The sequence below is a fragment of the Thomasclavelia cocleata genome, assembly GCF_900102365.1.
GTDB lineage: Bacteria > Bacillota_I > Bacilli_A > Erysipelotrichales > Coprobacillaceae > Thomasclavelia > Thomasclavelia cocleata.
This window is the reverse complement of the sequence record NZ_FOIN01000020.1, coordinates 1-46790: the sequence shown is the minus strand read 5'-3', so window position 1 is coordinate 46790 and position 46790 is coordinate 1. Positions and strand designations below refer to the sequence as shown.

General features: G+C 27.8%; 49 protein-coding genes, 1 riboswitch and 1 other annotated feature. Of the genes, 14 read left to right on the top strand and 35 right to left on the bottom strand.

Translation table 11 applies throughout. From position 1 onward, the window contains the following. The first annotated feature begins 710 nt into the window (after positions 1–710). The 5 genes from BMW96_RS08415 (at position 711) to BMW96_RS08395 (ending at position 3887) form a co-directional block, all read left to right on the top strand. Positions 711–1268: a hypothetical protein gene (locus BMW96_RS08415; RefSeq protein WP_092354417.1), complete on the top strand. Its 558-nt coding sequence runs from the start codon at positions 711–713 to the stop codon at positions 1266–1268. A 10-nt stretch (positions 1269–1278) separates the two neighbouring features. Continuing rightward, positions 1279–1773, top strand: a complete 495-nt coding sequence (locus BMW96_RS08410) for a hypothetical protein (RefSeq protein ID WP_092354415.1) — start codon at positions 1279–1281, stop codon at positions 1771–1773. A 1068-nt stretch (positions 1774–2841) separates the two neighbouring features. After that, complete coding sequence (locus BMW96_RS08405; RefSeq protein ID WP_092354413.1) at positions 2842–3078, top strand: hypothetical protein; 237 nt, start codon at positions 2842–2844, stop codon at positions 3076–3078. A 111-nt stretch (positions 3079–3189) separates the two neighbouring features. Further along, positions 3190–3387, top strand: coding sequence for a hypothetical protein (locus BMW96_RS08400; RefSeq protein WP_092354411.1), 198 nt, complete (start codon positions 3190–3192; stop codon positions 3385–3387). Between the two features lie 26 nt (positions 3388–3413). After that, the gene (locus BMW96_RS08395; RefSeq protein WP_092354409.1) at positions 3414–3887 is read left to right on the top strand and encodes a hypothetical protein; all 474 of its coding nucleotides are present in this window, start codon (positions 3414–3416) and stop codon (positions 3885–3887) included. 101 nt (positions 3888–3988) lie between these two features. Here BMW96_RS08395 and BMW96_RS14145 read toward each other — a convergent pair whose 3' ends face one another. The 11 genes from BMW96_RS14145 to BMW96_RS08345 form a co-directional block, all read right to left on the bottom strand. After that, positions 3989–4162: a hypothetical protein gene (locus BMW96_RS14145; protein WP_169924256.1), complete on the bottom strand. Its 174-nt coding sequence runs from the start codon at positions 4160–4162 to the stop codon at positions 3989–3991. Between the two features lie 111 nt (positions 4163–4273). Beyond that, a complete protein-coding gene (locus BMW96_RS08390) occupies positions 4274–5047 on the bottom strand; it encodes a ZIP family metal transporter (protein WP_092354407.1) in 774 nt (257 codons plus the stop codon). Between the two features lie 246 nt (positions 5048–5293). Further along, positions 5294–5683 (bottom strand): large conductance mechanosensitive channel protein MscL, encoded by a 390-nt coding sequence (gene mscL / locus BMW96_RS08385; protein WP_244881292.1) that lies wholly within the window; start codon positions 5681–5683, stop codon positions 5294–5296. Between the two features lie 146 nt (positions 5684–5829). Continuing rightward, positions 5830–7728 carry an FtsX-like permease family protein gene (locus BMW96_RS08380; protein WP_092354405.1) on the bottom strand — a complete coding sequence of 633 codons (1899 nt, stop codon included), beginning with the start codon at positions 7726–7728 and terminating at the stop codon, positions 5830–5832. Continuing rightward, the gene (locus tag BMW96_RS08375; RefSeq protein ID WP_092354403.1) at positions 7725–8480 is read right to left on the bottom strand and encodes an ABC transporter ATP-binding protein; all 756 of its coding nucleotides are present in this window, start codon (positions 8478–8480) and stop codon (positions 7725–7727) included. Before BMW96_RS08375 ends, BMW96_RS08380 begins: the two co-directional genes overlap by 4 nt. Before the next feature lie 92 nt (positions 8481–8572). Further along, positions 8573–9616, bottom strand: a complete 1044-nt coding sequence (locus BMW96_RS08370) for a sensor histidine kinase (protein ID WP_244881291.1) — start codon at positions 9614–9616, stop codon at positions 8573–8575. Beyond that, the gene (locus BMW96_RS08365; protein WP_092354401.1) at positions 9564–10235 is read right to left on the bottom strand and encodes a response regulator transcription factor; all 672 of its coding nucleotides are present in this window, start codon (positions 10233–10235) and stop codon (positions 9564–9566) included. The genes BMW96_RS08370 and BMW96_RS08365 overlap by 53 nt, the downstream gene beginning before the upstream one ends. Before the next feature lie 116 nt (positions 10236–10351). After that, positions 10352–12088, bottom strand: coding sequence for a DUF2207 family protein (locus tag BMW96_RS08360; protein WP_092354399.1), 1737 nt, complete (start codon positions 12086–12088; stop codon positions 10352–10354). A gap of 1 nt (position 12089) precedes the next feature. Beyond that, positions 12090–12644, bottom strand: coding sequence for a LemA family protein (locus BMW96_RS08355; RefSeq protein ID WP_092354397.1), 555 nt, complete (start codon positions 12642–12644; stop codon positions 12090–12092). 67 nt (positions 12645–12711) lie between these two features. After that, positions 12712–13266: an RNA 2'-phosphotransferase gene (locus BMW96_RS08350; protein ID WP_092354395.1), complete on the bottom strand. Its 555-nt coding sequence runs from the start codon at positions 13264–13266 to the stop codon at positions 12712–12714. Further along, positions 13259–13750, bottom strand: coding sequence for a GNAT family N-acetyltransferase (locus BMW96_RS08345; RefSeq protein ID WP_092354393.1), 492 nt, complete (start codon positions 13748–13750; stop codon positions 13259–13261). Before BMW96_RS08345 ends, BMW96_RS08350 begins: the two co-directional genes overlap by 8 nt. 143 nt (positions 13751–13893) lie before the next feature. Between BMW96_RS08345 and uraA the strand changes: the two genes are divergently transcribed. Further along, a complete protein-coding gene (gene uraA, locus BMW96_RS08340) occupies positions 13894–15147 on the top strand; it encodes a uracil permease (RefSeq protein WP_092354391.1) in 1254 nt (417 codons plus the stop codon). A 149-nt stretch (positions 15148–15296) separates the two neighbouring features. Here uraA and BMW96_RS08335 read toward each other — a convergent pair whose 3' ends face one another. After that, positions 15297–20228, bottom strand: coding sequence for a glycoside hydrolase family 2 TIM barrel-domain containing protein (locus tag BMW96_RS08335; protein WP_092354389.1), 4932 nt, complete (start codon positions 20226–20228; stop codon positions 15297–15299). 294 nt (positions 20229–20522) lie between these two features. On the opposite strand from BMW96_RS08335, the gene BMW96_RS08330 reads away from it, so the two are divergent. From BMW96_RS08330 to BMW96_RS08320, 3 genes are all read left to right on the top strand, one after another. Continuing rightward, positions 20523–20975: a hypothetical protein gene (locus BMW96_RS08330; RefSeq protein ID WP_143050726.1), complete on the top strand. Its 453-nt coding sequence runs from the start codon at positions 20523–20525 to the stop codon at positions 20973–20975. Positions 20976–21106: 131 nt separating this feature from the next. Then, the gene (locus BMW96_RS08325; protein ID WP_157796042.1) at positions 21107–21880 is read left to right on the top strand and encodes a PH domain-containing protein; all 774 of its coding nucleotides are present in this window, start codon (positions 21107–21109) and stop codon (positions 21878–21880) included. Positions 21881–22021: 141 nt separating this feature from the next. After that, the gene (locus BMW96_RS08320; RefSeq protein ID WP_092354383.1) at positions 22022–22939 is read left to right on the top strand and encodes a hypothetical protein; all 918 of its coding nucleotides are present in this window, start codon (positions 22022–22024) and stop codon (positions 22937–22939) included. 234 nt (positions 22940–23173) lie between these two features. On the opposite strand, the gene BMW96_RS08315 is transcribed toward BMW96_RS08320, so the two are convergent. The 8 genes from BMW96_RS08315 to BMW96_RS08280 form a co-directional block, all read right to left on the bottom strand. Next, entirely contained in the window at positions 23174–23566 is a 393-nt protein-coding gene (locus BMW96_RS08315) for an arsenate reductase/protein-tyrosine-phosphatase family protein (protein ID WP_092354381.1), read from the bottom strand. 6 nt (positions 23567–23572) lie between these two features. After that, on the bottom strand, positions 23573–23890 hold the full coding sequence (locus BMW96_RS08310) for a thioredoxin family protein (RefSeq protein ID WP_092354379.1): 318 nt from the start codon (positions 23888–23890) through the stop codon (positions 23573–23575). A 13-nt stretch (positions 23891–23903) separates the two neighbouring features. Further along, entirely contained in the window at positions 23904–24164 is a 261-nt protein-coding gene (locus tag BMW96_RS08305; RefSeq protein WP_092354377.1) for an RDAC family protein, read from the bottom strand. A gap of 15 nt (positions 24165–24179) precedes the next feature. Next, positions 24180–25184 (bottom strand): permease, encoded by a 1005-nt coding sequence (locus tag BMW96_RS08300; protein WP_092354375.1) that lies wholly within the window; start codon positions 25182–25184, stop codon positions 24180–24182. A gap of 76 nt (positions 25185–25260) precedes the next feature. After that, positions 25261–25533 carry an ArsR/SmtB family transcription factor gene (locus BMW96_RS08295; RefSeq protein WP_092354373.1) on the bottom strand — a complete coding sequence of 91 codons (273 nt, stop codon included), beginning with the start codon at positions 25531–25533 and terminating at the stop codon, positions 25261–25263. Positions 25534–25787: 254 nt separating this feature from the next. Further along, a complete protein-coding gene (locus tag BMW96_RS08290) occupies positions 25788–26192 on the bottom strand; it encodes a ribbon-helix-helix domain-containing protein (protein ID WP_092354371.1) in 405 nt (134 codons plus the stop codon). Between the two features lie 596 nt (positions 26193–26788). Next, positions 26789–27064 carry a ribbon-helix-helix domain-containing protein gene (locus tag BMW96_RS08285; protein WP_092354369.1) on the bottom strand — a complete coding sequence of 92 codons (276 nt, stop codon included), beginning with the start codon at positions 27062–27064 and terminating at the stop codon, positions 26789–26791. A gap of 818 nt (positions 27065–27882) precedes the next feature. Then, entirely contained in the window at positions 27883–28113 is a 231-nt protein-coding gene (locus BMW96_RS08280) for an integrase core domain-containing protein (RefSeq protein WP_218139417.1), read from the bottom strand. Positions 28114–28329: 216 nt separating this feature from the next. Here BMW96_RS08280 and BMW96_RS08275 point away from each other — a divergent pair, with 216 nt between their 5' ends. Next, positions 28330–28563 (top strand): IS3 family transposase, encoded by a 234-nt coding sequence (locus tag BMW96_RS08275; protein ID WP_418361235.1) that lies wholly within the window; start codon positions 28330–28332, stop codon positions 28561–28563. Positions 28564–28787: 224 nt separating this feature from the next. Here BMW96_RS08275 and BMW96_RS08270 read toward each other — a convergent pair whose 3' ends face one another. From BMW96_RS08270 to BMW96_RS08255, 4 genes are all read right to left on the bottom strand, one after another. After that, entirely contained in the window at positions 28788–29198 is a 411-nt protein-coding gene (locus tag BMW96_RS08270; RefSeq protein WP_092354365.1) for a DUF3795 domain-containing protein, read from the bottom strand. Positions 29199–29613: 415 nt separating this feature from the next. Beyond that, the gene (lysS, locus tag BMW96_RS08265) at positions 29614–31104 is read right to left on the bottom strand and encodes a lysine--tRNA ligase (protein ID WP_092354363.1); all 1491 of its coding nucleotides are present in this window, start codon (positions 31102–31104) and stop codon (positions 29614–29616) included. 33 nt (positions 31105–31137) lie between these two features. Then, positions 31138–31373: a binding site (T-box leader), on the bottom strand. Positions 31374–31415: 42 nt separating this feature from the next. Then, on the bottom strand, positions 31416–31661 hold the full coding sequence (locus BMW96_RS08260) for a helix-hairpin-helix domain-containing protein (RefSeq protein ID WP_092354361.1): 246 nt from the start codon (positions 31659–31661) through the stop codon (positions 31416–31418). Between the two features lie 343 nt (positions 31662–32004). Next, positions 32005–33423 carry an NAD(P)/FAD-dependent oxidoreductase gene (locus BMW96_RS08255; RefSeq protein WP_092354359.1) on the bottom strand — a complete coding sequence of 473 codons (1419 nt, stop codon included), beginning with the start codon at positions 33421–33423 and terminating at the stop codon, positions 32005–32007. Positions 33424–33579: 156 nt separating this feature from the next. After that, positions 33580–33685: riboswitch (TPP riboswitch) on the top strand. A gap of 61 nt (positions 33686–33746) precedes the next feature. On the opposite strand from BMW96_RS08255, the gene thiM reads away from it, so the two are divergent. From thiM to thiD, 4 genes are read left to right on the top strand one after another with little or no spacing between them, the layout of a single operon-like run. Beyond that, positions 33747–34592: a hydroxyethylthiazole kinase gene (gene thiM / locus BMW96_RS08250; protein ID WP_092354357.1), complete on the top strand. Its 846-nt coding sequence runs from the start codon at positions 33747–33749 to the stop codon at positions 34590–34592. Then, positions 34582–35211, top strand: a complete 630-nt coding sequence (thiE, locus tag BMW96_RS08245; RefSeq protein WP_244881290.1) for a thiamine phosphate synthase — start codon at positions 34582–34584, stop codon at positions 35209–35211. Before thiM ends, thiE begins: the two co-directional genes overlap by 11 nt. Further along, complete coding sequence (locus BMW96_RS08240) at positions 35204–35845, top strand: HAD family hydrolase (protein WP_092354355.1); 642 nt, start codon at positions 35204–35206, stop codon at positions 35843–35845. The genes thiE and BMW96_RS08240 overlap by 8 nt, the downstream gene beginning before the upstream one ends. Beyond that, a complete protein-coding gene (gene thiD, locus BMW96_RS08235) occupies positions 35845–36648 on the top strand; it encodes a bifunctional hydroxymethylpyrimidine kinase/phosphomethylpyrimidine kinase (RefSeq protein WP_092354353.1) in 804 nt (267 codons plus the stop codon). Before BMW96_RS08240 ends, thiD begins: the two co-directional genes overlap by 1 nt. A 98-nt stretch (positions 36649–36746) precedes the next feature. Here thiD and BMW96_RS08230 read toward each other — a convergent pair whose 3' ends face one another. The 11 genes from BMW96_RS08230 to BMW96_RS08180 form a co-directional block, all read right to left on the bottom strand. Then, entirely contained in the window at positions 36747–37031 is a 285-nt protein-coding gene (locus tag BMW96_RS08230; RefSeq protein ID WP_092354351.1) for a hypothetical protein, read from the bottom strand. Positions 37032–37247: 216 nt separating this feature from the next. Beyond that, positions 37248–38894, bottom strand: coding sequence for an RNA-binding domain-containing protein (locus tag BMW96_RS08225; protein WP_211283630.1), 1647 nt, complete (start codon positions 38892–38894; stop codon positions 37248–37250). 907 nt (positions 38895–39801) lie between these two features. Then, positions 39802–39966, bottom strand: a complete 165-nt coding sequence (locus tag BMW96_RS14345; RefSeq protein WP_211283629.1) for a hypothetical protein — start codon at positions 39964–39966, stop codon at positions 39802–39804. Between the two features lie 489 nt (positions 39967–40455). Next, the gene (locus BMW96_RS08215) at positions 40456–40968 is read right to left on the bottom strand and encodes a hypothetical protein (protein ID WP_092354345.1); all 513 of its coding nucleotides are present in this window, start codon (positions 40966–40968) and stop codon (positions 40456–40458) included. After that, positions 40969–41610 (bottom strand): hypothetical protein, encoded by a 642-nt coding sequence (locus BMW96_RS08210; RefSeq protein ID WP_092354343.1) that lies wholly within the window; start codon positions 41608–41610, stop codon positions 40969–40971. 130 nt (positions 41611–41740) lie between these two features. Further along, positions 41741–42262: a YcxB family protein gene (locus BMW96_RS08205; protein WP_092354341.1), complete on the bottom strand. Its 522-nt coding sequence runs from the start codon at positions 42260–42262 to the stop codon at positions 41741–41743. A 133-nt stretch (positions 42263–42395) separates the two neighbouring features. Beyond that, on the bottom strand, positions 42396–44648 hold the full coding sequence (locus tag BMW96_RS08200) for a glycoside hydrolase domain-containing protein (RefSeq protein ID WP_092354339.1): 2253 nt from the start codon (positions 44646–44648) through the stop codon (positions 42396–42398). 92 nt (positions 44649–44740) lie between these two features. Next, complete coding sequence (locus BMW96_RS08195; protein ID WP_092354337.1) at positions 44741–45586, bottom strand: GH25 family lysozyme; 846 nt, start codon at positions 45584–45586, stop codon at positions 44741–44743. Beyond that, the gene (locus BMW96_RS08190; protein WP_092354335.1) at positions 45579–46034 is read right to left on the bottom strand and encodes a phage holin family protein; all 456 of its coding nucleotides are present in this window, start codon (positions 46032–46034) and stop codon (positions 45579–45581) included. The genes BMW96_RS08195 and BMW96_RS08190 overlap by 8 nt, the downstream gene beginning before the upstream one ends. Beyond that, positions 46027–46362, bottom strand: a complete 336-nt coding sequence (locus BMW96_RS08185) for a hypothetical protein (protein WP_092354333.1) — start codon at positions 46360–46362, stop codon at positions 46027–46029. Before BMW96_RS08185 ends, BMW96_RS08190 begins: the two co-directional genes overlap by 8 nt. Positions 46363–46611: 249 nt before the next feature. After that, positions 46612–46689 (bottom strand): TnpV protein, encoded by a 78-nt coding sequence (locus BMW96_RS08180; protein ID WP_092354419.1) that lies wholly within the window; start codon positions 46687–46689, stop codon positions 46612–46614. Positions 46690–46790: the final 101 nt, after the last annotated feature.

The following is a 46790-nucleotide window of genomic DNA, read 5'->3' as shown; positions in this document are numbered from 1 at the left end:
TGATTGATTTTTCTAAAGTATTTGCCTTTTGAATACATTCTCGAAGAACAGGCAGGGCAATATTCAGCTTTAAGAGATTTTTCCAGATGAACCTCTTTAATATTTCCATCAGTTAAAATTTTGGTAATAATTATATCTTTATCTTCAATGTTTAAAAAATTCATGATATCATTAATCATATAGTTCCTTTCATAGTATCTAGACAATATCAATGATAAAAGAACTATAAAAAGAAACAACAACTAGTTAATTCCAGCTGTTGTTTTTTTAATGTCTTTTTTGTAAGGTCATCCCCCTAAAGTTGACCCCCAAAGTTGTCCCCTAAACTTGTGCCCCCTAAATTATTTGAATAGCCCAAAAAAGGATATATAATAATGTATCCTTTTTTGTTATGTTATATTTTACTCATAGAATTACATTTATAAATATTTAGTGAAAGGAGGAAAATATAACACTTAAGTATATATAATTATTATTAAATAAACGAAAGAAAGAATATGAAAAAATTTATTTTTTATAAATAGGATAATATAGTTAGACATAAAATGTAAAATATTAGATAAAATATTGAAAAAACAAAAATAATTATTAATATTATCCAATTAGTTATATAAGTAATAGAATTATTTATAAAAAAGGAAAGGGGGATATTGGGAAAGTGATATAATTTCGTTTAAAATAATAATTATATTTTGAAGGTAGGTGGTACTATGAATAGAAGAAAGAATATATTAATTATATTTCTATTAATATTACAGGTGGTATCTGTATGCATTTTCTATAATATTGATAAAATAAAATTAATGCAGGAGGGTTTAAGATATCAATTATTTAACATGAATTATTCAATCTCATTTCAAACGATTGATAGTGATGTGAATTTTGATATTGATATCAATAAATTAGATTCAAATATTCATAAAATTATTTATGAAAATGATGGATGTACAATTATGATTGATTCAATAATAAAAGAAAATGATAAATATATCATATACTTTTCAAGTCATGGTACTTATAATCAGCAATTTGGTAAACTAATTACTGGGGTGGAACACAAAATTTTACCAAATAAAAAAATTGAAGATAAAATATACACTTCCTGCTTTATAGATGATATTGAATGTCAAAATTATTCATTTTCGGGATTGAATTTTAAAGATGGGGATGAATTTTCATTTATAATTGATGCAAAAATCTTAGAAAGTGTAAAGAAAGTAACATTAAAAAATTTATTATTGATTAAAATGAAAAAAATACAAGGTTAAGGAGAAAATGATGAAAAAAAGAATAAAATATTTTACAACTATTGTATTATGTGGTGTCTTGATGATGATTAATATAGGAATTGTTAATGCAAGTGAATTAGATAATAAAAAAATCATTGAAAAAGAAATAATTTTAAACATTGATAGTAATTCTATTGATATAACACCATTTGCATCAGTTACATATCAAAGACATAATGTGGATACATTTGTTGACACAGTTAAAGGAAAGAAACTACAAGCAAATGTCACATTAAAGGTAATAATAAGAGTAAATGAGAGTACAGGTGTAATCAGTTCATATAGTGGACCATATTTGAATTCAAATTGGATTGATGCAGGAGCCTATGAAGGTTATTTGATAGATGTTTCAACAAATGCAACTTATTCTGCATCAAGAAGAACTCTACATTGTACTGGAAAATTTAAAATATATGCTCGTACAGCAACAGGATTTGATGAACATATTAGCAAAGAATTTACAATTAATCTAGATGCTGGTTAAAAGATAATATAAAGTGCTCCCTAGTTGTTAAAACGTGGATTTAAATTCATAATTAGGATGTAAAAACAAATTATAGAATCATTTCCATAATGACAATTGGAGGTCACTATAAAAAGCATAATCTATATTAAAACGGATACCCATAAAAAAACATATACTTTATGCGCAAGTTATAGAAAAATGGTTTAATTTTAGGAGAAACTAAAATTGAACCAGATACAAAGCTTATCAAAAAATTCATCAAAAATATAAAGAAAAAATTTGAAGATGAAGAAGTAGAAATTTTAACCGACTATGAAGCTGGGTCTCTTGGATATTCACTCTATTGACAGTTAAAAGAAAAATTATATCTTAGCACCATAAACTATACAACGCTCAGTTAAAACAAGGTTGTCAAAAACTATAGAAAAATGTTCAAATGATTGTAACTATTCTTAGAAACAATTCCTATAAATCAGCCTATGTTCCTACTGATCATGACGTTCAAATCAAAGAACACATCAGAATGACAAATCATTTTAAAGAAAAAGCAATAGGAGTGTCGCTATTACTAAAATAGCAAGAGCTTGTCATGTTTTGTATGGGGAATAGAAATAAGTCATATATAAAATAAAAAAGAAAGGAGAAGTTATGAAGTAGATAAAAAAACAGGCATTACATTAACATCAAAGGCATAGATTGACCTCAAAATAAGAAAACAGATTCAACTATCAAATATATACTTCTTATGACAATGAATGTAAATATAATTAATCACAAGTTTATATATACGCAATACCATTCACACATGAAGATTATAGAGTCTGACGACGAATCATTAACCTATTGGTAATCCCCAAATAACAGAGTGGTTAACTGTCGCAAAATCTTGATTAAGGAGTCTTTGTATGCCCATGATGGCACAAATTAATAAAAAATTATGAATTGTGAATTTATGTCTTGACAAAGATTACTTCATAACCGTGATTAATTATGAAAAAAATTATAATGGTAGTCATGTTTTCATTATAATTATTAGTTAGTACAATTGGTAGTTGTTATGCGTTTAGTGAACAAGTACCAGATTTTGTGACTAAACAAATTGATTGTATCTATAGTAGTGATTTTAATTACGATATTATTAATAACAATGGTGTTAGTATTAAAGATAATTTTATAGCTGAAAATCAAGTGAATTATGAATTAGGCAATTACGAAAATATTTATAATTATATTATTGATAATGAATTAGTTTTGGTTATGTCAAAAGTGACAGCTAGCAGAAGTAGTAATACAAAGAATCTTACCAAAATATTTACCCACTAGTATCGTTTTAGTTCTGAAAAAGCAATAACGTTTGGAGTAGAATGCTATGCTGTTATTCGAGTAAATGAGAGTACTGGTGTAATAACATCATTTAGTGGTCCTAGTGTAAGCATGTATTCACCAGCAGGTGGTGGAGCAATATCAGAAAAACTATATGATATCAATACATCTTATAAGTGGGGATCTGCAGCACATCGTAGTATTGATTTTACTTATAGATATGGTTATGAAAGAGTTGAAGCTGGTAGTTATGGTATGGCTACTACTTATAGAACTCCATATTATACAAGCACAATTCATGGTGAATAAGATTTAATTTAGAGAGGGGAATAGTTATGTTGAAGTATCAAAATATATTTAATATAGTTATGAGATATATTATTTTAGGTCTTTGGTGTTTTTTTGAGTTTGTGATTACTAATAATTATTTAGTAGCAGTAGTTTATGAAGAAGTTTTTCCAAACGGCTTTAGTGAAAGTGAAAAGCTAAGTATTGACTTTATTCCTAATGTAGTTACGGCTTTATCTTCTGTAATATATTTTTTAGTTATATTATATGCTATTGTCTTAATATATATTTATATTAAGGAAAATAATGTCTGGAATTATATAAAGAATGTCTTGTTATTAACGCTTGGATTTGTCGTTATTTTTCAAGCCAGATTCATGACTGTTAATATTTACGATATAAATGATTTAGCCCATTTTAAACGATGTATGAACAGTTTGGGGCTTGGTTGTATAATTGTTTTATTAATTTATTTATATCGAAAATGGAAAAAGGATAAACTAAATCCAAATAGTAATTAAAGGTTCAAAGACTAGGTGGAAATTATTTCCACCTTTTAAGATATTAAAAAAGATAGGAATATTCCCATACAAGACTTATCCTATCTATTTTACTTAACACACTAATATGAATCTTTTATTTTAACTTTTTCTTTTACACAGATTATTCCCATCCAGATAAAACTAAATAAAATTAATCCTATTAACCAAAGCGGAATTCCCTGGATGACACAATCTCCAATTAAAACTTCTACAATTACAAATAAGCTTACCGCAACTAAAGCTAATTTGTTCATTAAAACCGCCTCCTCATTAAATATATGATTATGTATACCCTTATAATACCAATTTTATAGTTAAATAGTATCACTATTTTGTTAACAAAATGTTAAATTTTAAAACCAGAATTAACCTAAAACCACATCTAAAATCATCATTACTACAAAACCAATTGCAAAGCCAATTGTAGCAATATTACTATGATGTCCTTGTGAAGATTCAGGAATTAATTCCTCTATTACAACATAAACCATTGCTCCAGCTGCAAAGGACAAAAGATATGGTAAAATTGGTACAACAAATGAAGACATTAAAATAGTAATTGCTGCTCCAATTGGTTCTACTATACCTGATAACATACCATAAATAAATGATTTATTCTTAGATAGTCCTGAACTTTTTAATGGCATTGATATTATCGCTCCTTCAGGAAAATTTTGAATTGCAATTCCAATAGCCAACGCTAGTGCACCTGCATAAGTAATTCCCTGACTTCCTGATGCTAATCCTGCAAATATAACCCCTACTGCCATACCTTCAGGAATATTATGTAAAGTTACTGCTAATACTAACATTGTTGACTTTTTTAATTGACTCTTTGGACCTTCTTCTTCATTATCTAAATGTATATGTGGAATATTACGATCTAATAGAAGCAGGAAAGCTATTCCTAACAAAAAACCAACTGCAGCTGGAACAAAAGCTAAATCCCCCATATTTTCAGACATATTCATTGCTGGAATTAATAGTGACCAAATTGAAGCTGCAATCATTACTCCAGAAGCAAAACCTAATAATAATTTTTGTACCAACAGATTCAATTTATTTTTCATAAAATAGACACAAGCTGAACCTGCAACTGTTCCAATAAATGGAATCAAAATCCCTATTAACATTTCCATTTTTATTTTTCCTTTCTTTTAAAAATTTATTTTATCTAATTTTAATAATATTTATATAAACAACTAATAAAACATTCAATTGTACATTATAAATAATTTATAATATAGTAAAAAAACTACATTCTTTACTTCAAAAATATAACTATGTTATATTTCGTCGCTATTTTACAATATAATTTAATATTAAACAAATAATATGCAAAAAAAGAACCATCATTAAATATGGTTCTAATAAAATCCCCTATCTTAATTATTATCATCAGTTTCTTTTATAATTGATGTACAGTGAGGACATCTAGATGCCTCCTTTGCAATCTTTTCCATACAATATGGACATACTTTAGTATCATCAACTAATATTTCCTCTTCATCATCTATTTTCGCTTTAATGCCCTCATTTATTTTATTCATTATTTTAATAATCAAAAAAATAATCATGGCGATAATCAAAAAATTAATTACCGCTGTAATAAAACTCCCATATTTTAACACTGGTGCATTCTTACTTGTACCTAACGTAATCTGTAAATCTGAAAAATCAACCCCTCCAAATATTCCTAAAACTGGTGAAATAATATCTGTATTTAAAGATGTCACAACCGCAGTAAATGCACTATCAACAATTACCCCAACCACATATCCATAACATTACCATGAGTAATAAATTTTTTAAATTCTTCAATAATTCCTAGTTTCTTTTTCATATTCTATATCCTCTACCTTTTTAACAAAATTCATACTACCTGTATATAATTATATCATTATTTGAACATAAAATAAAACTAGTCTCCATTCAATACCTTTCTTTTAAACATTAAAACTGAAATTTTATAAATAATATAAAACATTACTAAAATTACAATTGTACTAACTACATTAATTATATATAACTCTGTTTTCATCACATTAGCAAGTGCATGAACTGAAAAATACGAAGATATCAACATTAAAATAAATGGACAACAATACGCAAAACGAATTTCATTTTTAATTGATTTAACCAGCGTATTATTACTAATTCCCATTTTTTTCAAAATAACATAACGTTCTTTATCCTCAAACGCTTCATTATTTAACTTCATAAAAATAATACTACCACTAGCTAAAATAAATACTAAAAATAAAAAAATACAAATAGAATACATTACCCTTACCCAAGCAATATCACCACCATTAGGATCATTTACTAAATAACTAATTGAATTCTCTTCAACCAAATTATCTAAATAACTTATTGATGCTTGATAATTATCAGGATTATTTATTTTATAATTATACATATAATACTCTTGACCAATATTTTTTAATTTTTCATAGACACTATCACTTACTATATAAGTATTAATATTTTCCTGAATTAAACCTAAATAAGATTCTGATGTTTCATCTATTATTTGATACATTTCTTTATTAATTTCTATAGTAGGATTACTTACTGGATTAGATATATCCATTAAATATAATCTAGTTAAATTAACTACTTCATTATCCTTTAATTCAGGAATATCAAAATTCATTTTAGCATCTTTAGCTGCCTTTTCTAATTGACTATATGAAATAACACCATATTGACTATAAATATACTTAGTTTTAACTATATCTTTATTTAAAATAAGATAATTAAAACTATTATGATAATCTACTGCATTAGTTTTACTAATACCATGATTTATTTCATCTTCATTTAATTGTTTAGTTGCCATAATAACATAAGAATAAGTATTTCTAAAATGAGTAATGCTATCATATCGTTGCTTCATTGCAAAAGATGTTGCCAGTACAGTTACCGAACAGATCATTAAAATTGTAACAATTGCATAAGTTCGATAATTCTTTTTTAAACGAAAAGCAAGATTGTTAATCCATAATAAACGTTCTTTTTGATAAAGATATTGTTTATTCTTTGATAACTTATTAATTACAAAAGGAATCAATCCATCATAAAGAAAATAAATTCCAGCAATCACTAAAACTACTGCATAGAAAATATAAATAAATGACGACATATCTCCAACAAGTAAAGCACAATAATATCCCCCACTTATTAATCCAATTCCAATAATTACTTTTATTAAAGTAATTATTCCCTTTTCTTCTTTTAATTCATTTTGCTTACTAGCTGATATCATCTCTAAAACACTACTTCTTAAAATACTAAGATAACCTTTAATAATCATTATAATAAAAATTCCCATAAATAAAACTATCGTTATTATTACTGGAAAAATACTAAACGAAAAAGAAACATCAACACTAATATCTGATAACTTTAATAAAATCATTGTAAATAGCTTTGAAAATATTATTCCACTACAAAGTCCAATAACTAATGATAATACTGTTATTATTCCTACTTCAATTACATACATCTTACCTATCTTGGCATTATCTAACCCCATAAAAGTAAAAATTCCAATATCTTTCTTTCGTTGTGCTAAAAAAACATTTGTTGCATACCAAATAAAGAAAAAAACAAAAATCACAAGAACAACTGAAATAACTTCAATAATGATCGTAATATAATCACTATTACGTTCTTTTAATACATCCATAGCATTAGAAAAAACAAGATTTTGAAAATTAAAAAATATAAAAATCGAAAATGACAACGAAGCAATCAATGATACATAATTTCTAACGCTCCGTTTAAAATTTGAATAAGCTAATTTTAATAAACTCATTCTTGATCACTTCCCATCGAAGATAACAAGCTTAAAATCTCATCATAAAACTTTTGACGATTACCACTATGATTTAAACGACATTTAATCTCTCCATCACTAAGCATATATACTTGTTTAGCATAACTTGCACTATAAGCATCATGAGTTACCATCAAGATTGTTGCCTTACCGTGTTCATTAGCATATTTTAATGACTCTAATAAATCTTTACTTGATTTTGAATCTAATGCTCCAGTTGGTTCATCAGCAAAAATAATTTGTGGATTTGTAATTAAGGCTCGAGCACTAGCACCACGCTGCTTTTGACCTCCTGATAACTGATAAGGATATTTATTTAAATGCTCATTTAAGCCAAACAAACTTGCTATTTGCTTAGTTCTTTCAATAATTTTACTACTTTTTTTACCATTTAAACTTAACGGCAAAGCAATATTATCTTGTAATGTCATATTGTCTAATAAGTTATAATCTTGAAAAATAAATCCTATCTTTTCTTGACGAATTTTTGATAAACGTTTGTTATTAACTTTAGTAATATCTTCACCATCAATCATAATTTGTCCATAAGTTGGTTTATCTAATGTTGATAACATATTCAATAAAGTTGACTTTCCAGCCCCTGAAGATCCCATAATTGCTATAAAATCATTTTCATAAATATCAAGATTAATATTTTTTAAAACTTTAGTTTGATAATCTTTACGTCCATAACTTTTAACAAGATTTTTAATCTCTAATACTTTTTTCATCTAAAATCCTCCTTGATTACAACTAAAGTTTAACAATTTATTCAATAAAAATCCTAACATCTAGCTAACAATTATTTTATTAATCTAACATTTTAGTAATCTAGTAAGAAATACTTTGCATTATCTACAAATTCCAAAATAAAACGACTACCTGAATTAAAATTTTCATCAATTAAAACTCTAATCTCTAATTTCTTAGCTATTTCTTTAACAAAATATAAACCCATTCCTGTAGAACGATAATCTCCATCACGAAGATTATGTCCAATAAATCCACAATCAAAAATATATGGAACATCTTCTTTAGAAATTCCAATTCCATTATCTTCAATAATTAAAGTTAATTTTTTTTCATTTTGCTTAACTACAAATGTTAACTTAGGATTGTTTGATTTATACTTTATCGAGTTCGTAATAAATTGATCTAACATATATGTTAACCAACGTCGATCACTATAAACATACTCATTTTCTACTTTTAAATTGATTGTAAAGTGATCATTAATTAAAAAATAAGAATGATGTTTTATTGCTTCTTTAATAACTTGAGATATTAATATTTTTTCAATTTTAATATCATTTTCAGGATTTCTTAACTTGCTTGATATTAACATTATATTTACTAATAGCTGAATTTGTTCTATTACTAAACGCATTTCTTTTTTTAATATTAGATCATTATTTCTTTCATTCATTAAACGTAATGAAGCTATTGGTAACTTTGTTTCATGTGACCATTTTGTAATATAATCGGATAATTCTTGTATTTGTCCTCTTAAATAATTATTTTCATTACTATAATAAAAATTATTTTTTTCAATAATTTTTATTGTTTGTTTTGGTAAATACTCTTTAAGTTTATTACTTGTTAAAAAGCTGTTTCTTTGATATATCCTTTCAACTTGTTGATACCTTAAATAACTAATCACTAATAAAACAAATCCTAAAAAAACTAAAATAATATCTAAATATAACAAATCATCCATGTATAAGTTTCTACCACATAAATAAATAAAATAAACATTTATAAATACTATTATTAGAATATAAATAATATTTTGTAACATATGCTCTTTTAAATAATTAATCAATATAATAACCAACTCCTTTTTTCGTTTTAATAATATCTTTTCCATTAGTAAAATCTTTTAACTTGTAACGTAAACGTGAAATATGTACTGATAAAGTAGCATCAGTAATAAACTCATTAGTATTCCATAATACCATCATCAATTGTTCTCTTGTAACTGGACTAGCACGATGTTGAATTAATGTTGTCATTATTTTAGCTTCTGACTTAGTTAATTCTAAAACTTGATTTTTATAAGTAAGACTACCATTAGCAATATCATAACTAATATCTTCATCAAGATATTCTTTATCTAAATGTTTATACTCATATGTTCTACGCAACATTGCTTTAATTTTCATCAATAATAGTTCTAAATCAAAGGGTTTTTCAATATAATCATCACCACCTGATGCTAAAGCCATAATTTTATCAGAATTTTGTTCACGACTAGAAATAAAAAGAATTGGTACTGTTGAATTACTACGAATCTTTTGACACCAATAAAAACCATCATAAAATGGTAAATTTATATCTAATAAAATTAAATCTGGCTGATAATCATAACATTCTTGATCAACATGTTTAAAATTCTTAATATATTTAGCTATAAAATTCCATTTATTACATAATAGCTTTAATTCACGTGCTAAAATCAAATCATCTTCAATAATCATAATTTTCATTTTTTCACCCCTTTTAATAATTATACTATTATCATTTAAAATCACATAATAATTTAAACAATCTTACAACATTGTTAGAATTAAAATAAAAGTGATAGTCTAACTATCACCTTATTCTATCGGCTGCCGCCTCCTCCTCCACCAGAGAAGCCTCCACCGCCTCCTCCAAAGGAGCTAGAACCGCCACCACCACTATATGATGAACTATGAGCTGCACTATAAGCTGCACTGGCACTTCGGATTCCACCATACATAAAAGTTCGGGTTGCATACATTGTATATGTGTAATCAATATTTGAATATTGATTAAATTCTGGACAAAGGGTTCCAATTTGTTTTTCTACTTTATCAGCAATTCCTAAAATTGAAGCAAACATTAAATATTCTTCCCACAATTTTACTTCAATTACTTCTTTTTCTTCAATACTACTAAAATCAAGTAAAAAACGTTTTAATCCCATTGTATATAAAATATCATCTCTAAACGAAGGTTCATAAACAACGTTAACTTGCTTAACATCAATTCCTAAAACCTTTTTATATGTTATTTCTTTATGTTTAATTCCTTGTTCTTGAAGTTTTTTATCAAAATATTTATTTAAATCCTTAAACCAATCTTCAATTTCCTCATAATTTTTTCGACACCAACGTTCAAATTCTTTATTTTCAAGTATTTGATTAGAACCACTAGCTTCTCTAAAATAACCTAACATTTTCTCTTCAAAAGGCATACTAGTTGGAATCTCATTACTAAAATCAATTTCATACTTATCCTTTTTAAACCATCCAGTGCCAGGTTCTCTAGAAAAATCAACATATCCATCACGAATCCACTTTAATAACATGGCACATAAAATACCTGAACGATCATCTTGTCCAATTAAACCTATTTTATTAGCAACATAATAAAAATAATAAATGTCTTTATTACAAGGAATATCTCTAAATGGATTGACTTCTTTTATTGTTGGTAATTCATCTTTACCATCACTAAAATATAATTTTTTACTTTTATTAGAATTATTAGCTACTATTACAATAACAACAACAAAAACTATCATCCCAATAACAATCATTGCAACTGCAATTATTCCTGTCATATCTTCTTCATAACTAGATTCATCACGAGCATCATCAAGTACTGCAGCAAATGATTCATCCACTGTAATTCCCTCACTATATGTTCCATCAGGTATCCTAACCAAAAGATTAACATAATCAATATCACCTAACTGATTTGTATCTAAATCACGATTAGATAAAACAATTGCACCATTATCATCAAAAACTACTCGTCCTTCATAACCAAATCCCCAAATATCACAATCTTGATCATAAAATTTATAATCTGATTCAATTGTTGCTTTAAATTCAGTTGGTTTAGGATCCATATTTTCATTAACTAAACGCCAATTAATTCCCTGAGCATCATCATATTGTGTTACATATGGCTTAATTGTATATGTCATTGTATAAGTATGTTTACCATAATCACCAATTCCATAACACAACTCATAACTTGTATCTGTTTCTACAATTCCACATTTATTCTTCTTTTCTTGACGACTAGCATCAATATCCCAATGATCAACAAAGTCATATTTAATTCCTTTTTCATCAATAACTGAAAAATCAGTAATTGTAAAACCATGAAGATTATTAAAGGCTTTATAATTCTCTGTTCCTTCAACTGTTTCCATTTGCCACGTTTCTTTTATTGTGGCAGTTCCATTTTGATTGATATATATGTGCATATCTATTACTTCTAAATCATTACTAGCAGCAAATACTGCTTGAGGAATTAAATTTATTAGACAAATAAAAGCTATTAAAATTATTTTCTTTAGTTTCATTTTAAAATTTCACCTTTGGTACTTCTTTATCAACTTCTTGAATCTCAAAATAAGCAAAAGGTTTAAATCCAAAAAGCTTTGCAATAATTACTGAAGGAAAAACTTCAGTCTTATTTATATACTTATTAACTGAATCATTATAAAACTGTCTAGCATAAGTAATCTTATCTTCTGTTACGGTTAATTCCTTTTGTAATTCAATAAAATTAACATTTGCTTTCAAATCAGGATATGCCTCACTTAACATCATTAAACGACTTAATGCTTGATTTAACTCATTAGAAGCAACTAATTGATCCTGCAATGTTCCAGCATTTACATACGTATTTCTAGCTTTAATAGCATTTTCTAACGTTTCTTTTTCATGACTTGCATACCCTTTTACTGTTTCTACTAAATTTGGTATCAAGTCGGCTCTTCTTTTTAAAACCACATCAATCTGTGCCCAATTAGTTTTAACTCTGTTTTTTAGCTTTACTAAAGTATTATAAGCCATAATACAATAAATCACGATTATTACTACTATTATAATAATAATTAAAAATTCCTTACTCATATATTTCCTCCTTTATTTAATTTATCTATATTATACTTCTTAAATCATTTAAATACTATTTTTCTATTCACTTTTTATCATCAAATATTCTTCTTACATATTTAAAATCAATATCATCACATAACCATACCCCATTATTTGAATAATAAAACTTATGACCATCATTTAACATCTTTTTAGTATCTATTTCTAATATAATTGCTTTACCATGACGCTTTCCAACATTTATAGCTGTTTCTTTATCTTTTGATAAATGAACATATAAACGATTCATTTTCTTTATTCCAAATAATTTTATTTCATCTAAATATCTTAATGCTGTACCATGATATAGAGTATTTGGAGGTACTTTTTCTTGTAAGTTAACATCCACATTAATTGAATGTCCTTGATTAGCTCTTATTTTAGTTAAATCATCATTATACTGATAACGTTTTTTATTGTTTGTTTTTACAATTTCATCAAGCAACTCACGATTAATAAACCTCCCCTGTCTATTCATCCCAACAAGCAATTCATCAATATCAGCCCATCCATGCTCATCAAGTTTTATCCCAATTACTTCAGGTTTATGTCTTAAAATAAGACTTAAATATTTACCAAGTTTAACTAAATCACTCATCTTTAAACTCCAAGATCATATCATACCAAACTGCTCCACCATGAACAGATTTTGAAATTCCCTTATTTTTATAGCCAAACTTTTCATAATAATGTACCAATTTATCCTTGCAAGTAAGTATACATCCCTTACATCCTTGTTTTTTTGTTTCTAAAATTACTGTTTCCATTAATTTACCAGCTAATCCTCTATTACGATATTCTGGTAAAGTATTTACTCCAAAAATAGCTAACCATTTACCTTTAGGATTATGAAGTTTTGCATTTGCAAACATTTCATCATCAATCGTTATTTTATCTGTTTTCATTCCATTAATAAAGGAAACTATTTCTCCATCTTCTTCTAATAACCAAAAACAATCAGAATAAACTTCTAATCTCTCCTTAAAACTTTCTTTTGAAGCAGCTTCACTTTTAGGAAAACATATTGCTTCTATCTCTGTTATTTTGTCTAAATCTTTTAATGTTGCTTTACGTATATTCATATTAATCACAGTCCTTTCAATTTAAAAAATCATTATTTTTCTAATATTTTATTTAAATCATCTACTTAAAAGTATATCATAAAAATACGCTAGACATCATATAAAAAAAATGCCATAATACATTAGGTTAGAAGGAGGAGAAAATGTCAAAAAAACATATTATTCAAGTAGAAGAAAAAGTTCCTGGAAAACTACTACTGCCTTTATCATTACAACATATGTTTGCAATGTTTGGTGCTAGTGTTTTAGTTCCATTTTTATTTGGAATAAATCCAGCTATCGTTCTTTTTATGAACGGTATAGGAACATTATTATTTATCTTAATTACTAAAGGTAAAGCACCAGCTTATCTAGGATCTAGTTTTGCTTTTATAGCACCTGCAAATATTGTAATTTCTAAATTTGGCTATCCATATGCCTTAGGAGGATTCGTTGCTGTAGGTTTTTGTGGCTGTCTATTAGCTTTTATAATTAAAAAATGTGGTACCAAATGGATTGATATAGTATTGCCACCTGCAGCTATGGGTCCTGTAGTAGCCTTAATTGGTTTAGAACTTAGTGCTACTGCTGCTAATAATGCTGGTCTATTAGGAGACAATATTCAAATATCTAATGTTTGTGTATTTTTAATCACATTAGGTGTAGCTGTTTTAGGAAATATTTGTTTTAGAAAATTTTTAAGTGTTATTCCAATTTTAATTGCTATTATTTGTGGTTATATCGCTGCAATATGTTTTGGATTAGTTGATTTTTCTGCAGTTATTGATGCTCCATTATTTGCTTTACCTAATTTTACGACACCAAAATTTGATATTAATGCAATTTTAATGATACTTCCTGTAATTTTAGTAATAACTTCAGAACATATTGGTCATCAAGTTGTAACTGGTAAAATAATTAATCGTGATTTAATTAAAGAGCCTGGTTTACATCGTTCATTATTTGGAGATAATTTTTCAACTATGATTTCAGGTTTAATTGGTTCTGTACCAACTACTACATATGGAGAAAATATTGGTGTAATGGCAATTACTGGTGTATATAGTGTTCAAGTTATAGCTGGTGCTGCTATTATTTCTATTATTTGTTCTTTTGTAGGACCATTATCTGCTTTAATTCAAACAATACCTGGACCAGTTATTGGTGGAATTAGCTTTTTACTTTATGGTATGATTGGTACTAGTGGTCTTAGAATTTTAGTTGATCAACATGTTGATTATTCTATAAATAAAAATCTTATTTTAACTTCTATAGTTTTTGTAACTGGTTTAAGCAGCATTACTTTGGACTTTGGAGGTATTCAATTAACTGGAATGGTATTAGCTTGCATTATAGCAATGATTTTATCACTACTTTTCTATACTCTAGAAAAGTTCAATTTAACAAATGATAATTAAAAAAGATAGTATTACTTTAAGATTCATACTTAATAATTAGTAAATAAAACATATAAGAGAATAAATTATTGTGAATATTTCATAATAATCTATTCTCTTTTTATTGTTTAAATATCTAATTACAAATAGCTTTCTTAAAAACTATCTTTTTAATTCTCTTTTTTTCTTAATAAACTTAATCCTGCCACACTTAATACTGATAAGCTTGCAAAGATTCCAATTAAACTATTATCCCCTGTTTTTACACCTACTGTAGTATCACCTGGTTTTATTTCAGGTACACTTGTATCTACAGGTGGATTAATTGGATTAGCTACTAATCCTTCAAGGGCTTTTGTTAAAGCATTGATTGCAGTTTCTACTTCTTCTTTTGTTGCTTCTGGATTATTTAATACCACATTTGCTTTTTCTACTTCAGCATCTACCACCTTTAATGATGCTGCTGTGTAATTAGCTCTATTTAGTCCATTTGCCTGATTGATTAAACCACTTAATAAATCTTTATTTGGTTTTAATCTTAAATTGACAAATGCTCTTACTAATTCACTATATACTTCATCTACTTCTTCCTGCATTGCATTTTCGTTACCTAATACTTCATTTGCTTTTTCTAATACTGGTAACATTGCATTCCACGACGATTCAATATATTTATCTGATTCTAATCCATTGATTTGATCTACTTGTTTTTGTAATAATTCCTTATTTCCTTTGAAGAATTCCAACATATGCATTGCATTTGCTAATCTAGTAAATGCATTATCTACTTCAGCTTGTGTAGCACTAGCATTAGCATAAACTGTTTGAGCGTTTTCTAATGCTGCATTGAATTCTTCTACTACTGCTGGTACTACATTTTCTAAGCTTGCATTTTCTGCCATTTCAATTGCGATTTGTAATGCCAACTTATTTGCTTCCTCTTCTACTGAAACAACTTTTAAATTAGTATAAGCAGTTTGTAAATCTTGATATGCACTGTCAACTTCTTCTTGGGTTGCAGTATCATTATTTAACATATTAACAGCATTATCATATGCGTTTTTGAAAGCTTGATATGAAGAAACTGTATATTTATCTTCTGAATTAATTGCAGTAGTAATTTCTTGACTAGCCACATAATTTGCTAATTCTTCTTTATCAACTACTGGTGAAGTATCCTTAATAAATTTAACTTTGTAAATTTCTGTAGTATTACCATCTTCAGATCTAACAATAATTTTAACTTCATTTTCATAAACTGGTAGAATTGTAATTGCTTCATTATTGTTAGCTAAAGCTTCAACACTTGGATAATCATTATTCCCTAAATTAACAGTATAAGTTTTTGTTTGTTCATCATATCCTTCAAAACCTTCAAACTCTTCAATTGCTGTACCATTTAATTTCAACTCATCAATGTTAGCAGTTGTATTAACTGGTGTTTTTTCTACATAATTATAAACTTCAACTTCTGTTAAACCTATACACTTACCTACTTGTGGAGCTTTCATCCAGATTCTTAATTTGCTTGTTGTAACAGGATTAATAAATCCATAAGGAGTATCCCCAGCTAAGTATGAAACTTGTGTAATATGAGAAGACTCAATTTCTATCCATTGATTAGTTGCACTATCATAATATTCAAAACGAACATTATCATCACCTGGTAAAACACTATAAGCACTATCTGTAAAATGCCATAACTTTACATTTTGCATTTTATATTCTTTTTGCCATTCTAACTGAACATATGTATCAGTAGCTGGACTTTCATTTCTAATTGCCCAATTTGTCCATCTAGCATTTGTATCATTACTATCATTAGTAATTCCATCATTTAACTTAAGCAATGAATCACTAATTGCAGATGTAGAAGGATCTGTAGGTACACCATTTTGCATTTTACCATTAGTAAATGTTGGAGCATCAGCATAATTTTTAGATGCAATATTAGTAGATTCATCAGCCCTTGGTTCTACTCGTACAGTTGCTTTTACATCCTTACTATCTTCTAAAACACTAGCTGTTCCAGTAATTGTTACAATTCCCTCATTATCAAATGCATTTTCAGGAATATCCCAAGTTACTGGGAATGCTTCACTATATTCACCATTTCCATAGATACCTCGCAATGTTTGAGGTAATTTTGGTGTTACTCCAACATTAGTTACTGTTGAATAACCTTCCATCACAACAATATCACCAATTACATGAACTGTTACAGATACAATTGCATCACTATCTTGTAATTTTCCAGTAACTGTAAATTCACCAGCTTCATTTAATAATGATTTATCATAACTATCCCACACAATTGCAAGATCTTTTGTTTCACCATTATTATAAGTTCCTTCTACTGTTTGTGGTAATTGAGGTTCTTGTCCCACTGGTACATACATATTTTTAGAAATCTTATAACTTTGTAAATAAGCTGTTCCTTCAACAGTTGCTCTTTTTGTATTTACAGTAACACTTGATGAAGTTAAACCACTAGAACTTGCTGTTAGTGTAAATGCTCCTTCATTCTTTGTAGATTGAACAATTACTAAAGCTTTTCCACTAAAAGCTTTTCTTGAACTTCCTTTATAACTATCAGTATCTGAGGCATTTCCATTATCAACTCCAACGATTTTTCCATCACCCTCAATACTAAAATCAATTCTATTATTAGCACCTGCAACAATATTACTATTTGCATCTTTTACATCTACAGTAATATAAGATAAACTACTTCCATCAGCTGCAATTTCTGTTTTATCAGCATAAGCATCTAATTTAGCAGCAGCTTCATTAGTTGATACACTATCTCTTCCTTCAGTATCACTGATTAAGTTTCCAGCTTCATCATATGCTTTTGCACTTAATGTACCAGATGCCCAACTAATATTAAAGCTTGGGTAAAATTCACCATTAGAGAAAGTTTGATATGTATACCCTAAATCTGTAGTATGTTTAGTTGCTGTATCTTCACCAACTTTTTCACCATTTAAATATAACTCTACTTTAGCAGCATTAGTGAATACATCAACTTTTACTGTACCATTATAATTTTTAACAATTTCATTATTATTCCATGTAGACATTAAATGTAATGTTGTACTGTTTTCATCCCAAAGACTCTTATACAAATAATATGTATCTTTAGGGAATCCTGCAGTATCAACAATACCAAAGAAAGATGATTTAGGTTTAGCGCCTTGACCACTTACGCTACCAGTTCCTACACCATTCCAAGGTGTTGGTTCTCCAATATAATCAAATCCTGTCCAAACAAATTCACCTGCATTAAAGTCATTTTGAATAACAAAACTCCATGCATCACTAGCTGAATGTCCCCATCCTACTTTCGCAGAATCATTATCATATTCTGACATCTGTAAAATAGAATTATCTCTTCCACTTGTACTGTATACACCTCTACTATGTACAGCACTAGCTGTTTCAGAACCATATAACGGCCAATTACCATATGTATTATGCATTGAAACTGTTTGGCTATTATTTGCGTAGTTCATTCCAACTACACCACCAGATTCATATATCTTTTGATTAATTTGACTAATCAATGCACTAGAATCAGTATTTTTACGGTTATCTCCATTAGTTATTGGGCGAGTTATATCAACTTCTTGAATCCAATCAATAATACTTTCTGCCACTTGTAAATAATGTGAAGTACTTGTTGAAACACCCTCATCAATTTCATTTCCAATTGACCACATAATTACACTAGGATCATTTTTAGCACCATCAACCATTGCTTTTACATCAAATTCTCCCCATTGCATACCTGGTTCACCATTGATAATTTGATTATCAGCAGAAATTGTTTCTTCAAAATGAGCTGTATAATCATTAATATTACCATTTTTATATTCTGTCCAACCATCAAAAGCTTCATTAATTACTAATATACCATACTCATTACAAATATCTAATAATGCTGAAGCAGCTGGATTATGAGTAACACGAATCGCATTACATCCCATCTCTTTTAAAATTTTTACTTGGCGTTCAATAGCGTCACGATTTGCAACTGCTCCTAATGCTCCTTGATCATGGTGCATACAAACACCTTTTAACTTCATGTTTTCGCCATTTAATGAAAAACCAGTATTGTTATTAAAATTATAATAACGGAATCCATAATCAGTTTCATATGTATCTAAGACTTTATTTCCTTCTACTATTTCTGTTTTCATCTTATACATATTAGCATCATCTACTGACCATAATTCTGGTGATTCAACAGACACGCTTTGTTTTACATCCTGACTTCCATCAGCAGCAATTTGAACTTCGCTAGCAGTTGTATCACTTGCCACATTACCGTTTTCATCAAGTAATGTATTCTTTACAGTTACTGTTTTATTAGTATCACTATCATTTTCAACTGTAGTTGTTACATCAACTTCAACAGTTCCATTCCTATTTGCTTCTAAATCTTTGGCAATTATTTGAGTACCGTTATATCCAACATGTACTTTATCTGTAACAGTTAATGTTACATCACGATAAATACCACTACCTGAATACCATCTACTACTTGGAATCTTATTATTAGTTTTTACAACTAAAACATTTTCAGTCTTTCCATCAAAAACTAACTCATCAGTTAGATCAAAAGCAAACGCTGTATATCCATATGGATGTTCACCTAATTTTTTACCATTAAGATATACTTCAGCATTCATATAAGCACCATCAAATTCAATCATTAATTGTTTACCTTGATATTTTTCAGGCACTACAAATGTCTTACGATACCATCCTACACCACCTGGTAAAAATCCACTTTCAGCTTCTCCACTTGTTGTAAATTCCTGATCGATACTATAATCATGTGGTAAGTTAACATTATCCCATGAATTATCATTAAAATCTACATTTTGAGCATTTTCAACATCTCCACGATGAAATTTCCAATTTTCATTAAATAATGTTGAGCGTTCACCTTCTCCAATGATATCAACATAAACATCTTCTAGATTTGACTGAGTAATTCTAGCATTTGGTTGTGCCAGAGTACTGACTGGCGCTACTGTTAAAATTAACGTAGCAGTTAATACAGCTGAAATCTTCTTATCCCAACTCTTCTTCATAATTTTCCTCCTTTTCAAAATTTCCCGTAAATAACTTTCATTATCTTACATATAAATCCTACCACGTAAGCGCTTTTTTAACAATAATTTTAGTAATTTTTTACCAAAAAAAGGATAAATTTTAGTGATAAAGAAATAGCTTTTTGTATTATTACAACTGTTTTTTAAAAATTATGTTATATAACTAAATTATTTTATAGTTAAAATACATTGATTAAGTATACCATTTATATTACAATACGTTATACAAACAGCAGAAAGGTAACTTATATGTGGTATTTAGCTTTAATACTTATGTTTATTAATATTGTATTTTACTACTCATCAAAAAGAGATTCCAAATATAAAGAGGGTAATTTATTTTTAGTAACTATCCCTGAATATACAATTGAATCGATTGATGTTCAAAAAATAATTATATCTTATAATAGACAACTAAATATATTATTAAATATCTCTTTTATTATATCTATAATCTCAATTTTATTATTTAATTTATTTTCACCATTAATAACTGTATTTATATTTTTTGTGTTAATTTTTATAAATACAGTTATCATGCAAATTCCTTTTAAAAAAGCTAGAGAAAAATTACTTAAAATTAAAAAGCAAAATAGTTGGTTAATTTTAAATGACATAAAATATAAAATTGATTTAAAAGCTTCTTCTCCTTATATAGAACAATCTACTTTTAAATTAAAGCATTTCTATTGTGTTATTATAATTGATATTTATATTTTTTTTTAATGATAAAATATAAAGCTGATGTTATAATATATCCCTTTATAATTTTACAAATGATTATATTATTAACTGGTCTAATTTTTATTAAAAAACTGAGAATTCAGACATTTTGTGAAAATAATGAAGCAAATATCATGATTAATTTAAATCGCAAACAAGTTTTCTATGACTGTCTTTTTTGTTTAACTTTAAGTGATGCTTTATTTAATTTAGTAATACAATTATATCTATTAGAAATGTTTAAGTTTATATATATAATATTTGTAACTATCTTGTCCTTTATCACTACTATTCTTATGTTATATAAAATAAAAGACTATCATAATAAAAAAACCGAACTACTTTCACACTATAATGAATGTAGCTATAGCTTATCTAGTGATGATTGTTGGAAAATCGGTTTAATGGGACCTGCTTATTACAACCCTTATGATCCTCGGACACTAGTTTCAATGCCTGGTGGTATGCAATTAACTTTTAACACTGCAAAAAAGGGTTATCGGTATTTTATTATTGGATTTATTTCTGTTATCCTTTGTTTTTTAATCTGGATATTTGGATATCCATACTATTTAGATGTAACAAATAATATAGTTGATTTGTCACTTCAAAATAATAAAATTATCGTTACTAGTGAATTTTATAACTTTGATATTGATATAGCTAAAATAGAAAGACTTGAAATTACAAATAATTTAGGTGATGGAAAACGTATAAATGGCACTGATACAGGAATTTATGCTAAAGGAGAGTATAGATTTGAAAAATATGGTGATTGTAAGGTTTATCTTGCCAGCTTACATAAATGTTATATTATCATTTACACTAAAGATGATATCTATATAATAAATGATGATGATATTGAAGATACTAAATCCTTCTATCAACAATTAAAAACGAAACAATAAGCTCATAACTTATTAGTATTTTTGTATTAATCATTAAGTAATTGTTAAAGTGATAAATAAACATACATTTTCAACTTATGATACAATAAAGACGAAATTAAATAAGTAGACATTTTCTATAAAATATATTTGGAGGCAATTATGAATAAAGAACAGATTTTAACTTTTTTAAATAATGATTTTGTAACAAATGGTGTAATATATTTTAATGACAATATCCCTAGTCAAATTGGTAATGCAATATATCTGTATGGAGATAGTGATATTTTAGAACTTGTTGCGTTTATTGATAACAGTAAAGAGTTAGACGGTAGTAAAGGAATGATTATTACTACTAATAAAGTTTACTTCCAATTTGATATTAAAGGCTGTTTTAAGTACGATAATATTACTAAATTAGAGTTAGAAAACTCTAAATCACTAGCTTATATTACCACTGATATTTGTAAATATTGTTTTGATAATTCTTTTATCAACAAAAATAAATTTATTGAACTATTAGCAGCTATAACAGATTTAGATGTCAAAATGATATTAACTAGTCATGAGAAAGTTGCTTATTATATACCAATTATTTTAGAAGATATTATAAATGATGAATATGAAGATATTATTCTTACAAACCAGGATCAGCAAAAAATTAAAGATTTTTATCATGATCTTGAATTAATAAAAAAACTTGATCCTGAAAATCAACTGTTAGAATTAGAACTTTTATGTAATCAAGCTTTAGATTTTTTTAATGCCCTTGATCTAGATAGTGAAGAAATTGATGTACTTTTAGAGCTTCAAAAGGAATTTAATGATAAAAATAAGCAAGATGAACAAATGTTTGAGGGAGCCGAAAAATATTATGATGATATGATACATAGATATCAAGAAGGTAATCCAGACACGTTAAATTTAATTAAAGGAATGATGAAAGCTTTGGGTATTAATGAAGAAGAGTTAAAAGGAAAATCACCTGCAGAATTAAATCAGTATATAGAAGATTTATGTACTAAATTTGGGGTTTCTAAATCACAAATAGAGAAACTATCTAAAAAATTTAATTTATAAAAATAAAAAGTCTAAACTATTGTGTTAATTATAGTTTAGCTTTTTATATACTAATTACATCATTTCTAGATAGGTCATTGCATAAATCTATCAATTATTTAGTTATAAAATTCTTCAAAAAATTAAGTTACTTTACAAACAGACTTTATCTATTTAATAATATTTTAGTACTAAATTACACTTTAAATTCATTTATATATTTAATTCAAAAAAATAACAGATCAAAAAGACCTATTATTTGTAATTTAAATTTATAACATGATTTTCAATTTCTTTAATTATATTTTTAAAAAATTCATCATCACGACCAGTAGGATCAGCCAAATCCCAACTTTCATCAAAATTTCTACCAATATATGGACATTTTACATCACATCCCATTGATATAGCAACATCAACTTCTGGAATATCAGTAATTAATTTACTGTATTGTGTTTTTTCCATATCGATTTGATAAAGTTCTTTCATAATTCTCACTGCATCTTGATTTATTTGATCTTTTAATACTGTACCACATGAATAAAAATCATACTTATTACTCATTAATTTTTTACCTAATGCTTCAGCAATTTGACTGCGACATGAATTATGAACACATATAAATGCAACCTTTAATTTCTTTTCCATATTCTTTTATAATTTCACTTCCAATATGTGCTTAACTTCAGCTACAGATAATACCTTACCAAAAGATACAACTTCTCCATTTAAGACCAATGCTGGTGTTGACATTATACCATAAGATGCAATTTGGGCAAAATCTGTTATATGGTCTATTGGTAATTCTATATTCATTTCTAATATAGCTTGTCTTACAGACTCCTCTAGTTTATTACATTTTGCACATTCTGATCCTAAAATCTTAATCCCTAGTTCATTTTTTATTTCTTCTGCTTGTTTTATTTCATCCACTGAACATTGACAACAACTCTTCTTTTTAAATAATTTCATAACGCTTTCTCCTTTACTTTTCAAAATCAAATTTTGATTCAACATTTAATATATATGAATCTTTTTCATCTTGTTTGACCCTCATCCATTTTTGATCAAGATAATCATTAATGATTTCAATAATTTTTTTAATTTGATACTCTTCCCCATCTCTCCTTAATCTTAAACCTGTACAAGTACATCCACCTAAAGCATGAAGTGAATATTCTATTGCCTGTTCCTTTAAAAGTTGATTTATTTCAACAACCATATTAAAGTTCACAACATTAACCATTATTTTATCTCCAATCTAAATTAATAAAAATGAAAAGATATTAAATAAATATCCAACTAAAATTATACCTACAGTACAAATTCCTATAAACAAGCCCAATAACTGTGGTTTTATTGCTTTTTTCAACATAATCATTGATGGTAAACTTAATGTTGTAACTCCCATCATAAATGATAAAACTGTTCCTAGTAAAGCTCCTTTTGCAAGTAAAGCTTCTGCAACAGGAATTGTACCAAATATATCAGCATACATTGGTATACCAACAATCGTTGCTAATATAACTCCTAATGGATTATTTCCTCCCAAAACACTCTCTATCCAAATTTCAGGTATCCAATTATGAATGACTGCACCTATACCAACACCTATTAATATATACAGAAAAACTTTTTTAAGTGTTTCAACAACCTGATCTTTTGCATAAATCATACGTTCTTTATAAGTAAGTGCAGGAGAATTTATATCTACAGCACTAGCATTCATAATAAAACTTTCTACATGTTTTTCCATATGCAATTTTTCAATAATTGTTCCTCCAACAACCGCTATCACTAAACCAATAATAACATAAGCAATAGCAACCCTAACTCCAAAAACACTCATTAATAATACAAGACTTCCTAAATCAACCATAGGTGATGAAATTAAAAATGAAAAAGTAACTCCTAATGGTAACCCTGCACTTGTAAATCCAATAAATAACGGAATTGATGAACATGAGCAAAATGGAGTAACTGTCCCCAACAAAGCCGAAACAATATTTGCAGTTATTCCATGAAATTTTCCTAATATTTTCTTGCTTCTTTCTGGTGGAAAATAACTTTGAATATATGAAATAATAAAAATTAATAAACATAATAAATAAGTTATTTTTAATACATCATAAATAAAAAACTGAATACTTCCGCCTATATGACTTGTTATATCAAATCCTAAAGACATAAGAACTGTTCCTATTAAATCATTCAGCCATTTCATTCCTAGAACTTGATTTTGAATAAATAACCATAATTGTTCCATACCGCTCTCCTTATATCGATAATTTTCGATTTATATTTTTTTATTTTAGCCACCGTTTTGGTGGCTTTCTTTCTATTTATTTCATTTGACTAAGATAATCAATAGCTATTTGGATCCCATCTTCTGACAAAGAATAGTGTGACCATTTTCCTTCTTTTCTAACATTAACAATTCCTGAGTCTGTTAATATTTTCATATGATGTGACAATGTTGATTGACTAACATCTAATATATCTAAAAGTTTACATGCACAATATTCTCCTACCTTTAATATGTCTAAAATTTTTAGTCTATTTGGATCACAAAATGCTTTAAAAATTCTAGCATCTTTCTCATAATCTTTTTCCACGAATCCACCTCACATTCATATTCTTCGATATAATCTTATCAAACATATCGATAAATGTCAATGTTTATATATTTAATATCTCATACTTTCTAACATAAAAAAACAGCTGGATATGAGTCTTCTTCTCCTATCCAACATCTAGTTATATTATAAAATAAAAAATCAAATTTATTTTATGATTCTATTTTCCAAATAAACACCACTGAACCGCTTGCACTAATATCTTCCGGTTCTATATCAATAGCTTCGTCATTCTAGCACCAACTTTTTTGGTATCTGTTAATTTCTTCAAAATCAAGTTTTCCATTTATTCCATTAATTTCTCTGATACATTTTACTCTTAATTTTTTAAGTGTATCATTATCTATATCTACTGTTGCTGATAAGACATTCATGATCATAGATAATTCAACAGTATTCTTAAATAAACGTTTTGAAATCCTATCTTCACTTACTTTAATCATTCCATTCATTGCCGATGAAATAGACAAGGGAAGATACTGTCCTTTATTCATGGAATCATTATATTCACTATAAAATTTTATTGCCTGTTCAATAAATTCACTTCTGCTTTTACAGTTTGCTTTTGATTTCATATCGTCAAGACTGTTCATAATATTTGGTGATAACCATATTGTACTTCTCTGTATCTTTTCCATAACACTCTCCATTCTTTATAAAACAAAAAACCACTTATTAAATTAAGTAGTTATTTCATCTTAATATATTTTAAATTATAAAATCAAATGTATGTTGACATAGTTTTTGACATAAACTATAATGTAATTGAAAAGGAACAACCGATAAGCGGTTATGCCTTGGGTTTTTATGAAGTAATAACTACCTCACAGTTTTCCAGGCAAGAGGTAGTTATTTTTTGTTTCCTTTTATAATTTCAAGGAGTAGTGTTACAACAATCGATATAATTATCAATACTAATGATAATATTTCAAAATCGCTCATGTGCACCACCTCCATTTAAACAAATTTCTCTTAAAGAGATATCTATATAAACAGAGTTTTCGATCTCTGGTCTATCGACCAAAGCATAACCACCTACCGTTATGGCTGTTCCGTATTTGATTATAGCATTACAGTCTACATTATTCTACATATTTTTATTCATTTTTTGAATGAGTCACATATAACAACCCTCATTAAGGCTTAAACACTCATAGTTCTAATTCTTTTGAATATTTATTTTTTCTTTCCATTATAAAAGCCTCCTGTATCAGTGTTTAATTATTTACGCTGTCTACTGGGAGGTCATCATAGATAATTCAACAGTATTCTTAAATAAACGTTTTGAAATCCTATCTTCACTTACTTTAATCATTCCATTCATTGCAGATGATATCGATAATGGAAGATACTGTTCTTTATTCATGGAATCATTATATTCACTATAAAATTTTATTGTCTGTTCAATAAATTCACTTCTGCTTTTACAGTTTGCTTTTGATTTCATATCATCAAGACTGTTCATAATATTTGGTGATAACCATATTGTAGTTCTCTGTATCTTTTCCATAACACTCTCCATTCTTTATAAAACAAAAAACTACTTATTAAATTAAGTAGTCATTTCATCTTAATATATTTTAAATTATAAAATCAAATGTATGTTGACATAGTTTTTGACATAAACTATAATATAAATGTAAAAGGAACAACCGATAAGCGGTTATGCCCTGGATTTATGAAGCAGAAATAACTACCTCACTCGTCAAAGTTAAAGGTAGTTATTTTTTGTTTCCTTTGATTATCTCAAGGAGTAGTGTTACAACAATTGATAGGATTATCAATACTAATGAAAGTATTTCAAAATCGCTCATGTACACCACCTCCGTCTAAACAAATTTCTCTTAAAGAGATATCTATATAAACAGAGTTTCCGACCTCTGGTCTATCGACCAAGGTATAACCACCTACCGTTATGGCTGTTCCGTCTTTGATTATAGCATTACAATCTACATTATTCTACATATTTTTGCTCAATTTTTTTGAATGAGTCACATATAACAACCTTTGTTAAGGCTTAAACACTCATATTTTTTAAAGTATAACGCCAGTTATAACCATCTAGGTTACAACATGACGTCTTTTTTTGTTGGAAAAAGCCTTGAAACAACGGGCATTGCCCGTTGATGTGCTGTGAAGCGACCTCGCTTCTTTAACCTGCATACGCAATTTTGTTGTTGAAACAACCTTATTCATATAACAAAATGATGTGGATATTGTTCTATTTTTCAATTTCTTTTACATTTTGCCACATGTCTTTCAAATATAAGAAAAGGTTGGTCCTATGTCAAGAATTAGGACTAACTAAATGTAAGAAATTTAGTTAGTTTACTCTAACACATATCTCATCTCATACTCATTTGGTGATAAATAATCACAATGCGAATGGATTCTTACTGTATTATAGAATCCCTCCAAATATTCAAACACCAGCTGGTATGCATGTTTATAGTTCATTATCTTAAATCTGTTTAGCCACTCTCTTTTTATTACTGCATGATATGATTCTATACATGCATTATCCCATGGATTCCCTTTTCCTGAATAGCTTCGTATCATCCCCTTTGTCAATTCTTTATATTTTTGTGATGTATAGTGTACTCCACGATCAGAATTATACTGAATTCGGTATAACAGTGATCGAGGCTATCAATACACGAGTCCTGTATTTCAGAACCAACTAAAAGAACAGGAATGATACAGTCAATGTCAAGAGTAGCATGTTGTTTGGATAATGGACCAACAGAAGGACTTTGGGGGATAATCAAGACAGAGATGTATAAGATGTATGAGATATATGACAAAGAAAGTTTAATAGAGGCAATTGGTAATTATATAAATTTTTATAATTACCAGCGTTATCAGGAACGTTATAATTCAAAAGCACCAATGGAAATAAGAATGGAAGCTATGAATACAGTAAAGCCTAAACAATATCCGATTGCATTTAATCCAAGAATAGCAAAGTATCATGAATTACTAAACAACTTAAAAACCCAATCAGAGTAATACCAATTGGGTCATCAACTTTATTTATTTTGTGTGTCCACTTGACTGGGACCAGATCACTGTAACTGTTTTTGTTTTTATATTAGTACTTTTATCCATATACTAGACTCCTTAATATTTTCAGCAACATTATCTTTTAAAAATAATAAAATATCTAGTCTTGTATAATTAATCAGTTAGAGTTAACATAGTAGTTTCTTAAATTTAGATAAACTAGAATTCTGCTATTTCATTTTTTCTTGGCACTCACTACATTCTCTATCGTGAATAGATATAATTCCACCACATTTAGAACAAGTATATTTTATTTTCTGCTGTTCCATGAAATGATCCAAATCTTGTTCTTGAATAAAATGACTATTTTCTATGAGGCTTACTTGATATCGTTTGTTATAGCTTTTTTCAAGATTTTTAATCAATTTACATGGATATTCAGTACATTCAAAACAATAGGATAATGCTTTTGCTTTGATACAGTCCTTTATTTTACATTTACGACAATGTTCAGGTTTCCCTTTGTCACTGTTTAAGCACCCAGCACAAGTTTTTTTATTGTAACAATGCTTATAACAAACCTCACAATTCATTCCACATGGAGCAAACATGCTTATATCAATTTTTTCTGGCATTTTCATGGTTGTTTACTCCTTTCAGTAAAATTCCAATTTATTAACTTCCTTCTTCTATATTACTATATCTCTAAATCTTTAACAATTAAATTCATCTTACTGACATCCATCAAAATAGAACTTTTTGCCAATTTTCAATTTATGAAATTCTTTTTTTATTATTGTAACACAGAAAATTTATACCAACAATTACATCCATTCTTCAAATTATTTTTCAAAATAAAAAGCAGATATCATCTATGAAATCTGCTTACTTTTCACGGAAAATTTACGGAAATTTATGGAAAAAATCCATTTTTACGGAAAAATCAATGATTTTTATCTACTATGTGTATGATACTTATACAATGTAAAAAGCATTGATTATATCGCATAAATTCCAATTATATATATGCTGTACAGCACTTATATAAGGATATGATTATTTATTTCTTTGTTTCATCTGAGGAAAAAGAATGACCTCTTGGATACTTTCTTGTCCAGTTAATAGCATTACTAATCTGTCAATTCCCATACCCATTCCACCTGTTGGTGGCAATCCATATTCCAATGCTTCTACATAATCTAAATCCATTTCATTGGCTTCATCATTTCCCAACTCTTTTTCTTTTAATTGATTAGCAAATCTTTCATATTGATCAATTGGATCATTTAATTCAGTAAATGCATTAGCATACTCATTACCACAAATAAATAATTCAAAACGTTGTGTAAAACGTGGATCTTCTAGATTCTTTTTAGCTAGTGGTGAAATTTCAATTGGATGCCCATATACAAATGTAGGTTCAATAATTGTTTCTTCAACATACTTTTCAAAAAATTCATTAATAATATGACCATATCCAAAATGTGGTTCTACATCAATATTATGTTCTTCAGCTAACTTTTTAGCATCCTCAAAAGATAATCGATCAGCAAAATCTATTCCTGTTTTTTCTTTGATTGCATCAGTCATAGAAATACGTTTAAAACCTGGTGCTAAAGAAATCTTATTTCCTTTATATTCAATATCATATGTTCCACACACAACATTTGCAGCATTAGAAATAATACCTTCTGTTAAATCCATCATCCCCTCAAGATCACTAAATGCCTTATATACTTCAATAGTAGTAAACTCAGGATTATGTGTACGATCCATTCCTTCATTTCTAAATAAACGTCCAATTTCATATACTGCATCCATACCACCAACAATTAACCTTTTTAATCCTAATTCAGTTGCAATACGTAAATAGAAATCCATATCTAATGTATTATGATGAGTAACAAAAGGTCTAGCACTTGCCCCACCTAAAATTGGATTTAAAACTGGTGTTTCAACCTCAACATAACCTTTATCATCTAAATAATTTTGAATTGAACGAATGATTTTTGGTCTTGCAAAAGCAATTTTACGAGCTTCCTCATTCATGATCAAATCAACATATCTCCTACGATAACGTTCTTCAACATTACTCAAACCATGATATTTTTCTGGCAATGGGCGTAATGCTTTAGTTAAGTGGGTATATTCTTCAACTTTGATTGAACATTCACCTGTATTAGTCATAAATACAGTTCCCTTAACCCCAATGATATCTCCGATATCACCTTTTTTGATTATTTCATAAACATCTTCACCAACAGCATCTTTACGTACATATAATTGGATTTGACCATCACGATCCTGGATATGCATAAAACATACTTTTCCTTTACGACGCTTTGTCATGATTCTTCCAGCCACTTTTACTTCTACTGCCATTTCTTCTAATTCTTCATGTGTTTTACTACCATAAGTTTCCTTTATTTCTTTTGAATATGCAGTAACATCAAATCTTTGACCAAAAGGATCTATCCCTTTATCAATTAATTCTTGTAATTTCTCACGACGAACTAATTCTTGTTCGCTAAACTTTCTTTCTTCCATTTTATCCTCCTAATATATAAAAAACTCTCATCCCAAAGGGACGAAAGTCATCGTGGTACCACCCTATTTCATTAATAAGTCACCTTATTAACCTCATCAACTATCAAATAATAGTTTTGCCTATAACGTGGCCTACGTTATCTAATCAATGTTAATATCCTAGATACAGCTCCTAGTCTTTTTTCATTATACCCTACATTATCTCTTTTCACCAACCGAGACTCTCTAAAATGTACTAATATAATTACTCCTCTATTCATCGCCTTTATTTATCGTTGTAATCTTAACTTATCTAGCCATTCTTGTCAATATCAATCTTTCCAATACCACCATTTTAATTTACTAGAATCAGGATTAGAGGTATTTGCATAGTAAACTATCATACGATACATATATAATTGACAACGATCAATCTTTTGTTTTCTTATTTCACATTCTTTTTCATACATCAATTCTGGATCTGCATCTTGTAATGACTCTAATGTATCATAACCAATCAACTTTAACGATGCTTCCGTTGCTTTACCAACATATGGTATTTTTAAAAGATCACTCATTATATATCACCCCACTATAGTATACTTTAGAATTGCCCTTTAAAGCTAGTTCAACCTCTTAATAATTATATAATTTATAAATATGTTCTAATTTTTCCATATCCATTACTTTTATTCTTTAATAATAAAACAATTAAAAAAAATTGATCCTTGTCTAATTAAAGAATCAATTCTTATTACAAAAACAATATAAAACATATAAATATTTAAGTTACTATTCTCTATCTCTAATAAAACCTTGAAATTAGCAAAAAAACATGAAAATGTATACTACATAAAATAAATTTCATAATATATAATATCTTTTTATCAGCAAATTAAATATAAATAGTAACATATTTAATTATTTAATGTTTTCAATTATATGACGAGCCACAATAATACCATTTGCACCTGCCTGGGCTAATCCTCTAGTTAAACCCGCACCATCACCCGCTACATATAAATCATCAATTTCACATTCAAAACCTTCTCTTACTTTAGGACGAGCTGAGTAAAATTTAGCTTCAACCCCATATAATAATGTGTGTTCATTAGCAATACCTGGAGTTACATTATCCAATGCCTCAATCATTTCAATAATTGATTTCATAGTATTATAAGGTAATACTAGCCCTAAGTCACCTGGAACTGCTTCAGGTAATGTAGGAACAGTATACCCTTCTTTTAAACGTTTATATGTAGTTCTCCGTCCCCTTTTAATATCACCATATCGCTGAACAATAACACTTCCATTAGACAATTTATTAGCTAAACGACTTACCTCATGAGCAAATTCATTAGGCTGATTAAATGGTTCACTAAAAGTATGTGATACCAGTAATGCAAAATTAGTATTTTTACTACCTAATTTTGGATCATGAAAAGCATGCCCATTTGCCAACATAGTCCCACTATGATTTTCAATAACCACATGTCCTGAGGGATTTGAACAGAATGTTCTAACTTTTGTTCCAACACTAGTATTATAAATAAACTTTCCTTCATATAAATTATTATTTATCTCTTCCATTACGATATTACTTGTTTCAACACGTACCCCAATATCAACTTGATTATTATATAATTCTAAACCATGTTGTTTCAATACCTTTGTCAACCAAGCAGAACCATCACGTCCTGGTGCTAAGACAATTTTTTTAGCATTTATAATTTTTCCATTTTCTAAAACTATTCCTGTAGCATGTCCATCTTCTACTACCACTTCTTTAACAGATGTTCTAAATGCCACATCTACATGTTGTTTTAATTCATTAGACATTTCTGTCATAATACGTAAATTTTCTTCGGTTCCTAAATGCCTTACTTTAGCTCTTAGCATTTTCAAACCAACTGCATAGCCTCTATGTTCAATATCTTTAACTTTATCTGTAGTAGGATCTGTAATATCTTTAGTTGCTCCATGTTTTAAATATAAATTATCAACATAATTAATAATATCCTCAACTTCATCATTTGATAAATAATCAGTTAGCCAACCACCAAACTCACTTGTGATATTGAATTTACCATCTGAATAAGCCCCTGCCCCACCAAATCCAGATGTAATTGAACAAGCTGGTAAACATCCTGGTTCATCATTTTTTATAATCGGACATGATTTAATTTTCTTTTCTTTAATCGGACAATGACGATTCATAACATCTTGCCCCTTATCTATAAGCAATACTTTCAATTCTGGTTGTTTTAAATACAATTCATAACATGCCATAATCCCTGCTGGACCAGCACCGACAACCACAACATCATAATTTTCTTTCATTCTATCGCTCCGTTCTGGGTTTTATCGCAAACCCTATTAATTATACTCTATAACATTTACAAATTCAATTCTTTCTATTATTATCAACAAATTTCACAAAATTATTACTTATATTACTCTAATTATTGCTCTAATGTTTTAATAATGTTATGATATAAAAGAAATCACGGGAGCTTGTAAACAGGCTGAGAGGAAGTTGTGAACTTCGACCGATTACCTGATTTGGATAATGCCAACGTAGGGAACATAGTTACTTATATAAGTATAGGGAATATGTTTTATTGGCATATTCTCTTTTTATTTAAAGGAAAGTGAGGAAGAAAATGTTTGAGAATATTTTAAATGAAATCAAGTTAAGAAATAATGAAATCAAGTTAAGAAATCCATTAGTTCATTGTATTACAAATTATGTTACTGTTAATGACTGTGCAAATGCAATTTTAGCAGTTAATGGAAGTCCTATTATGGCAGATGATATTAACGAAGTTGAAGATATTACAACAATTTGTAATTCATTGGTAATAAACATCGGTACTCTTAATGAACGTACAATTACATCAATGATAGCAGCAGGTAAAATGGCTAATAATTTAAATCACCCTATTATTTTTGATCCAGTTGGTGCTGGTGCTAGTAAATTCCGTACAGAAAGTGCTAAAAAATTATTAAAAAATATTAGTTTTAGTGTAATTAGAGGAAATATTTCTGAAATAAAAGCATTAGCCATAAATACATCTACAACCCAAGGCGTTGATGCCAGTATAAACGATATAGTTACAAAAGATAACCTTGATGAAGTAGTTAAGTTTGCAAAAAAATTTAGTCAAGAAACAAATGCTATTATTGCAATTACTGGCGCTATTGATATCATTGCATCAAAAGATAAAGCATATGCAATTTATAATGGATGTTCAACAATGTCTAAAATCACTGGAACAGGATGTATGCTTTCAGCAATTCTTGGAGCGTTTATTGCAGTTGGTCAAAGTTCATTATTGGAAACTACTGCTTATACAGTTGCATTAATGGGATATTGCGGTGAGCTTGCTAGTCAAAAAATCAGAAATCGTGATGAAGGAACTAGTAGTTTTAGAACTTATTTAATTGATGCTTTAAGCACTATTAAATATAAAGATTTAAAAGCAGGTGTTAAAATTGATGTTTTATAAAGAAATGTTGAAATTGTATCTTGTTACTGATCGTAAATGGCTTAATGGACGTAAACTTACTGATGATTTAGAAAAAGCTATTTTAGGTGGTGTAACAACAATTCAATTACGAGAGAAAAATTTAAGTAACGAAGAATTTATAAGTATTGCCAAAGATGTAAAAAAAGTTTGTCAAAAGTATCATATCCCTTTAATTATTAATGATAACCTTGAAGTTGCTTTAGCCACAAATAGTGATGGTATTCACATTGGTCAAAATGATATTCCTGCTTCAATTGTACGTAAACAAATTGGACCAGATAAAATATTAGGAGTTTCAGTTCACAACTTAAAAGAAGCATTTCAAGCTAAAATTGATGGAGCTGATTATGTAGGAGTTGGTGCTATATTTTCTACAGAAACTAAGAATGACGCTACTAATGTAACATTAGATAGTTTAAAAAAAATATGTGACAATATTGATCTTCCTGTTGTTGCAATTGGTGGAATCAACTTAGATAATATTTCTAAACTAAAAGATATTAATATTGCTGGTATAGCAGTAGTTTCTGCAATTATGAAAGCTAATGATATCACTGCTGCTAGTGGTCAATTAGTTAGGGAGTTAAATCATGATTAAAGGATATATCATTGATATGGATGGAACTCTTATTGATTCTATGAATATTTGGGAAAATGTAGCTATAACATTATTAAAGAATAGAGGTATTATTGTTAGCGATGATTTAAAAAGAATTTTAGCTCCTTTATCAATTAAAGATGCCATTAATTATCTAAAAAACAAATACTGTTTCAATGAAACTGTGTCAGAAATTCAAAAGCAGCTTTTTGATTTAATTGAGTATCAATATTTAAATGAAGTTAGTTTAAAAACAGGAGTTAGGGAATTTATTAATAAATGCACAATTTTAAACAAAAAAATGTGTTTATTAACTGCTAATAAACGTGATTTAACTATCAAAACTTTAACCAGACACAAATTAATAAGTTATTTTGATCAAATTATTACATGTGATGATACCAATCTAACAAAACAGGATAGTGATATTTACATTTACGCTATGAAAAAACTTAATTTAAATATTAATGAATGTATTGTAATTGAAGATGCTTTACATGCTATAAACACTGCAAAAAAAGCTGGATTCATTGTTTGGGGAGTTGCTGATCGTAGTAATTTAAATGATTGGATAAAAATTAAATCTATATGTGACTTAGCATTTAAAAATATGAAATTTATGGAGGTGCTATAATGAAAAAAGTATTAACAATAGCTGGAACTGATCCTACTGGTGGAGCAGGTGTACAAGCAGATTTAAAGACTATGACTGCTCATAAAGTATATGGAATGAGCATCATTACAGCTCTAGTTGCTCAAAATACAACTGGTGTACGTGATATTATGGAGGTTACACCTCAATTTTTAAATGAACAGTTTGATTGTGTTTTTGAAGATATTTATCCTGACGCTATTAAAATAGGTATGGTTTCAAGCCCTGTTTTAATTAAAACCATTGTTACTAAACTAAAACAGTATCCAGTAAAAAATATTGTTATTGATCCAGTTATGGTTTCAACTAGTGGATCACAACTCTTGGCAGATAGTGCTGTAAAGCTTTTGAAAGAATCACTTATTCCTCTTGCTAGTATTATCACGCCTAATATTCCCGAGGCTCAAGTACTAACTGATATAATAATAGATAGCAAAAATAAAATGATTAAAGCTGCCCAAAAGATAAGCACCTTTTATAATGGCTATATTTTAATAAAAGGCGGACATTTTGAAGATAGAGCAGATGACTTATTATATTACCAGGGAAATATTACCTGGTTGGAAAGTAAAAAAATTAATAATCCTAATACACATGGCACTGGTTGTACTCTTTCCTCAGCTATTGCATCAAATTTAGCAATCGGGTATCCAATGAACGAAAGTGTTGTTAGAGCCAAGAAATATATTTCCGGTGCATTAAATACAAATTTAGATTTAGGAAAAGGTAGCGGCCCACTAAATCATTGTTGGAATATGAATTTTTCAAACTCACATAAACGTTGATTTTTAACACACTTTTAATGAAGTGATTTGTCAAAATATAAAGGAATATGCAAAAAACTATACTAACAATCGACTATTAATTAGTATAGTTTTTTATATTAATCTCTTTTAACTTTTTTTAAATCATCTTCTAATTTATCTATCCTGCTTTTAATACTATCTATCTCTTGAACAATTTTTGCTGTATCTTCATCAAATACATTATCTTTGCAAATCATTTCATAATAAACTTTCCCTAATTTAATAAATTGTTCATCTAAATCTGATTGTGCACTTTTAATGCTAATCTTCAATTTAGCAGTATCTGCTAATTCAGAAGATTTTTCAATTGTTTTTTCTGTAAACTTAGCTGCTTTTTTACTTAAATCATCAAACAAAGCCATAAACATACCTCCATTTAAATACATATCACATGTTTTAATATACCTACTTATTTAACAATAATTATCATAACATTTCCTCTCCTATATATTATAAAAAAATAAAAGAATAATACTTTTAACATATAAATGATAACTTGAATCCTCTTTGCGGTCCATTTGCGGTCCATTTGCGGTCCATTTGCGGTCCATTTGCGGTCCATTATAATTCTAAAAAATTTAATCTATTTTTTTATATCTTGTAGCAGTACTTTTACCTATCATTTCAATAATTCCCTCATCTCTCATTTTTCTTGAAAAAGTTGTTGCTTGTTTTTTTGTACATCTACATAACTCTCTAATCGTTTCATTATTGATACTATCATGTGTTGATAAATAATCCAAAATGAGTGATTTTGATTTTAAATAAGTCACAGTTTTGTCTTGTGTATATTGAACATCTGATTTTACTTTATGATAAGAACTTGGTGTCATCATATATACTCGCCCAGACAATTCAATTAATCCATACTTTTCTAAACTTATAAGTGCATGTTTAACTTCATTTAATGATTGTTGAGTAAGTACTTTTGCTGTTGATAAATTAATAGTTTTATTTTCAAATAAATACCTTAATATCATCAATTCAGGTAATGAAAATGTGAACATATTCTTATCTTGTGTTTCAGTTATGAACCTTACAAATCCTTCATCTTCTAATACACTATATAAAGTTAAACGAATAGCATCATTGAAAACTGTATATTCAGGATATGGTTTTCCCATAGAAACCATCTCTCTATACATAATATCAATACCCTGTCCTGATCTTTGAACATAACGTAACCTTTGCAATGTTTCTGCAATTAATTTATTTCTAGGTAATGATGGATGAGTAATAATATTATCAGCAGTAATATCTGCCATAAAGCCACCTGGACTCTCAATTACCAATTTATCTGAATAATGCTTTACATAAATTGATCCAGGACTATCATATCGACGATGTGTATATCCATTCAACAGTGCTTCTTGAAATACTCTTTCTGAGAAATCATATATTTCTAATCTAAACAATCCTACCTGAACATTAGTCAAATGGTTATAGTCCTGAATTTTTTCAGTTAATCTATCTAAAACAGAAATAATTGGTATTTTTAAATCTAATCTATTATCGTACTCATCACGATTACTATCACTATAATGTAAATATATACATTCTGCTTGTGGCAAATATCTTTTTATAGATTCCTCTTTTCCTACAAACAGCATACCTGCAACATTTAATTTAAGTCCATCTTCAGTATCTATTAACAATGATAAGTCCTTTAAAAAAGACAAATCATCTAATTCAACTAATGTCGATTGTTTATCCCTCATTTTTAATTTTTCTTTTAACTTATAAACTTCCAACATATTAATATCATCTATAGTTGATTGACCTATGATTTGAGCTGAATAGTCTTTATCTACAATAAAATCTTCTTTAATACTAATTGGATTATAAGGTTTTGAATTTTTACCTAGTCGTTTAAAATACTCACCCGAAGTTGTACCATACAACTGATTTCCTTTTTCAACTGTAATAACAATTACATCTTTATTATCTATATTTACAACTTCAACTTTAGTAAATATATTAGGCATTGTTCTATCATAAATACTTTCTATAATATTTTGCAAATCATAACCCATACAACCAGTTATACTTTGATCATCTTCAACTCCAACTAATAAATATCCTCCACTAGAATTTGATAAAGCAACTATTTCTTTTACACATAATTTTATAAATTTCTTAAAATCTGGCGTCTTAACCCACGATTTAAATTCAGTAGTTTCAGTTTCACCCTGCTCTATTAATTCTAATAATTCACAACTATTCATTATCATCACTCCTCTAGTTCATATATTATACTATACTTAACTATGAAAATAGCAAAATTAATTAAAGAAATAAATTTAAAATCTTATTTTTCCAAAATACATTAGAACTGTATCCTCTAAGCTTAACTTTATTGATTTTAAAAAACATATGTCTTTAAATTTGGACAACCTTAAGAACTTTTTAGTACCTAAATAGTGTTACTTAGTTGATATTGAATTTAATAATTTTGTCATCAATAAACATGAATATATTTATAATGTTTATACTTCTTCTACCACATTTTATTATTCTTAATTCCTATTTAATTATATAAATGGTAATAAATATATAGGCACTATATATTTTTTCTTGCTGATAATCTTTTTGTGAAAAAACATAGCAATTATTTATATGCTTTGAATATTTTTTTACAAATTCCTGAATTGATTTATATTTTCCTAAAGCTGATGATTTGACTTTTATAGCCGAAATCTTAGTTTCTTCTGAAATTAAAAAATCCACCTCATAATAATGGGTGCTCCCCTCTTTTTCTTATGTATGATAATATAGTCCTCTATTCATTGAAACTAACAATTGTGCTATTAAATTTTCATATAAATATCCCAAATTCGCTGGCAATTTATCAGATAGCAATTTAGTTTTCTATAATAGGTCTATTTTGTTACAAATAACCATATATCAGATAAATAAAGTTTATAACTATCTAAATCTTTGGTTAATAACAAATTCACTCTAGGATCTGTAGAATTATAGCTTGGTACTACAGTTTTAGAATCACTTAAATCAAATAATAATTCTTTTCTAACTGTAACTATTTTTCCTAATGTAGATGAAATACGATATTTTTTGACCCTTAGCTAACTGTCTATGTATTGAATGATATTTTTCCAGAAGTACCTATTTTTATTAATCTTCCTCATATAGATTAATAATCTGACGTTTTATATTATCTATAGTAGAAAAATTATTTCCTTTCATATTTGCTTTAACTGCTTGTGGCATGCCTCCATCTGCTATACGTCTTGCTCCTTCTATTAATAATGCTTTTTCTCCATTACATTCATTTTCCATTCTAATAATTTTTTATAGATTTTTCTTTTAAATATCATTGTAGAATTTCTCCTTATTTATTATACGTAATTTTTATTATATTCACAATATATAAAAGTATTCATGTTTTTAAAAATTCCCATGTTTCATAAATCGTTTCATAACAAAATATACATTTATTTTATAATAGTACCAGAACCATCTACAAAAAAGAAAAACCCCTGAATTTATCAAGGGTTTTTAGTATCAATTAATCACCAACGTATGATAACCTTTATTTTATAAGTATTATTTTCGTCAATTTTTAGTCGATTTATTATACTTTTTTCGTGAATTTACAGTTATTATTTTAATTTCAAACATTTTTTGATGTCAAATTGATGTCACTAAACCTTTCCATACTCGTTTAATATACATAATCAACAATAAAACTAAATCCATCATATATTGGTACAATATTATACTTTACACTTCTAAAATACCCACTTTTAATTTTAAACTCTGATTTTATTACTTAGTAGCCACGTTATACTTAAATTCAATTTTATAATTATGATCATTATAAACATTTTCAAACCGCATAATTAAATCATCATTTCTAATCATAGATTTATCTTCTCTTATATATCCAACATTTTGCATAGCATATACAAATCCTTCATCAATACTACTTACATCTACTTTTCCTTTCACAAGTTTTTTATGCTTCTTATCAGGACGTAAAAAGAGATGTTTTGGTGTTGTGGCTATAAAAAAATAACTTGTTTTCTCTTGAAAGACGAGTATATTGTTATCATTTTTAACCACTTGATTATCAATAGAATATGTTATATTAATACAACCATCTTCAATCGCATTTTCAATTATAAATTTATATGTTTCAACATTTTTATTTTCATATAATTGATCAATTATAATTTCTGATTCAGTTTCAACGGTATAAATACTAATATTATCAGAAGTAGCAAAAATAAATGTTTGACTTATGCAAAATACCATTATAAACATCATTATCTTTTTCATCTACTGTTCCTCCAAAGTAACTGTTAATCTTATCCGCTCCTCATTATCCTCATTCCATTTTTCATCACCATGCACCATCAATAAAGTTGTATCAAAAATAGAAAGATCATTATTTAATTTTTTACTAAGTCCAGTAACAAGTGTCTTGTTATTAGTGCTTCCTTTACATACAAAATTTTCACTTTCTTGATTGTACTTACTGATATCTAATGTTTGTTTTGAAATCAATTCAGTTCCATTAAATAAAGCAACTATAAAAGTATAATTATCCATTGTAATATACAGATTAGTTATATTCAATGAAGAAGGGATATCCATTTCTAAATGTTCAACTATCTCTTGATATTTAGATTTAATTATTATTTTATATGAATTTGAATGAACTCCAATATCATATTTGCACACAAACGTAGAAGAAAATTCATTTTCTTCACTCATTAAATAAGCACTAGATATTGAAGCTTCATCATCATTAAGAGAAACAGGCAAGATATGATTATCTGCTACAGGTGTTTTTTCATTTTCTGAAGTTTCTACTGATGGAATTTCTATTGTTTTTGATTTACACCCTACAATTATCATCAATAAAGAAATAACCAATAATACTTTTTTTAAAGATAAATTATATATTTTTTTATTCATATAAGACACTTCCTTATATTTTATATATTTTTAAACAATCCTCTAGTAAACAACTTTTTTAAAATAATTCTTTTACAAATTTAATTCCTCATCTTCAAAACAACATTCCCCAATATATTGAATATAACATTTATTTTCCCTTTACCAATTTTATATTCATATGCTTTATTATTTCATATATTTTTTCTTTTTCATCGCTTTTTAAATTATCTTTTTGACAAATAATAAAAGAGTTATGTTTACTGATAAACACAAAATCTTTTGGGGTATCAATTATCTTGTTAATATCTTCATACTTTATTTGACTTTTTTTATCACTGGATAAAATTGTATTGACACTATTATTTTCAAAGATTAACGAATAAAAAAATTCTTCTTTTCCTGACACCTCAATTTGTTTAGATAAAATTAAATTGATGTTTCTTTTAGTAACGTAAATATAAACGAAGAAAAACACTACTGCAACTGTAAAAGCTGCAAATGCATATATTCTCATTTTAAAAGTTCCTTGTATTAAACAGATTATAGATAATACAAGAAAAAATGTAATAGATATTCTTGCCAAATAATTCTTCCAATTAGGTATTAAATAATTTTTATTCCTTTCAAGAACTTCTTTGTTAATTACATTATTTTTAACTTCAATCCTCATTCGATATTCCCCCTTTAATAAGAGAATATTATCATATCATCATTATCTGTCAACTATTTTTATATACTAAATTTAGGCAATATAAAAAGAATTGTATTTATCTTTTAAAGATAGATACAATTCTTAAGTAATTTTATGCAAAAACACCTAAAGCTATTAAATATTCTGGAGCTAATGATGCAGTTCCTGGATTAGATAGCAATGCTATTAATCCAATAACAGCTGCAACAGATAGTGCACTAATAGCTAGAGTTTCTAAAACCAATTCATAATCCACATCAGGTGTTGGGGTTGGAATAATTTCAAAACTTATTTCAACTGTGATTTCTTGATCTACAGAAACAGAATCTGGAAAAATATCATCTGAAGTGATAACAAATGTTAATTTTGGATAAGTTCCATTCAAATTCACTTTCACACCTATTTGTCCTGATGTCACTGATACAGCAACATCTTTTAAATCATTGATAGTAGAATTAATAATATCAATATTTTCAAAATCACCAATTTCTATACCTGCAATCATACCTTCTATTTCTGCTTCACAAGATGTCGATAATTCTCCTTCATTGTTTAAATCGATTGTAATCGGAGTACTATCAAAATCAGTAGTTAATGTATCAGATACTTCTGCTGTTATTTTAATTGTCAAACCATTTAATAAAATAGTATTCAACAAAAATTCTTCGTTATAAGTAAGACTACCATTATTAACTACATCTAAATAACCTAAAGGTTCAAATACATTATAAACATATTGATCTCTTTGAGCATCTAACATAATATTGGAATTCTTTTCTGCTAATTGATCTGGTGTTAAATATGGAACATCATCAAAAGTAGAAATACCAGTATCTCTTCCTGAGTATCCATCTTTATCTAAATCAAAAGAAGGACTAGATTGGAATTTACCACCATTATTATCATTTAATTCAAAAAACTGATCAAAAGCCCAATTTTTCGGAATAGGATAGCCTAAATTACAACTAAAACCACTAGACATATCTGCTACAAATGAATATTTTGCAAGTCCTAAATCGCTAATATACGAACACACATATCTTGGACCATAAATTCCTACTTTATATTTCTTTGAGTTTGTAGAACTATTAAATACTAAGTTCAATTTTCTAAAATAAGGTACAATAAATGACGACATTTGATAACTATAACAATCAAAATCAACCGCAAAATAAATAGTAGTTCCACTTGGGATACCAATACGCTTTGCTGATGCAATTGCAGTATGAGCATCCACTGTTCCTTGTCTTAAATCTTGAAAATACTCTAATCTGTATCCTCCATCTTGATAAATAGGGAATACTCTTAATCCTGCATTTTTAATATTTTCAATTTCTTCAAAAGTAATAAACTTTCTTGTACTTGAACCAACAGTTCCAGTTAAATATCTACCTACAACTTGATATCCTGCTGCTTTTAAGTCTAAAGCTTGCTGTTTATTTAAAACTGTTGAACAATCGCATGCTTTTGCCTTTCTGCTTGTATCACCTTTACTAGTAAGCAATGATTTCATAGTTGCACAGTTTACTTCACCTTGTGTTACAAGCCCTATTCCGGTAAGTGCATAAAACTCTTGAAATTCTGATACTCTTTCTTTAGTTGTTGAATCAAAAATCCCATCAAATCTTCTAGGATTATAACCATTTGTATATAGACCATATTGTACTAATTTGTTAAATTTTATAAAATCACCATTCTGGTTTTCTTTTAATACATCTGGAAATTTATCTGTTGTCTGATTACCAAAATTAGTCCCATCAAGGCTTCCTATAAAATCTGTGTAAATACCTTCTGCAGCTTGTAATGCTGCAATTAATGCGTAAGCAGTAAATCTTGACACAACACCATCACAAGGACCTACACCAATAATATCAGACCAGTCAGCATTTAATTGTCTTTGAATAGTCCTAATATTAGTATCTCCTCCACTAGACATAGTAAACCAGTTAAGTGAAACTAATCCCATCCATACTTTCCAATCAATAATTCCTGTTTGTTCTAGATTAGCATATGCTTGAAATTGAGTAACTGCATTAACACCTGTAGTATAATAAATTCCAGTAATACCACCTGCATTAAATCCCTTTGCAAATAATGCACATTGTAAAATACAAACATTTGCATTACTTTTATCATTAGCATTCATCTTTGAAATTTTTGGTAATGATCTCATTTTATCTAATGTAACATCACCAACATTACCTGTAACTGGTGTAACTCCATTTTCAATTTGAAACGCTCTAATAATTCCTTGACATGTACCTGTTCCTGTAATACCATCTTCTTCCAATTTTACCCATTCCGAACGATGACCATACATACTGTTTAAATATCTTTGCGCTTTTTTTACATTTTCATCTGCCATTGTATTTTCCTCCTAATTCATTTTGTAGATTAATACCGGTATTTTCTCTACATTTTTATCATATACTCTTTTTTAAGCACAATTGTGCCTTTTTATTTAAATAAATTTTTCTTTGAAATTGCTCCTGTTACTTTACCATTAATTCCTATTACTACCCTATCATCATTTATTTGAATAATTTCATATTCATTCTCATAAACGAAACTAGCTATACTTTCACCATCATACCATTTAGATCCTTTTTTTACTCTTACTATATCTCCGACTTTATACTCAACTTTATCTTCACTTTTTTTCACAAATATATCTAACACTCCATAATCCAAGCTACAGTCTAATCCACTTGAACTAATTCCTTTTATTTCTTTTAGAACACCATGTTTTGCTCTTGAAGTAAATTGATGAAGATGGACATGATTGAACGGATTATATTGCAAATTCCCATTCCAATTATCATATCCATCATTTTTTCCATAATTAGCTAACCACAGTGTCCATGCAGAAAAACCATTATGAGTTAATCTGTTTTTAAACCAATCTTGATTAGCATAAATTCCTACTGAATAACCTGCTTTTTCAATCTCATCACAAAAAGATTTGGCTATAACATAATATAATTCATTACTAAGGTCTCCTTGTGTTTTGCTATACTCCATATCATAATAAATAACTTTGACATCATAACCAGAGCACGCTTTCAATGCTAATTTTGCTTCTTGTTTAGCTTGACTTGCATTTTTTGCATAACAGAAATGATATGCAAATAACGGTATATTCAACGTGTTTGCCTGTGTTGCATTGTCATTCCATTGTTTATCTATATTACTCTTGCTCCAGCCATAAGAACATCTAGCAACAATTCCCGCTATCATATTTTTTGCTTCATTTAAATCTATTTTTCCGTTATGATATGATACATCTATAATATATTTACTCATTTTCTTTTTCCTCTATTTCTTCTAATTTTTTTGCCGTTACTTCTAATCCTTTAATAAGGAAATTAGGCACTTGACATCCAGCTTCAACTAAATTTTCTAATATACTGCGACATTCATTAATAATAAGACTAGCTACTACAAACCACCCTAGAATAATAGTTACTGAAAAATCAATGCCTATAACACTTCCAATTTCTTGGAAAATGATTGGTATAAGAAAAGCTACTAGAATTAAAACCCAATAACACATTTTCCTAATTATACCTATCATTGCAACTTTAGAGCTTTCTTTATTTAATATTCTTGCTTTTGCCCAACCTGTAAAAGTATCAATAATATTTAAAGTAAGATAGAGTATAAACAAAATCCAATGTTCCCCTAAGAAACACGATAACATCGCAATAATTAATGAATATACATATTTCAAATATTCAAATATATTATCCATCATTTCCTCCTAAATCTCTTATTTTATTAATGATTTTCTTATATTTCCTATCAACAGAACTATGATTAGCATAACCTAATTGTATAGATATATAGTCAAATGTTTGTTTTAAGAAGATACGCCTCATTATTACTTCTTTTTCATCTGGCAAAAGATTATCAATCCATAAATTAACTTTATCGACAATATAGGAATAGTAATAATAGTTCCTTGAAAAATCTGTTTGAAAATTACTTAAATTAAAACTTTGTTCTAATTCTAACAAATGATTTTTAGCAATAGGATACATTTTCAAAGTAAGTTCAATCTCATCAAATGAATAAATCATTTTCAATCACTTACCTTTCCTACACCTTGTAAAACGTTTTACAAAATTATTTTATAAAACTTTTTAAGCACGATTGTGCTTTTCTTCACAAAGTTAAAGTTATTTTAATTTTTGCATCTACTGTCATCAATTATAGAATTCCATTTTCTGTTTTTTTACATTTTTTCTCTATTAAATTCACATATTTATCCAAGCAAACTGTATATCTTATAAAAAAAGAAGATCAAGATAAACTGATCTTCTGTATTTTTATTCATAAATATATTCTTTCAAAATAACTTCCTCAACACAATTTTGAATGTTATTCATTTCTCGTACCCACTTCATTTGATCTGGTCCTATGTCAAGAATTCGGACTAACTAAATGTAAGAAATTTAGTTAGTTTACTCTAACATGTATCTCATCTCATACTCATTTGGTGATAAAT

Bases quoted from the DNA above. Each gene is read 5' to 3' on its own strand.
- BMW96_RS08415 (WP_092354417.1), top strand. From the start codon at position 711: ATGAATAGAAGAAAGAATATATTAATTATATTTCTATTAATATTACAG.
- BMW96_RS08410 (WP_092354415.1), top strand. From the start codon at position 1,279: ATGAAAAAAAGAATAAAATATTTTACAACTATTGTATTATGTGGTGTC.
- BMW96_RS08400 (WP_092354411.1), top strand. From the start codon at position 3,190: ATGTATTCACCAGCAGGTGGTGGAGCAATATCAGAAAAACTATATGAT.
- BMW96_RS08395 (WP_092354409.1), top strand. From the start codon at position 3,414: ATGTTGAAGTATCAAAATATATTTAATATAGTTATGAGATATATTATT.
- BMW96_RS14145 (WP_169924256.1), bottom strand. From the start codon at position 4,162: ATGAACAAATTAGCTTTAGTTGCGGTAAGCTTATTTGTAATTGTAGAA.
- BMW96_RS08390 (WP_092354407.1), bottom strand. From the start codon at position 5,047: ATGGAAATGTTAATAGGGATTTTGATTCCATTTATTGGAACAGTTGCA.
- BMW96_RS08380 (WP_092354405.1), bottom strand. From the start codon at position 7,728: ATGAGTTTATTAAAATTAGCTTATTCAAATTTTAAACGGAGCGTTAGA.
- BMW96_RS08375 (WP_092354403.1), bottom strand. From the start codon at position 8,480: ATGAAAAAAGTATTAGAGATTAAAAATCTTGTTAAAAGTTATGGACGT.
- BMW96_RS08370 (WP_244881291.1), bottom strand. From the start codon at position 9,616: ATGGAAAAGATATTATTAAAACGAAAAAAGGAGTTGGTTATTATATTG.
- BMW96_RS08365 (WP_092354401.1), bottom strand. From the start codon at position 10,235: ATGAAAATTATGATTATTGAAGATGATTTGATTTTAGCACGTGAATTA.
- BMW96_RS08360 (WP_092354399.1), bottom strand. From the start codon at position 12,088: ATGAAACTAAAGAAAATAATTTTAATAGCTTTTATTTGTCTAATAAAT.
- BMW96_RS08355 (WP_092354397.1), bottom strand. From the start codon at position 12,644: ATGAGTAAGGAATTTTTAATTATTATTATAATAGTAGTAATAATCGTG.
- BMW96_RS08350 (WP_092354395.1), bottom strand. From the start codon at position 13,266: ATGAGTGATTTAGTTAAACTTGGTAAATATTTAAGTCTTATTTTAAGA.
- BMW96_RS08345 (WP_092354393.1), bottom strand. From the start codon at position 13,750: ATGAATATACGTAAAGCAACATTAAAAGATTTAGACAAAATAACAGAG.
- uraA (WP_092354391.1), top strand. From the start codon at position 13,894: ATGTCAAAAAAACATATTATTCAAGTAGAAGAAAAAGTTCCTGGAAAA.
- BMW96_RS08335 (WP_092354389.1), bottom strand. From the start codon at position 20,228: ATGAAGAAGAGTTGGGATAAGAAGATTTCAGCTGTATTAACTGCTACG.
- BMW96_RS08330 (WP_143050726.1), top strand. From the start codon at position 20,523: ATGTTTATTAATATTGTATTTTACTACTCATCAAAAAGAGATTCCAAA.
- BMW96_RS08325 (WP_157796042.1), top strand. From the start codon at position 21,107: ATGATTAATTTAAATCGCAAACAAGTTTTCTATGACTGTCTTTTTTGT.
- BMW96_RS08320 (WP_092354383.1), top strand. From the start codon at position 22,022: ATGAATAAAGAACAGATTTTAACTTTTTTAAATAATGATTTTGTAACA.
- BMW96_RS08315 (WP_092354381.1), bottom strand. From the start codon at position 23,566: ATGGAAAAGAAATTAAAGGTTGCATTTATATGTGTTCATAATTCATGT.
- BMW96_RS08310 (WP_092354379.1), bottom strand. From the start codon at position 23,890: ATGAAATTATTTAAAAAGAAGAGTTGTTGTCAATGTTCAGTGGATGAA.
- BMW96_RS08305 (WP_092354377.1), bottom strand. From the start codon at position 24,164: ATGGTTAATGTTGTGAACTTTAATATGGTTGTTGAAATAAATCAACTT.
- BMW96_RS08300 (WP_092354375.1), bottom strand. From the start codon at position 25,184: ATGGAACAATTATGGTTATTTATTCAAAATCAAGTTCTAGGAATGAAA.
- BMW96_RS08290 (WP_092354371.1), bottom strand. From the start codon at position 26,192: ATGGAAAAGATACAGAGAAGTACAATATGGTTATCACCAAATATTATG.
- BMW96_RS08285 (WP_092354369.1), bottom strand. From the start codon at position 27,064: ATGGAAAAGATACAGAGAACTACAATATGGTTATCACCAAATATTATG.
- BMW96_RS08280 (WP_218139417.1), bottom strand. From the start codon at position 28,113: ATGATACGAAGCTATTCAGGAAAAGGGAATCCATGGGATAATGCATGT.
- BMW96_RS08275 (WP_418361235.1), top strand. From the start codon at position 28,330: ATGTATAAGATGTATGAGATATATGACAAAGAAAGTTTAATAGAGGCA.
- BMW96_RS08270 (WP_092354365.1), bottom strand. From the start codon at position 29,198: ATGAAAATGCCAGAAAAAATTGATATAAGCATGTTTGCTCCATGTGGA.
- lysS (WP_092354363.1), bottom strand. From the start codon at position 31,104: ATGGAAGAAAGAAAGTTTAGCGAACAAGAATTAGTTCGTCGTGAGAAA.
- BMW96_RS08260 (WP_092354361.1), bottom strand. From the start codon at position 31,661: ATGAGTGATCTTTTAAAAATACCATATGTTGGTAAAGCAACGGAAGCA.
- BMW96_RS08255 (WP_092354359.1), bottom strand. From the start codon at position 33,423: ATGAAAGAAAATTATGATGTTGTGGTTGTCGGTGCTGGTCCAGCAGGG.
- thiM (WP_092354357.1), top strand. From the start codon at position 33,747: ATGTTTGAGAATATTTTAAATGAAATCAAGTTAAGAAATAATGAAATC.
- thiE (WP_244881290.1), top strand. From the start codon at position 34,582: ATGTTTTATAAAGAAATGTTGAAATTGTATCTTGTTACTGATCGTAAA.
- BMW96_RS08240 (WP_092354355.1), top strand. From the start codon at position 35,204: ATGATTAAAGGATATATCATTGATATGGATGGAACTCTTATTGATTCT.
- thiD (WP_092354353.1), top strand. From the start codon at position 35,845: ATGAAAAAAGTATTAACAATAGCTGGAACTGATCCTACTGGTGGAGCA.
- BMW96_RS08230 (WP_092354351.1), bottom strand. From the start codon at position 37,031: ATGGCTTTGTTTGATGATTTAAGTAAAAAAGCAGCTAAGTTTACAGAA.
- BMW96_RS08225 (WP_211283630.1), bottom strand. From the start codon at position 38,894: ATGAATAGTTGTGAATTATTAGAATTAATAGAGCAGGGTGAAACTGAA.
- BMW96_RS14345 (WP_211283629.1), bottom strand. From the start codon at position 39,966: ATGGAAAATGAATGTAATGGAGAAAAAGCATTATTAATAGAAGGAGCA.
- BMW96_RS08215 (WP_092354345.1), bottom strand. From the start codon at position 40,968: ATGAAAAAGATAATGATGTTTATAATGGTATTTTGCATAAGTCAAACA.
- BMW96_RS08210 (WP_092354343.1), bottom strand. From the start codon at position 41,610: ATGAATAAAAAAATATATAATTTATCTTTAAAAAAAGTATTATTGGTT.
- BMW96_RS08205 (WP_092354341.1), bottom strand. From the start codon at position 42,262: ATGAGGATTGAAGTTAAAAATAATGTAATTAACAAAGAAGTTCTTGAA.
- BMW96_RS08200 (WP_092354339.1), bottom strand. From the start codon at position 44,648: ATGGCAGATGAAAATGTAAAAAAAGCGCAAAGATATTTAAACAGTATG.
- BMW96_RS08195 (WP_092354337.1), bottom strand. From the start codon at position 45,586: ATGAGTAAATATATTATAGATGTATCATATCATAACGGAAAAATAGAT.
- BMW96_RS08190 (WP_092354335.1), bottom strand. From the start codon at position 46,034: ATGGATAATATATTTGAATATTTGAAATATGTATATTCATTAATTATT.
- BMW96_RS08185 (WP_092354333.1), bottom strand. From the start codon at position 46,362: ATGATTTATTCATTTGATGAGATTGAACTTACTTTGAAAATGTATCCT.
- BMW96_RS08180 (WP_092354419.1), bottom strand. From the start codon at position 46,689: ATGAAGTGGGTACGAGAAATGAATAACATTCAAAATTGTGTTGAGGAA.